The organism is Streptomyces sp. BL1 (assembly GCF_057628045.1).
In genome coordinates this window covers 5814789-5871596 of sequence record NZ_JBXYWZ010000002.1, presented here as the reverse complement: position 1 = coordinate 5871596, position 56808 = coordinate 5814789, and the positions used below count along the sequence as shown (strand labels likewise).

The window sequence follows — 56808 nt, the reverse complement described above, 5'->3', positions numbered from 1 at the left end:
AGGACGGCGCGGCCTTCGTTGAGCAGGCGGCGGCGTACGGCGGCGACGGCGCCGTCTCCTGTGCCGGCGGGGCGGAAGAGGACGGTGGAGAGGGTGGGGGCCGAGCGGAGTTCGAAGCGGGGGTCGGCTTCGAGGGTGGCGGCGAGGTGTTCGGCGGCTTCGACGGTCTGCTCGACGAGGGCGGCGAGCCCTTGGCGGCCGAGGGCGCGGAGGGTGACGGCGATTTTGAGGATGTCGGGGCGGCGGGTGGTGCGCAGGGAGCGGCCGAGCAGGTCGGGGAGGCCGGCTTCGGTGTCGTCGTCGGCGTTGAGGTAGTCGGCGCGGTGGTCGAGGGGGGTGAGGGCGCGGCGGTCGGGGACGGCGAAGAGTCCGGCGGCGACCGGTTGCCAGCCGAGTTTGTGCAGGTCGAAGGTGACGCTGTCGGCGAGGCGGAGTCCGTCGAGGCGGGGGGCGAGGCGGTCGCTGAAGAGGAGGGGGCCGCCGTAGGCGGCGTCGGCGTGCAGGGTGGCGGCGTACTGCCGGGCGACGGCGGCGAGTTCGGGCAGGGGGTCGATGGCTCCGGTGTCGGTGGTGCCGGCGGTGGCGACGACGAGGGCGGGGGTGTCCAGGCCGGCGAGGGCTTCGGCGAGGGGGCCCGGTTCGAGGATGCCGTGCGGGGTGGGCACGGTGCGGGGTGCGGGGAGGCCGAGGAGCCAGGCGGCGCGGTGGACGCTGTGGTGGGCGTTGGCTCCGCAGACGACGCGGAGGCGGGGGCCGCAGGCTTCGCGGGCGAGGAGGACGGCGAGCTGGTTGGATTCGGTGCCGCCGGTGGTGACGAGGGCGTCGGGGGTGCGGTGGCGCTGTTCGCCGTAGACGAGGGTGGCGAGGGCGCGGCAGGTGCGCTCTTCGAGTTCGGAGGCGGCGGGGGCCTGGTCCCAGGAGTCCATGGACGGGTTGACGGCACTGGCGGCGAGGTCGGCGGCGGTGGCGAGGGCGAGTGGTGGGCAGTGCAGGTGGGCGGCGCAGAGCGGGTCGGCGGGGTCGGCGGCGCCTTCGGCGAGGAGTCCGACGAGGTCGCGGAGGGCGGCTTCGGGTCCGGTGCCGTGTTCGGGGACGCGGTCGTCGCAGACGGCGGCGGCTCGGGTGGCGACGTGTGCGGGGCCGCCGGCGGGCAGCGGGCCGCCGCGCCGGCCGGCGCCGTCGGTGAGCGCGGCGAGCACGGTGTCGGTCAACGGCCGCAGCGCGGCGGCCCCTTCGGTGCCGCCCGCGAGCTGGTGCGGGTCGTCGGCGAACGGAGGCATGCGCGGGTACTTCTTTCGCAGGGACCGGCAGAGGTCGGGTGGGTTAGGCCCGCCTAACCTATGGGTCCTCCGAGGCCAACTGCCCTGATCTCCTGACTTATTCGCCCGAAGGGAGGACGGTGGCTTGTTCTGCCGTGGCGCCGCTGCCGGTGGTGCTGTTGGCCCTTTCCGTGCCGTTCGCGGTGCCGGCCGGGCTCGCTCCGGCCGGGGACGCGCCGGTGTCCGTGCGGTCGGTGCCGTCGGGGTCCTCGCCGCGGGCGCGCAGGACGCGGCGCAGGTCGTCGAGTTGGTCGGCGAGGGGCCGGCGGAGTGCGGGTACGGGTTCGCGGCGGGTGAGGCAGTCCTCGCCGCGGCGCAGGGTGGCGGTGTCCACGGAGGTCCAGGGGAACGCCCACCGTCCGGCGCTCTCCGCGACGGAGGCGCCGCGCCGTTCGGCCAGTGCGACGGCGTCGTCGAAGTACCGTGCGGCGAATTCGTCGAGCAGTCCGGCCTGTTCGGGCTGCCAGAAGCCCTGTGCGGTGGCCCGGAATTCGTGGTTGGAGAGTGCTTCGGTTTCCGCCCTGGGGCCGAACATGGCGTCCCATGCGGCGTGCTTGGCCGTGGCGTCGGGGAGTGCGGCCCGCGCGCGGGCTGCTCCTTCGCGTCCTGTGGCGCTGGGGTCGTCCGCGGCGGCGGCGTCGATCTCGGCCTCGCCCGCGGCGCCGAGGACGCACAGCCGCAGCAGCAGCCGCCAGCGCAGTTCGGCGTCGAGTGCGGGTCCGCCGGGTACGGCGCCGTCGGCCCACCACTGGAGGAGGGTGCCGGGCCGGACGGCGTTGTCCACGAAGTGCCGTACGGCGGTGAGGCGCAGGCCCGTCGTGTCGTCGCTGTCGGTGGTCAGCAGGTCGTGGCAGGTCTGTCCGAGCAGTTCCAGTGCGGCGTCGCGGTGGCCGGCGGGTGTGTAGCGGTCGGCGGCCTGTGCGCGGGCGAAGGTGAGGACCGCGGCGACGATGGCGTTGTCGGTCTCGTGCGGCAGGTGGTCCCGTACGGCGGCGAGGTATTCGGCGGCGGGCAGTTCGCCGTCGCGCACCATGTCGCGGGCGGCGTTCCACACGAGTGCGCGGGAGAGCGGGTCGGGCAGTGCGGACAGGGAGGTGCGGACGGTCTGCCAGGAGACGTCGTCCAGGCGGACTTTGGCGTACGACAGGTCGCCGTCGTTCAGGAGTACCAGGGAGGGGCGGGTGCCTTCGGCGACGAAGGACAGCTGTCCGCGGTCGTGCGGTACGTCGCGTTCCAGCCGTTCCCGGAGTTCGAGTGTGCCGCTGTCGGTGAGGTCGTACAGGCCGACGGCGAGGCGGTGGGGCCTGCTGCCGGAGTGCTGTACGTCGGCGGACCACTGGCCTTCGGTTTCGTCGAGGTGCGGGGTCAGTGTGTCGACGCCGGTCGTGCGGAGCCACTGGCGGGCCCATGCGTGTACGTCGCGTTCGGACACGTGGGCCAGTGAGTCGAGGAAGTCCTCCAGTGTCGCGTTGGCGAAACGGTGGCGTGCGAAGTGTTCGTTGATGCCGGCGAGGAAGTCCTTCTCGCCCAGCCAGACGACGAGTTGCCGCAGTGCGGAGGCGCCCTTGGCGTACGAGATGCCGTCGAAGTTGAGGCGCGCGGCGGCCGTGTCGGGGACGGCGTCGGGGTCGGGGGCGACGGGGTGGGTGGAGGGGCGCTGGTCGGCGTCGTAGCCCCAGCTCTTGCGGGAGACGGCGAAGTCGGTCCAGGTGTCGGTGAAGCGGGTGGCTTCGGCGAGTGTCTGGTAGCCCATGTACTCGGCGAACGACTCGTTCAGCCAGATGTCGTCCCACCAGCGCAGGGTGACGAGGTCGCCGAACCACATGTGGGCCATTTCGTGGGCGATGACCATGCCGCGTGTCTGCCGTTCGGTGTCCGTGACGGCGGAGCGGTGGATGAACTCGTCCCGGAAGGTGACCAGTCCGGGGTTCTCCATGGCGCCCGCGTTGAACTCCGGTACGAAGGCCTGGTCGTAGGAGTCGAAGGGGTACGGCTCGTCGAAGATCTCGTGGTAGCGGTCGAAGCAGCGGCGGGTGAGGTCGAGCAGTTCCGGCGCGTCGGCGTCCAGGTGTGCGGCGAGGGACTGGCGTACGTGCAGTCCGAAGGGCAGTCCGGCGTGTTCGGTGCGCACGGAGTGGTACGGCCCGGCGGCCACGGCCATCAGGTAGGTGCTGATGGGTGGGGTGTCGGCGCACACCCAGCGTCCGTCGCCGTCGTGCACGGCGGTGCCGTTGCCGAGGACCGTCCAGTCGTGGGGTGCGGTCACGGCGACGCGGAAGACGGCCTTCAGGTCGGGCTGGTCGAAGCAGGCGAAGACGAGCGGGGCGTCGGCCATGCAGCACTGGGTGTAGACGTAGGAGCGGCCGTCGGCGGGGTCGGTGAACCGGTGCATGCCCTCGCCGACGCGCGAGTAGCGCATTTCCGCGTCGACGGTGAGTTCGTGCGGTCCTGCGGTGAGGCCGCGCAGGGCGAGGCGTCCCTCGATGACGGCTTCGGGGTCGAGGTCCGTGCCGTCGAGGAGGAGGCGCCGTACGCGCGCGGGCCGTACTTCGGCGAAGGTGTCCGTGTCGTCCTCGCGCACCTCGAACCGGATCGTCGTCACCGAGCCGAACACCTCGTCGCCGAGGGTGAGGTCGAGGCCGATGTCGTAGCGCTGTACGTCGAGGTGCCGGGCTCGGGTCTGCGCTTCCGCGCGCATCAGTACGGACATGCGGGCCATGCTGCCGCATGGGCTGTGCGCGGCGCACCGGTGTGTCCGGCGCACAAGGGCTGACCGGCGGGCATGCCGTCGCCGTACAGTGGCGTCAGGGGGTGCGGGTATGACTGCTGTCGGTGGTGAACGCGACTCCGTGGAGCGCGGTTTCCCTCATCTGGAGACCGTCCGGTCGGCCGTGACGGCGCTCTACCGGCGGCTGTCCCCGGAGGCGCTGGCCGGGTACGGGGCGAGTGTCGCGCCGGCCGATGTGGCGTTCGCCGAGGACGAGGATCTGTATCTGGGCGCGCAGCGTGTCGCGGGGGCGATGGTGTCGCATCTGCGGCTTCCGGAGGCGCGGATGATCGTGAGTTTCCGGGAGATGCGGCATGCCGCGCACATCGAGCTGGCGGCGGGTCCGGAGTATTTCATCGAGCTCAACTCCCGTTTCAAGACGCACCGCCGGGACATCGGCGCGGCGCTCGCGCACGAGGTGATGCACGTCTGGCTGCACCGGCTGGATCTGTCGTTCCCCGGCACCCGGGACAACGAGATCCTCACGGACACGGCGACGACGTATCTGGGGGCGGGCTGGCTGCTGCTGGACGCGTTCCGGCAGGACGCGGTGTCGTCGCAGAAGCTGGGCTATCTCACGCCGGAGGAGTTCGGGTACGTACTGGCCAAGCGGGCCCGGCTGTTCGACGAGGATCCGGCGGTGTGGTTCACGAGCCCGCAGGCGTACGAGGCGTACACGGCGGGGCGGGCGCTGGCGCTGCGGGACGAGGCGCGGCCGCCGCTGGCGGCGGCGGGCTGGACGGAGCGCCGCCGCTACGCGCGGGACCGGCGGCGTGCGGTGCAGGAGGGGACGCGGGCGCGGCCGGCGTCGGGCGCGTACGTCTTCGAGACGCGTTCGCCGCTGCATGTGCGTTTCGCCTGCCCGGTGTGCCATCAGCATCTGCGGGTTCCGGTACGGGGCCGGGTGCGGGCGCGCTGCGGGCTGTGCCGCACGGTCCTCGACTGCGACACCTGAGCCGGCCCCGGAGGACCCCTCGGGTGTGCGCGGGGGCGCTCAGATGTCACCCGAGTGGCGACCCCGGGTGCCAGTTTTGATCACTCGCACCGTCGTGACCTGGGCATACGTAATGCACGGCGTGCCGATCTTGATCACCGTGCTGCGAAGGACCGTTGCAGCACGCAAGAATCCTGGTACTCATCCCCAACGACAAGGGAGTTGACACCTCATGAGTGCCATCGCACCCGCCCCCGAACGTCCCGTCCTGGACGAGGACCGCTACCTGGGCCTGTTCACCGACGCACCTCTGCTGCAGCTCGCCGGGACGGAGGAGGACGACAGCACCGAGCGCGAGCCGCACATCTGGCGCTCGATCGACTGAGGCGCCGCCGCCCCGGCCGCCTGACGTACGTTTTCCGGTATGAGTCCTTCCATCGCCACCAACACCCGCGTCGAACTCGACGGTCTGCTCGAGTTCGTACGCCCGCGGCACCGCGCCCTGCTGATCACCGAGCGAACCGACGGATCACCTCAGGCGTCCCCGCTCACCTGCGGAGTGGACGACGCGGGCCGCATCGTCATGTCGACCTACCCGGAGCGCGCCAAGACCCGCAACGCGCGCCGCACTTCACGCGTCAGCCTCGTCGTGCTCTCGGACGAATGGAACGGTCCGTGGGTGCAGATCGACGGCGACGCCGAAGTGCTCGACGCACCCGACTCCGTCGAGCCGCTGGTCGAGTACTTCCGCTGCATCTCGGGCGAACACCCGGACTGGGACGAGTACCGCGCCGCGATGCTGAAGCAGGGCAAGTCCCTGATCCGCGTCACTCCGCGCCGCTGGGGGCCTCTCGCCACGGGCGGCTTCCCGGCCCGGCTCGCGGAGTAGCACGCGCGGCCGTACGCACCTCGTACGCCGGAATCCGTATGCGCGCCACCCGTCGCCCGGCCCGGGCGGGGTGGCGCGCTCGCGGTTCCGGCGGTGGACGGGTCCGGCGAGCGCACAGGGGGCGCATCCGGGGACGGGACGAACTCCCGCGCACCGCACGGGATCACCCGCGCCTCCTCCTCAACACCCGCCCCTCCCCTGCCCGTTCAGGGTTGCCTTAACTGCACACCTGAGCGCAGGGGTGGCTCATTAGCGCGGTTTTATGCGGTGTTCTGCTGCGGATCGGGGCACTCGGCGCCACAATCGGCATACGCGATCCCGACCCCTGCTGAGGGAGTTGACGCCCGATGACCATTGCCGCGGCACCACCGCCGGCGCCCGACACCGCCGCCTACGAGGCGACCCTGCCGCCGGCGTCCCCGCCGGCGCCCGTTCTCGTACCGGTGCACGACGCCCCGCACTGGCTGCTCGCCGGTGTCGAGGAGGACGACGGAGCAGGAGCGGAAGCGCACATCCGCCGCGGTATCGACTAGCGGTACGGCCTCCGGCCGGGGCGCGGTCCCCACCCGCGCCCCACCCGCCACAGCTCAACGCGTACGGCCCGCCCCGCCGTTGACGTTCACCACCTGACCCGTGACGTGCCGGGCGCCCGGCGAGACGACGTTGGCCGTGACGCCGTGTGGCCCGAGCTCGCTCGCCGGCCCCGCGTTCCAGGCCGCGAGCCCCGCCTTGGCCGCCCCGTAGGAGCCGTTGCCCCTGTCGGCGGCGATGGATCCGATCTGCACGACGGCCCCGCCGTACGCGAGCCGGTCCCGTACGGCGTGGGTGGTGAGTGCCGCACTGAGCAGGTTCGCCGCCGGATTCGCCTGGAAGCGGCGCGCGTATCCGGCCAGATCGCCGCGGCGTGGGAGCGGGAGCGGCCGGGTACGCCCGTGTCCTCGATCGGCATCGTCACGCCCATCTGGCAGTTGGCGAAGCTGCTGGGTGACGACCGGCGCCGCGTACTGGCCGAGGCCGGCGTGGACAGCGCGACCCTCGATCTGCTGAGCGTGCTGCGCCGCGGCGGCGCCCCGTACGAGCTGACCACCCGGGAGCTGGGGCGCCGGTCCCTGGTCAGTGCCGGCGCGGTGTCCCAGCGGGTGGCGCGCGCCGAACAGGCGGGGCTGGTCGCACGGCGCGCCGGGGAGGGGCGGCCGCGCTCGGTCCTGGTCGCGCTCACGGAGGCCGGGCACGCGCTGGTCGAGGAGACCGTGGATCAAGTGCTGGGCCGGGAGGCCGAGTTGACGGACGGCCTCTCGGACGCGCAGCAGGAGCAGCTGGCCGGGCTGCTGGGGATCCTGCTGCGGGACGTGCAGGAGCGCCTGGGCGACGACCGGATCTCGCACGTCGGCGAGGGGTGATCCGGCCGTCGCGGGCGGCGGCCCGGGGGCGCTCAGGCCCTGCGGAGGCGGGGGAAGGAGTCGACGGCGCCGAGGAAGACCAGCGCGGTGACGACGAAGGGCCAGGTGAAGGTGTGCCCGCCGACGGGCGCGAAGAGGTTGCCCGCCGCGGCGGTCAGGGCCGTCGCGGCGACGGCGCCGACACAGGCGTACGCGACGGACCCGCGGCCGAGGGCGAGGAAGACGCAGCCGAGCGCCATGGTGACGAGGACGGCGTTGTAGCCCATCAGCCCCTGGGTGATGTCCTGCGCGGGCGATCCGAGCGCCCACGCGGTGGCCGTGCCGAGGACGCTGCCGAGGCAGGCGAGGAGGCCGGCGGCGCGGTCGGCGGCGAAGATGCCGGCGAGGAAGAGCAGCCCCACGTACCACTGGGGCATGAGGAAGATCTGGCCGATGTTCGCGAAGAACGCGTGCCACAGGTCGCCGAAGCCGAGCGCGGCGCCGCCGGAGGCGGGGTGGGGCAGCGCGGGCGGGGCCCCGTCGGAGGGGTGCCAGACGCGCTGGAAGCCGGGGGCCGCGATGGTCGTGGCGGCGGCGACGAGGCAGAACGGCAGGGTGAGGGTGGGGAGTTGCCACGTGCCGAGCACGTTCACCAGGGCGCCGGTGACGATGGAGACGACCACGGAGCCGCCGGCCGCCAGGAGCCAGGTGGAGGGGTGCGCGGCGCCGAAGTAGAAGGTGAAGGTGACGGCGACGAGGCAGCCGTTGAAGCCTTCGAGTCCGGAGCCGACGCGGCCGCGGTCGACGCCGAGCGCGTAGGCGGTGCCGGTGCCGAGGGCGGCGCCGAGGAGGCCGGCCACGCCGTACTGCCAGCCGGCGGCGAAGAGGGCCGCGACGAAGAAGAGGCCGCTCAGCGCGTTCGGCATGAAGTCGACCTGGGCGATGCCGCGGAGCGTTTCGAGGGCGAAACGGCCGGGCTGCCGCTGCCGCCACGAGCCGCCGGCCGGGGCGCCGGGCCGCTCCTTCTCCTGGGGCTGTGTCGCCGGGGGATCCTTCACCGGGGCGTCCTGAGCACGCGGAAACATAGATGTAACCTACACTTTTCACGCCCGGAACAGCCAGCGGGGCCGGGCAGACAGTCGAGCCGGGACAGCCGGAGGGGGTGCGCGGATCCGTTCCGCGCACCCCCTCCGCCTCTCCGCTCCCGCCCGCGGCGGGCCGCGTCAGCCCGGCGCGCCCTGCTGTTCCCGGAAAGCGGGCAGCGCGAGGATCCGCTCCTTCGCGGCATCGTCCATCAGCTCGACCAGCGGGAGGACCGCGTCCCACAGGTCCCGCTCCCCCGTCTCCTCGGCCATCGACTCCAGCTCCGCGTCGGGGAGTTCGCCCGCCGCGGCGGCGACGGCCGTGCGGGACTCCTCCGGCAGCTCGTCCACCAGCGGCAGGAACGCGCCCCACAGTCCGGCGTCCACGGCCGCGCGCACGGCACCGGCCAGTACGTCCGCGTCCCGCAGCGGCGGCAGCACGAGGACCTCGGCGCGGCGCTCCGCGCCGGCCATGCCGAGCACGGTGAGCGCCTCCGGCCACAGCCCCTCGTCGGACGCCGAGCGGATCAGCGACTCCAGCCGCGCGGCGCCCAGCAGCCCGAGGATCGGGTCGATCCGGTCCGGCTGGTCGATGAAGTAGCCGGTGCGCAGCACCGCTTCGTCGCTGATCCGCCCGATGATGCGGCGCAGCGCACCGTCCCGCAGATGTCCGGTGAACCGGCCCATGGTGAGGAAGTCGCCGTCCTCGGCGAGCCGTACCGCGATCTGTACGACCAGGTCCTCGTCCAGCCGGTCCACGATCTCCGGGATGCGGCGCGGGTCGAGGTGGCCGCACGAGGCGGCGGTGAAGGGCACCGGGAGTTTCTCGATGATGGCGGCGGCACGGGCGCCGTCAAGGCGTCCGGCGACGGCCGCGGCGAGCCGCGGTCCGAGTGCCTTCTGCGAGATGACGGCGGCGACCGCAGCGGGGACGAGCTTCGTCGCGGCGGCGATCCGCTCCAGCATGTCGGGCGCGCCGTCGAAGAGCGCGGCGACGGTCTGCTCACGGAAGCGGCGCAGTTCGTCGGCGGGCAGCGGGTGCAGGAAGGCGAGCTGTCCGGGGGTGTCGATGCCGAGCAGCCGGGCGATCTTGTGGGTCTCGGCGCGGGCGCGGAGCGCGTCGGTGCCGGCGTCGAGCCGGTTCTTCGTGGTCAACGTCATTCACCGGCCCGTCACTTGAAGAGGATCTTGCGGACCGGACCCCGGGCGAGCGCCGGGACGAGTTTCAGTGCCGCCTCGGCGGCCTCGCCGAGGCCGTCGTTCTGGGCCGCGCGTTCGGCCCGCAGCGCGTCGGCGAGGAGCCGGGTGTGCTCCTCCCCCAGCGTGGCGAAGGACGGGGGCGGGTCGGTGCCGAGTGCGGCACGGAGTGGAGCCAGTGCTTCGTCGCTCATGGGCCCTCCAGAGGGCGCGCAGGGGCAGTGGCTGTGCGTACCGGTCGAGCCTGCTGCTCTTTTGACTTTGCGTCAATAAGCGTGTCGCGCCCGTACGTTGACAGCCGCTCGGCCCCGCCGCCTCCTCGTCAGAGCCGGGCGTCGAGGGCGAGGCGGTGCGCGCCCGGCAGATAGTCGTCGAGCTCGCCCGGGGCGAACCGGGCCATGCCGACGACGTGCCAGAACTCGCCCGCGACATCGCCCTCGAACTTGTAGCCGCCCTCCGCCGAGAGCGCGGCCCAGCCCTCCGGCATGCCCAACAGGGTGGCGCGCAGGGTGGGTTCGCCGCGCGCGGGGATGTTCCACAGCCGTACGGTGCCGTCCTCGCCGCCGCTGGCGAGCAGCGAGCCGTCGGGGCTGAAGGCGACGGACAGCACGCGGTTGGCATGCCCCTTGAGCGCCGCGACGCGCACGCCGTTGCTGACGTCCCACAGCCGCACCGTACGGTCGTCGCCGCCGGTGGCGAGCAGCGGCCGCGAGGGGTGCGCGGCCGCGGTCCACAGCCGTCCGCGGGGTGCGCGGAGCCGGTGCAGCAGGCGCGGCCTGCCGCGGCGCCGGCCGCCGAGGCCGAGCCGTACGGTGTCGCCGGGGCCGCCGCTCTCCCAGACGAGGACGCTGCCGTCCCAGGAGGCGCTGGCCAGCCAGCCGTCGTGCGGGCCGAACGCGACGGAGTACACCCGGTCCTCGTGGCCCTCCAGTTCGGCGAGGAGCTGCTCGCTGCGCAGGTCCCACAGCCGTACGAGGCTGTCGTCGCAGCCGGTGGCGAGGACCTGGCTGTCGGAGCGGAACGCGATGGACCGCACCCGGCCGCGGTGCTGGGTGAGGGTGGCCAGGTGGGCGCCGGTGCTGCGGTACCAGAGGCGGACGGTGTCGTCGTCGTTGGCGGTGGCGAGGAGCCGGCCGTCGTTGCTGAACGCCTCGGCCCACACGTGCTCGGTCTCGACGTCGATCTCGCGGATGTAGTCGCCGGTCTCGGCGTTCCACAGGCAGATGTCGCCGTCGTTGCTGGCGGTGCCCAGCAGCGGGCCCTCCGGTCCGAACACGGCGGACACCAACTGGCCGCCGCGGCCCGCGAGTTCGCGGGTGCGCCGGCAGCTGTGGGTGTCCCACAGCCTTATCACGCCGTCGTTGCCGCTGGCGGCGAGCCGCGCCCCGTCGGAGCTGAAGCCGAGGGTGTTGACGCGGCGGCCGTGGCCGCGCAGGATCCGCTTGCCCTGTCCGGTGTCCACGTCCCACACCTGCGCGCCGCCGTCGTTGCCGACGGTCACCAACTGCGCGTCGTGCGGCCGGAACGCGCACGACCAGGCGGAGCCGCGGTGCGGCGCGGGCTGCTGCGCGTGCGGGGTGACGGTGTGCCGGCCGGCCTCCTCGCTCACCTGCCACAGGCGGACCGCGCCGTCGCTGTCGCAGGCCGCCAGCAGCCGGCCCGCGGAGTCGAACTGCACCCGGTACACGGCGCCTTGGCAGCCCTCGGGGGTGCCGGCCGCCGCACCGTCGACCGGGTCCCACAGCCGTACGCCGCCCTCGGTGTCGCCGCTGACCAGCAGCCGTCCGCCGGGGTGGAAGTCGAGGGTGTAGACGCGGCCGGTGTGCCCGGTGAACTCGTGCAGCAGCGTGGCGTCCTCGGTGCGCCACACGCGCACGGTGCCCTTGCCCTCGGGGCCCTGGTCGCCGGTGGCGAACAGGGTGCCGTCCGGGCTGAACCGTACGCGGTAGACCGCTCCGTGGTGCCCGCCGATCTCGTGCAGGCAGTGGCCGGTGCGGGTGTCCCACAGGCGCAGCGAGGCGGCCGCGTCGCCGGTGGCCAGGATCCGCCTGTCGGGGCTGAACACGGCGGCGTACACGGGGGCGGTGTGGCCGGGCAGCAGGTGCAGCTTCTCGCCCGCCTCGGCGTCCCACAGGGTGACGAGGCCCTCGGCGTCGCCGGTGGCCAGGACCGTGCCGTCGTCGCTGAGCTGCATCGGCCACACGCCGTCCTCGTGCACCTCCAGCCGGTGCCGGCTCTCCCCCGACACCGGGTCCCACAGCCGTACGACGCCGTCCGCGCCGCCGGTGGCGATGACGTGCGCGCGGGCCTTCACGGCGTACACGCGCGCGTCGTGGCCCTGGAGGGTGCGCAGCGCGCGTCCGGTGTCGGCGGCGCAGACGAGGGCGCCGCCGTCCTCGTTGCCGACGACGAGGAGTTCACCGTCGGGGCTGTAGGAGACCGGTTCGGGCAGCCGGGTGGTGCGCATGTCGAAGCCGTAGCTGACGCCCACGGCGGAGGGGCGGATGCCGGCCTCCACGGGCATGCCGGGGGCGAGGGCCGCGGTGCGCAGTTCGGGTGCGGCGCGGGTGGCGCCGTCGAGCACGGGGTCGATGAGCGCGGCCCGGGTCCAGCGGCTGTTCTCCAGCTGGACGCCGCGCAGGTCGGTGCGGGTGAGCCGGGCCCTGCGCAGGTCGGCCCCGGACAGGTCGGCGCCGGACAGGTCGGCGTTGTCGAGGCGCGCCCCGGTCAGCTTCGCGTCGCGCAGGATCGCGCCCTGGAGGTTCGCGCCCTGGAGGTTCGCGTCGGTGAGGTCGGCGCCGGTGAGGTCGACGCCGGCGAAGTCCCGTGCGGACAGGTCCTCTCCGGACAGCTGCGCGGCGCGCAGGTCGGCGTTGGCCGGCACCCGCAGCCGGTCGATGATGCGTACGGCGTTGGCGCGGGCGGACTCGCTGGTGCCGGGGCCCGGGCTGTTGAGGACGGCCTGCACCCAGCGGGTGCACAGCTCGTGGTCGGCGAGGTCGCAGAAGAACTCGACGGCCAGCGCGCTCATGGAACGCGCTGCGAGCAGTCCGTGTTCGCCGCGGGCCAGTTGGGCGGCGGCCTCGCGGGCGACGAGCCATTCGACGACGGAGCCGTGGATGAACTGGAACAGGCCGTCGTCGCTGCGGACGAGGAGGCTGCCGGCGCCGACGGCCTGGGCCCGCTCGTCGGTGGAGAGGGGGCTGTCGGCGAGGTCGCTGAGGGTGTCGACGACGGTGTCGGTGAGTTCGTCGAGGCGCAGTACGGTACGGCCGCTCTCCCACATGCGGCGCGCCAACGCGGTGACGGCGGCCCACAGTTCGTCCAGGCCGAGGCCGGGCGCGGCGCCGGGACCTCCCTGGGCGCGCTCCGTCTCGTGGGCGAGCCAGGAGGCGAACACGTCCTCGTACAGCCGGGCCGCGCTGAGGGCGCGGCCCGCGCCGGCGACGGAGCGCAGCTGTTCCTGGCGCAGGTCGGCGACGAAGCTGAGCAGGCGCGGGTTGCGGCACAGGGCGAGCAGGTCGGGGATGTTGCGCAGCAACTGGAAGCGTTCGTCGGCCTGTTCCTCGCTGCCGTAGCGGTTGCCGAGGTAGGCGCGGATGCGTTCGGGGGTGAAGCCGACGAGGGACAGCACCCGGCGCTGGGGCAGCAGTCCGACGCGTTCGCCGAGTGCGGTGAGGATCTGGTCGCGGGACTTGAAGTGCTGGGTACGGCTGCTGACGACGATCTTCGCCTGGTCGACGGCGGCGTCGAGGAGCACCTGGAGGTGGTCGGCGGCGCGTTCGTAACTGACCCTGTTGACCAGCTCGTCGAAGCCGTCGAAGAGCAGCACGACGCGGCCCTGGGCGAGCATGTAGCGCAGGGCGCGCAGATCGATGGTGTCCACGCCGTGCCCGGCGAGGTGTGCGGCGACGAGCCCTTCGAGGCTGTGCGCGCGGTCGAGGTTGTTGAGCGGGATGAGCAGCGGCGTCAGGTGCGGCAGCCGTTCGGGCATGATGCGGGCGAGCTCGCGCAGCGCGAAGGTCTTGCCGTGGCCGAAGTCGCCCAGCAGCAGAGCGAATCGGCCGTGGTCGGCGGCGAGGAGTTCCAGCAGGTCCTCGACGAGGCCGTCGTGCTCCTCGCCCTCGGGGCGTTCGGCGTCGCGGTAGCGCTGCGGGAGGTAGAGGTGCGGGGCGTACGGGCCGGCCGCGGTGAGCCGTTCCGACTGGGCCGCGACGTAGGCGCGCAGGTCGAGGAGGCCCTGGAACTCCAGGAAACTGCGCACCCGGATGCCGCGCCGCGCGGCGCGCTCGCGCAACTCCCGCCCTGGCGCGGGCCCTTCGTGGACGAGTTCCGCCTCGGCACTGGAGTCGGTGCCGTGCACCTGGGCGAGGAAGCGGTCCAGGTCGTCGTCGTCCGGGGTGCCGGAGTGCACGGCGATGCGCTGCTGCCGTACGACGCCCTCGTCGCTCCAGGTGACCATGATCTGCGCCATGTCGTCGGGAGTGCGCCGGGCGACGTCGCGCAGCCGCACGCCGTCCTGGCGGGCGCGGCACACGTCCTTGACGCGTTCGGTGAGGGACTCCTCGGGCGCTTCGACGGGCCGGTTGTCGTCGGGGACGTCGTCGGGCACCGAGGGCTGCCCCGCGGGCGCGAAGACACGCTGGGTGCGCCGCCACGTGGCGGGGAACGTCTCGGGGCCGCGTTCGCCGCGGCCCGTCCAGCGGGTGACGCCGTCGGCGGTGACCTGCAGCAGCTGGCCGCGGGCCGGCGCCGCGGAGCCGAACAGGGCCAGCTCGCCCGCCGGGCAGTCCAGTCGGTCCTGCGCGAAGTCGGCCTCGTCGGTGCGCGGTCCGCCGCTGGGGCCGTGCAGCACCATGTGCAGCCGCGGCGCGGTGAGCCGCGCGAACGTGTCGGCGTCGCGCAGGCCGCCCGGGCCGCCGGGCGCGTCGCCGGGCCGCTGCTGTGCGCTGAGCGGGTGGCGGAGCGCGCCGATGCGCAGCCAGCCCTCCTCCTCGTACCGGCGCAGCGCGTCGGCGAACCAGGCGGTCTGGTCCCGGCCGAGCCAGCCGTACTGGTCGTCGGGCCGGTGGCTGTACGCCATCGAGGAGTTGAGGCCCGCGACGACGGTGTTCAGCTCGGGCACGGGGAACAGCGTCCACGGCTGGTCGCTGTCGAAGACGGTGTCCAGCCCCTCGTACAGGCCGCGGAACAGCCGGGTGTAGTGCCGCCACTTGGGCCAGTACGGCGGCTGCGGCGGCACCTCGTCGGCCTCGCAGGTGTGGAAGTAGGCGAGGCTCGCGGCCTGGCTGACGTCCTGCGGTCCCGGCACCAGGACGAGCCGCTGCGGCGGCAGGTCCAGCTGGGAGCGGAGGCCCGTGAGGAAGGTGAGCGCCTGGTCGCACTCGCGGGGGCTGCCCGACGCCGTCAGGTCCCCGGAGACGACGAGGAGTTCGGGCGCGGGCGCGCCGGCGTCGGTGAGCTCGATGAGGTCGCTGCGCAGCTCCCGCAGCAGCACGTCGGGTTCCCTGCCGCGGCCGAAGTCGGGCCCGGCGAGGTGCAGTACGGTCACCGCGTCCTGGCTGCGCTGCCCCTCGGGAGAGCGCGGGTAGCCGGGGGCACGCGCCGGCCTGCGGCGTCCGGACCAGCCGGTGCTGCCCAGCCGCCGCTCCTCGTCCCGGTCCTCCGCCGTGTACGACTGCTGCCTGGGGACGGCGGCCCCGCCGTCCCCGCCGGGGTAGCCGGGCTGCTGCTCCGGGAAGGCGCGGCCGTCGACGGCGTGCGCGACGCGCGTCAGCAGCATGCCGCGGGCCGCCTCGGTGTCGGTGACGCCGACGAGGTCGACGTAGGTGATGGTGGCGAGCAGCCCCTCCAGGGGGATGTCCTCGACCCGTACGGTGATCAGCCGCCGTTCGGGGTCCTCCGGCGAGGCGCGCATGGCGGCCTGCCACTCCATGCGGCCGTAGGTGGAGCGGCCGTAGTGCCGGGAGAGGACGGCGATGACGGCGGCGGAGTCGCTGACGCCGCGGTCCATGAAGTCGATGAAGTTGGTGCCGGGGACGAAGTCCCAGGCCTGGAGCACGGTGCGGTATCCGGCGTCCTCCAGGGTCCAGGCGATCCAGGAGGCCCACTGCTCGTCGGCGGGCGAATAGCTGATGAAGAAGTCCAAGTCCCGTTCCCCGCCCCGGATTTCGCTGTCCTGGTGTGCCCCGCCGTACGCCATGGTCACCATCGTAGGAGGTTCCCGCTGCGCAGGGCACTGTTCCGCGGTCTTCCGCGCGGCTGTGTGCGAACCTGTGTGCCGTGCGCATCGTCAGACATCTGCATCCTCTGGACTGGCTGGCCGCGGGGCTTCTCGCCTGCGGACTCCTCTGTGTGGCCACGGGCGTGCTGCCCACCGGGCCCGCCGGGGAGGCGATGGAGCGCATCGGGCCGCTGCTGCCGTTCCTCGCCACGGTCGTCGTGCTGGCCGAACTGACGGGCAAGGCCGAGGTGTTCGACGCCGTGGCGACGTGGGTGGCGCGTACGGCGCGGGGCAGCTATCCGGCGCTGTTCGGGCTGTGCGTGCTGTTCGCCTCGGTGACCACGATCGCGCTGAACCTGGACACCACCGCCGTCCTGCTGACCCCCGTGATGCTCGCGCTGGCGGGCCGGGTGGGGATCGCGGCGGTGCCCCTCGCCATGACGACGGTGTGGCTGGCGAACACGGCGAGCCTGCTGCTGCCCGTCTCCAACCTGACGAACCTGCTGGCCGCCGACCGGGTCGCCCTCTCCCCCGCCGAGATGGCGGCCACCATGTGGGCGCCCCAACTGGCGTCCATCGCCGTCACCATGGCCTGCCTGTGGGGCTTCTACTGGCGGCGCTCGCGGCGCGGCGCGGACTCGTACGTGCCCCCGGAGCCGCTGCGGCCCGCCGATCCGGTGCTGTTCCGGGTGAGCGCCGTCGCCTGCGCCGGGTTCCTGCTGGCGATCCTCGTCCTCGACGCGCCGCTGTGGACGGCCTCGACGGCCGCGGCGCTGCTGGTGGTCGCCGCCTTCGCCGTACGCCGCCGGGGCGATCTGCGGCTGTCACTCATCCCGTGGCGGCTGCTGGTCCTGGTGCCGGGCATGTTCCTGGTGGTGGAGGCCGTCAACGCGAACGGGCTGCACCAGCTGCTCACCTCGGCCGTCGGATCGGACGGCGGACTCGCCGGCATGCTCCGCTCGGCGGGCGTCGGCGCGGGCCTGTCGAACGTACTGAACAACCTGCCCGTCTATCTCGCCGGCGAGGCCGCGGTGCCGGCCGCCAACCACGACCAGCTGCTGGCGCTGCTCGTCGGCACCAACGTCGGCCCCCTGGTGACCCCATGGGCGTCCCTGGCGACACTGCTGTGGTTCGAACGCTGCCGCTGGCACGGCACACCCATCCCCCTGAAGCGCTTCATGACCACAGGCCTGATCCTCGCGGTAACGGCCACCCTCGCCGCGACGGCCCCGCTGGCGGTGCTGTGACCCGATAAGGGGCGCGGGGAACTGCGCGAACCCACAGCGCAAGCCGCACCGGTCAGCGCACCCCGGCCACAAGGTCCAGCAGAAACGGCAACACGTCGCCGCGCGCGGCGACAAAGCTGCGCAACGCGTCGTCCCCCGCGAACCCGGGCCGGAACGGCCCCCCGTCCAGGGTGCGGAACTCCACGCCGGCCTCGGCGGCAAGCAGGGCCCCCGCCGGCAGGTCGATGCCCTCGGCGCGGTAGCCGACGAAGCCGTCGATGGTGCCGCGGGCCAGCATGCTCCAGCCCAACAGCGGCGCCCACAGCTGGAGTACGCGCCGCGCGTCCCGCTCCAGCGCCCCGCGCAGCGCGGCCGCGGTGCCGTCGGTGCCGCGTACGGAGTGCCCCTGCGTCCACGCGAGGACGGGCCCGGAACGGGGCACCGTGCCGGGCGGTCCGGGCAGCCGCAACGGCCCCCCGTACGCGCCCTGTCCGAGCGCCGCCTGCCAGGTGCTGCCGGTCAGCGGCTCGTGGACGACGCCGACCACGGGGTCGCCGCCGACGCACAGGCCGATGCCCACCGCGTACGCGGACAGTCCGATGGCGACGTTGTTGCTGCCGTCCAACGGGTCGACGAGCCAGGTGCGTTCACCCACCGCGTCGAAAAGGCCGGCCTCCTCGGAGAGGATCCGGTCGTGCGGGAAGTGGTCCTGGATCCGGGTGAGGATCAGCTTCTCCGCCGCCAGGTCGAGGTCGGTGACGACGTCGCCGCTGTCGTCCTTGGTCTCGACGTGCAGCGCGGCGCCGAAGCGGTCGCGCAGCATGGCTCCGGCCTCCTCGGCCGCGGCGACGGCCACCCGCAGTTCGCGGGCGTACGCCGCTTCCACCGCACTCCGGTCACGCACGCTCTCCTGCATGGATCCTCCTCAGTGCTCCGTGCACGGCCTCGCGTGTCTGCTCGCTGTCGCACAGCCCCCGCACCGTCCGGCCCCCTCCACCGTGCAGCGGCCCGAGGGCCAGGTCCACCCGTCCCGGCAGGGACCGTCCCAGCACCAGTGTGGCGGCGGGCGCCTCGCGGTGGACGACGGTGGCGTGGAAACGGCCCGCGGCGAGCGTGTAGACCTCGCCGCCGGTGCTGATCTGTTCGGGGCCCGGCTCTCCCCGCACGAGCCGGGACGTGGGCAGGATGTCGTCCTCGCCGTCCGGGGCGCTGTGCACCCGGTAGATGCGGTGGGTGGGGTCGGCGACGCCGTCCCGCACCCGTACGGGGAGATTGCCGACGCGGCCGTAGAGCACGTAGCTGTGCAGCTCCCAGCTGTGCGCGTGCATGGACACCTCCGGCTCCTCCTCGGGGACGCCGTCGGGGGCCGCGCCGAAGAGGTGGATGCAGATTCCGCGCGCGCCGTCTCTCAGCAGCGGCAGACACAGGAAGCCGAGCGGGTGCCGGACGGCCTGTAACTCCCGTTTGCCGCAGGCGATGTCCTCCAGCACGGCCGTGGCCGCGGCCCGCGGGTCGAGGCAGTCCGCGCTCCGGCCGCTGCCGTGCCGCCCGGTCCGGGTGAGGGCGTGGGCGAGATCGTCGTAGTCCATGGGCCGCGCCCGGGGCGCCTCACCTCCGGTAGGGGTCCTCGGCATGCAGGGCCTTCTCTATGATCTCGCGGACGTCGGGATCGGTGAAGGCCGCGGGGAGCGGGATGCCCAGGCTGTCGCAGAGTGTGCGTACCTCATCGGCCGTGGGGTCCTCGCCGAGCGAGGGCGCGTCCCGCAGGTCGAGGCGTACGGACTGCTCTCTGCTCTGCTGGAGTTCGGTGACGTAGTAGTCGTAGAGCGGCTTGCCCTTGGCCACCATCAAGTTGACCCGGTTGGGGTCGTCCTGCGTGATGATCAGGGCGGTTTCGGCCAGGTCGAAGCGGAGCGTGGGGACGCCCGACGACAGATGCACGCTGATCTCCAGCGTCTGGAGCCGCTGCCGGTGCCAGCATGCGGCGAGCACCGTCGCGTACGCCTCCTTGCGGGTGCGGTCGCTGGTCCAGGAGGTCGCGACGCCGGCGTTGTGCTGCCGCGCGAAGGTCTGCCGGAACCGGGCGTACGCCTCGCAGGTGCGCTCGTCCCCCGGGTTGATGATGTCGATCTTCACGCTGAGCTGGGTGCGCTGCTGGCGTGCCTTCTCCACGAGCTCCGGCAGGGTGACGGCCCGCAGGTATGTGCCCGTACCGCCTTTGAAATCCCACCTGTTGCTCTGCTGCCGCGCCCGTGCGAGGGACTCGGCGACCGCGTCGCCGGAGAGCGACTGCACCATGGTGAGGTCCTCCAGGGCCGCCCTGGTGCCGGTGGAGGCCTCGCGGATGTCGGCCATGCGGCGGATGCGCTCCATGATCGAGCCGATGGCGAGACCGCTGAGCACCAGCAGCGTCGCCCCGGAGGCGACGTCGTCGCTGACGGCGTCGCCGAAGACGTCCATCAGGCCGACGGTCAGGCCGACACTGGCCGCGATGACCGCGTCGAGGTTCCTGATCACCCATCCCACGCCGGTCTCGACGCGCCCCACTTGCTGTGCCACTTAGGTGTCCCTCCCCGTGAACGACCTGCATCGTAGGAGGTGTTGACCATTCGCCGCCAGGGCGCTCGGACGGGACGCCCCGCGCCGTGCGCCTCTCACTCTCCCGGGTGGGGGTGGTGCTTCCGCAGCCAGGCCTCCGTCTGGGAGAGGTGCGCGGAGATCGCGGCGGAGGCGGCGGCGGGGTCGCGTGCCGCGAGGGCCGCGATCAGCGCCTCGTGGCCGAGGTCGCTGGCGGTGCGGACGGCCGTCGCGTCGTCGGTGCCGAAGACGCTGTAGTCCCGGCCGCGGGAGCGCAGCACGTCGGTGAGCGCGGCCAGCGCCTCGTTCCCGGAGGCCGCGCACACGGTGCGGTGGAACTCCCGGTCCAGGCCGTGCAGTTCGTCCTCGGAGGTGGTGCGGGCCACCCGGTCCTGGAGGTCGCGCAGCCGGGCGACGAGCGCGTCGTCGGTGCGGGCCGCGGCGAGCGCGGCGGCCTGGGACTCCAACGGGCGGCGTACGGCGAACAGTTCGAGGATGCCGTCGAGCGGGAGGACGTCGACGGTCGCGGCGAAGCCGGCCAGCATCTGGCCGGGCCGCAGCGCGGAGACGTACGTACCGGCGCCCTGCCGGCTCTCCAGCATGCCGAGTGCGTTGAGGGTGCGGACGGCCTCGCGCAGGGAGCCGCGGGACACGCCGAGCCGGTCGCAGAGCTCGGGTTCGGTGGGCAGTTGCTGCCCGGGGGCCAGCTCCCCGCCGGCGATCATGGCGCGCAGCCCGTCGGCCGCCGTGTCCGTTGCCGCCATCTGCGGTCCCTTTCTCCTTAATTCATCAGACGATGCCCTGAAGGACTCTCGCCGCGTAGCCGGCATTTTACGTGCGGGGCCTGTTCAGAACGGGGTTCCCCTCTTTACGGTTCTCCGGAACGCCGCAGGATTCATCTGATGACTTGGCGAGGCTGTGCACTGATGACTCTCTCCCACTGGGCCCTCGACCCCTCCGTACGGCACCTCAACCACGGCTCGTTCGGCGCCGTACCGGCCGAAGTCCTCGCCCGGCAGCACGCGTTGCGGCAGGAGATGGAGGCCTTCCCGGACAGCTGGTTCCGCGGGCTCCCCGAGCGGGTCGCCGCCGCGCGCGGCGCCGTCGCGGGCTGGCTGCGCGTACCCGAGGACACCCTGGCGCTGGTGCCCAACGCCAGCGCGGGCGTCAGCACGGTGCTCGGCAGCCTCGAACTCCCGCGCGGCGCCCGCATCCTGCTGTCCGACCACACGTACGGAGCCGTCGCCATGGGCGCGGAACGGGCCGCGGCGCGCGCCGGCGGCAGCGTCCGTACGGTGCACGTCCCCCTCGACGCGGACGACGACGCCGTGGTGGCGGCCTTCGCCGGGGCGCTCGACGGGGACGGTGACACGGCGCTGGTCGTCGTGGACCAGATCACCTCGGCGACCGCGCGGATCCTGCCGGTGGACCGGGTCGCCCGCGCCGCGCGGGAGGCCGGCGCCCTCACGCTGGTGGACGGCGCGCACGCGCCGGGCATGCTCGCCGACCCGGTGGGACTGTCCGGCGAAGCCGCCGACTTCTGGGTCGGCAATCTGCACAAGTGGCCCTGTACGCCCCGCGGTACGGCGGCCCTGGTGGCACGCGGCGAGCGGGCGCAGCGGCTGTGGCCGCTCACCGACTCGTGGGGCGCGCCGTACCCGTTCCCGTACCGCTTCGACCAGCAGGGCACCGTCGATCTGACGGCGTGGCTGGCGGCGCCGGACGCGCTGGAGTTCGTCGAGGACCGGTACGGCTGGGACGCGGCGCGCTCCTTCATGACCGAACTGGCCGCGCAGGCCCAGGAGACGGTGGCGAAGGCGCTGGATGCCGTCCTGGACGAGGTGTGGGTCAACGAGGCGCCCGCCATGCGGCTCGTGCCGCTGCCCGAGGGGCTGGCCGCCGACGAGGACGGGGCGGTGGCGCTGCAGCGCCGCATCCTCGCGGACACCGGCTGCACGACGGCCGTCACCACCTGGAACGGCCGCGGCTTCCTGCGGCTGTCCGCGCATCTCTACAACACCCCGGACGACTACGCCCATCTCGCCGAGCACCTCCCGCGCTGCCTGGCCGCGGCCGACGGCAGAGCCTGACAGAGGGAGACCTCAACCGCCATGCGTACCAAGTCGATCGAGGCGACGCTCCGGGACGCCGAGAGCCCCGTCACGCGGCTGAACCGTGCCCTCGGGCCTGTGCAGCTCACCTTCATGGGCGTCGGTGTGACCGTCGGCGCGGGCATCTTCGTGCTCACCGGCACCGCGGCCGCGAACTTCGCAGGGCCCGGCATCGCCGTCTCCTTCGCGCTCGGCGCGTTCGTGACCGCTCTTGTCGCCCTCTGCTACACGGAGTTCGCGTCGACGGTTCCGGTGGCGGGCAGCGCGTACACCTTCGCCTATGTGTCGCTGGGCGAGCCGGTCGCGTGGATGATCGGCTGGGATCTGATCCTCGACATGACGATGGGCGCGGGCGGTGTGGCCAGCGGCTGGTCGCAGTACGTCACGGACCTCCTCGCCTCGTTCGGCGTCCGGCTGCCGGAGACCGTCGCCGGGCCCGAGGCGGTGATCAACGTACCGGCGGTGCCCGTCATTCTCGTGCTGACGGCGGTGCTGGCCGCGGGAGTTCAGACCACGGCGCGGGTCAACACGGCCATGACGGCGGTGAAGGTGGCGGTCATCCTCGTCTTCGTGGTGGTCGGCGTCGCGCATGTGGACCCGGCCAACTGGCAGCCGTTCCTGCCCGCTTCGCAGCCGCCGGGCGAGGGCGGTTCGGTGTGGGACCAGCCGCTGCTGGGCTGGGCGGGGATCAGTACGAACGCCACGTTCGGCTTCGCCGGGGTGCTCACGGGCGGGGCGATCGTCTTCGGCTCGTACTCCGGGTTCGACATCATGGCCAGCAGCGCCGAGGAGGCGAAGCGGCCCCAGCGCACCCTTCCCATCGCCCTGTTGGCGACGGTCGGGGTCTGCGCGGTGCTGTACGTCGCCGTGTCGCTGGTGGTCACGGGCATGCAGCACTACAGCAAGCTGGACAACGCGGCGCCCATCACGACGGCGCTGCGGGCGACGGGCGAGGACTGGGCGGTACGGCTGGTCGGTGTCGGCGCGATCTGCGGGCTCACCACCGTCGTGATGATCATGCTGATGGGGCAGAGCCGGGTGTTCCTCGCGATGAGCCGGGACCGGCTGCTGCCCGAGTGGTTCTCGCGGGTGCACCCGGTGACCCGCAGCCCGCGCCGCATCACGTGGACGCTGGGGCTGATGGTGGCGTTCATGACGGCGGTGCTGCCCATCCAGGACCTGGCGGAGCTGGGCAACATCGGCATGCTGACCTCGTTCATCGCGGTCTGCGCCGGCGTCCTCCACCTGCGGCGCACGAAACCGGACATGCACCGCGCGTTCCGCGCCCCGTGGGTGCCGTTCCTGCCCGTCGTCGCGATCCTGATGTGCCTGGTCCTGATCGGCAGCCTGCCGCTGATCACGTGGGTGCGGTTCCTCGTCTGGATGGCGGCGGGCCTGCTGCTCTACGTCCTGTGGGGGCGCCGGCACAGCAAGCTCGCCCCCGGACGGGGAACGCCGTCCCCCGCACCGGAGGAGCTCGCCGTCACCGCGGCGGACTCCCCCGCCGGGCCCGCCACTTGACGCCCCGTCACACCGTCGCACCCTCCCGGCGCGGCAGCAGCAGCCCGCCCGCGACCGCCGTCACCAGCAGCAGCCCTCCCGCGAGCAGCAGGCACTCCCGCAGCCCCGGTACGAAGGCCGCGCCCGTTCCCGTCAGCAGCGACCCGAACAGGGCCACGCTCAGCGCCCCGCCCACCTGACGGCTGGTGTTGAGCAGCGCTGCGGCCGTACCGGCGCGGGCGGCCTCGACGCTGTCGAGCATCATCGACGTGAGGGCCGGCATGGTGATGGCCCCTCCCATGCCGACCGGCAGCATCAGCAGCGCGAGCGGCACGACACCGCTGTCCGTGCCGGCGGCGAGCAGCCCGAACAGGCCCGCGGCCAGCACGAGTTGACCCGCCACAACGGGCGGCCGAGGGCCGAAGCGGGCGACGAGCCGGGGCGACATGACGTTGAGGACGGCCGTCGCCAGCGCCATCGGTACGAACATCAGCCCCGCCGACAGCGCGGACTGTCCGCGCGCCTGCTGGAAGAAGAGGCCGAGGGCGAACACGGCGCCGTAGAAACCCGCGTTGAGCGCGAACCCGATCACGACGGGCACGGTGACCGTACGGCGCCGGAACAGCTCCGGCGGCAGCATCGGTTCGGCCCTGCGCCGCTCCACGACGACGAAGCAGACCGCGGCGACGGCCGCCACCACGAGTCCGGCCGGGACGGCGAGTCCGCCGTACCCGGCGTGCCCGCCCTCGATCACGACGAACGTCAGCGCGGCGAGCGCGAGTACCGCGGTGATCTGCCCGGCCGGGTCGAAGGGCGCGGGGCGGCGCGGCGAACGCGGCACGCGCAGCAGCAGGGCGACACCCAGCAGCCCCACGGGCAGGTTGATCAGGAAGACCGCGCGCCAGCCGACGCCCGAGGTGAGCAGCCCGCCGAGGACCGGGCCCGCTGCCATGGCCACGGCGCCGCCGGTCGTCCACAGGGCGATGGCCCGGGCCCGCCGGTCCGCCTCGGTGTACGCCTGCCGGATCAGTGCCAGCGACGTGGGCATCATGACGGCCGCGGCCGCGCCCTGCACCACCCGGGCCGCGACGAGGGCGCCCATCGACGGGGCGAGCCCGCACGCGAGGGACGCGAGCGTGAACACGCCGAGCCCCCAGCCGTACGCCCGCCGCGCGCCGATCCGGTCCGAGAGCGCCCCGGCGGACAGCATCAGCGCGGCGAACATCAGCGTGTAGCTGTCGACGACCCACTGCAGCCCGGCCATTCCGCCGCCGAGCCCCGAACCGATCGCAGGAAGCGCCACGTTGACGGCGGACACGTCGACGGTGATGACGAAGAACCCGAGCAGCGACGCGGCCAGCGCGAGGGCGCCCGCCGCCGCGGGCCCCGGCGGCGACACCCCCTCGGTGGCCGTACTCGCCGTCCCCGCCGTGCCGTACGCCGTCTCTTCCGTGGGGGCCGTCATGGTCCGCGCTCTCCTCTTCCGTCGGTGCCGTCCGGTGTCCGGCTCCGCCACGGTCTCCCGGTTTCCGCCGCGGTGGCAGACCGGGCCGTTCGGGGGAGCGCTGTACGGGGGTGTGACAGGGCCCCTCACGGCGCGCAGAACGGCTGCGCCCTGCAACAATGCGAGGATGAGCGACGGTACGGAGCTGGGCAGGTTCCTCAGGGCCCGCCGGGAGCTGGTCCGCCCCGAGGACGCCGGACTTCCCACGGGTCCCGGGACGCGCCGCACCCCGGGGCTGCGCCGCGAGGAGCTGGCGACGCTGGCCGGCGTGAGTGTCGACTACTACACGCGGCTGGAGCGCGGCCGGGAGACCCGCCCGGGAACGGCCGTCGTCGAATCCCTGGGCCGCGCCCTCCAGTTGTCCGGCGAGGCGCTGCAACGGCTGCGCGATCTCGCGGCGCTGGCGTCGGGTCGGCACTGCGATCTCAGTCCGGCGGACCGTACGGTGCGCCCCTCCGTGCTGCAGCTCCTGGAGTCGCTGCGGCCCAGCCCGGCGTACGTCGTCAGCCGCACCAACGACATGCTGGCCACGAACCGTTCCGGCGGGCGGCTGATGCCCGGCCTGCTGGACTGGCCGGAGGCGCGGCGCAACGTCACCCGCTACATGTTCCTGCATCCGCAGAGCCGCGAACTGTACAAGAACTGGGAGGAGATGGCCGGGCACAGCGTGGCGCACCTGCGCGCCGTCGCGGGCGCCAACCCGGACCACCCCGATCTCGCCCCGCTCGTGGGCGAGTTGCTGGAGAAGAGCCCCGATTTCACCCGCATCTGGGAGCGTTACGAGGTGCAGGCCCGCGGCGGCGGCCACAAGGACTTCCGGCACCCGGACGTGGGCGCGATGTCCCTCTCGTACGAGGTGATGGCGCTGTCCCGCACGGACGGGCAGCGCCTGGTCGCCTATCAGGCCACGCCCGGCAGCACCGACCACGACGCGATGCTGCTCCTCGACCTGGCCGACGACCAGCACGAGGCGGCCGAACGCGCCCCGCGCTGACGCGAGTCCGGCCCGCATAGCACGACGGCGCCCGCCCTCCCCGGCTCGGGGAAGGGCGGGCGCCGTCACATGCTGCGGGGCCTGCGGCCCGTCAGACCGCCAGTGAGCGGTCCGTCGGCTTGATCGGCGCCGGGAGGGCGCTCGAACCGGCCAGGTAGCGGTCCACGGCGCGGGCCGCGGAACGGCCCTCGGCGATGGCCCACACGATGAGCGACTGGCCGCGCCCGGCGTCACCGGCGACGTACACGCCGTCGACGCTGGTGGCGTACTCGCCGTCGCGGGAGACGTTGCCCCGCTGGTCGAGCTCCACGCCGAACTGCTCGACCAGGCCGTTCTCCCGGTCGATGCCGGTGAAGCCCATGGCGAGGGTGACCAGCTGGGCGGGGATCTTCCGCTCGGTGCCGGGCTTCTGCTCCAGCTTGCCGTCCTTCATCTCCACCTCGACGAGGTGCAGCCACTGGACGTTGCCGTCCTCGTCGCCCTCGAAGTGGGTGGTGTTGACGGAGTAGATCCGCTCGCCGCCCTCCTCGTGGGCCGAGGTGACCTTGTAGAGCATCGGGAAGGTCGGCCAGGGCTGACCCTCGCTGCGCTCCTCGCCCGGCTTCGGCATGATCTCCAGCTGGGTGACGGAGGCCGCGCCCTGCCGGTGCGCCGTGCCGACACAGTCGGCGCCGGTGTCGCCGCCGCCGATGACGACGACGTGCTTGCCCTCGGCGGTGATCGGCGGGGCGACGAAGTCGCCCTCCTGCACCTTGTTGGACAGCGGCAGGTACTCCATCGCGAAGTGAATGCCGTTCAGCTCGCGGCCGGGCGCCGGCAGATCGCGCGAGGTGGTCGAGCCGGCGGCGATGACGACGGCGTCGTACCGCTTGCGCAGCGACGCGGCGTCCACATCCCGGCCGATCTCCACACCGGTACGGAACTTGGTGCCCTCCGCGCGCATCTGCTCGATGCGGCGGTTGATGTGCCGCTTCTCCATCTTGAACTCGGGGATGCCGTACCGGAGAAGACCGCCGATACGGTCCGCGCGCTCGTAGACGGCGACGGTGTGGCCCGCGCGGGTCAGCTGCTGGGCTGCGGCGAGACCCGCCGGGCCCGAGCCGATCACGGCGACGGTCTTGCCGGACAGCCGCTCGGGCGGCTGCGGCGTGACGTCACCGTTGTCCCACGCCTTGTCGATGATCGAGACCTCGACGTTCTTGATGGTCACGGCGGGCTGGTTGATGGCCAGCACGCACGCCGACTCGCACGGCGCGGGGCAGAGCCGGCCCGTGAACTCGGGGAAGTTGTTGGTGGCGTGCAGCCGCTCGCTGGCCGCCTCCCAGTCCTCCCGGTAGGCGTAGTCGTTCCACTCGGGGATGAGGTTCCCCAGCGGACAGCCGTTGTGACAGAACGGGATGCCGCAGTCCATGCAGCGTCCGGCCTGCTTGCTGATGATCGGCAGCAGGGAGCCGGGCTGGTAGACCTCGTTCCAGTCCTTGACGCGCTCCTCCACGGGACGGGTCTTGGCGACCTCGCGATCCGTGGTCAGAAAGCCCTTGGGGTCAGCCATTGGTCGCCGCCTCCATCATCTTCTCGTGGGTCTCGGACTCGGAGAGTCCGGCTCGCTCGGCGGCGTCCTTGGCGGCGAGCACGGCCTTGAAGGTGGCCGGAACGACCCGCTGGAAGCGGGCGACCGACCGGTCCCAGTCGGCGAGGAGCTTCTCGGCCACGGTGGACCCGGTCTCCTCCTGGTGGCGGCGCACCACGTCGTGCAGCCACAGCTGGTCGTCGTCGTCCAGGTCCTCGACGGCGTCCCGCAGGCCCGCGTTGACGTCCGCCGGGTCGAGGTCGAGCACGTAGGCGATGCCGCCGGACATGCCGGCGCCGAAGTTCCGCCCCGTGTCGCCCAGGACGACCGCCTTGCCGCCGGTCATGTACTCGCAGCCGTGGTCGCCCACGCCCTCCGAGACGACGGTGGCGCCGGAGTTGCGGACGCAGAACCGCTCGCCCACGCTGCCGCGCAGGAACATCTCGCCGCCGGTCGCGCCGTACGCGAGGGTGTTGCCCGCGATGGTCGAGAACTCGGCGAGATGGTCGGCGCCGCGCTCCGGGCGGACCACGATCCGGCCGCCGGAGAGGCCCTTGCCGACGTAGTCGTTGGCGTCGCCCTCCAGCCGCAGCGTGATGCCGCGCGGCACGAACGCGCCGAAGGACTGGCCCGCCGAACCGGTGAAGGTGATGTCGACGGTGTCGTCGGGCAGACCCGCGCCGCCGAACTTCTTCGTCACCTCGTGGCCCAGCATCGTGCCGACGGTGCGGTTGATGTTGCGGATCGCGACCTGGCCGCGGACCGGCTGGGCCGCCTCGGCACTGTCCACGGACAGCGCGTCGGCCGCCAGCTTGATCAGCTCGTTGTCGAGCGCCTTGGCCAGGCCGTGGTCCTGCTCGACGGCCTGGTGGCGTACGGCGCCCTCGGGCAGCTCCGGCACGTGCAGCAGCGGCGCCAGGTCCATGCCCTGGGCCTTCCAGTGGTCCACGGCGCGCGAGGTGTCCAGCAGCTCGGCGTGCCCGATGGCCTCGTCCAGCGTACGGAAGCCCAGCTCGGCGAGGATCTCGCGGACCTCTTCGGCGATGTACTGGAAGAAGTTGACGACGTACTCGGCCTGGCCGCTGTAGCGCTCGCGGAGCGTCGGGTTCTGCGTGGCGATGCCGACCGGGCAGGTGTCCAGATGGCAGACACGCATCATGACGCAGCCGGAGACCACCAGCGGAGCCGTCGCGAAGCCGTACTCCTCGGCGCCCAGCAGGGCGGCGATGACGACGTCCCGGCCGGTCTTCAGCTGGCCGTCGGTCTGCACGACGATGCGGTCGCGCAGCCCGTTGAGCAGCAGCGTCTGCTGCGTCTCGGCGAGACCCAGCTCCCAGGGGCCGCCCGCGTGCTTGAGCGAGGTGAGCGGCGAGGCGCCCGTACCGCCGTCGTGGCCCGAGACGAGCACGACGTCGGCGTGCGCCTTGGACACACCGGCGGCGACGGTGCCGACGCCGACCTCGGAGACCAGCTTGACGTGAATGCGCGCCTGCGGGTTGGCGTTCTTCAGGTCGTGGATGAGCTGGGCGAGGTCCTCGATCGAGTAGATGTCGTGGTGCGGCGGCGGCGAGATGAGGCCGACGCCCGGCGTCGAGTGCCGGGTCTTGGCCACCCACGGGTACACCTTGTGGCCGGGCAGCTGGCCGCCCTCGCCGGGCTTGGCGCCCTGCGCCATCTTGATCTGGATGTCGTCGGAGTTGACCAGGTATTCGCTGGTCACGCCGAAGCGGCCGGAGGCCACCTGCTTGATCGACGAACGGCGGGCCGGGTCGTAGAGCCGCTCCGCGTCCTCGCCGCCCTCACCGGTGTTGGACTTGCCGCCCAGCTGGTTCATGGCGATGGCGAGGGTCTCGTGCGCCTCCTGCGAGATGGAGCCGTACGACATGGCGCCGGTGGAGAACCGCTTCACGATCTCGCTGACCGGCTCCACCTCGTCGATGGAGATCGGCTCGCGGGCCCCGTCCTTCGCGGAGTCGGCGGACTTGAACTGGAACAGTCCGCGCAGCGTCATCAGCCGCTCGGCCTGCTCGTCGACGCGCTGCGTGTACTGCTTGAAGATGTCGTACCGGCGGCTGCGCGTGGAGTGCTGCAGGCGGAACACCGTGTCCGGGTCGAACAGGTGCGGCTCGCCCTCGCGGCGCCACTGGTACTCGCCGCCGATGTCCAGGTCGCGGTGGGCCGGCGCGATGCCGGTCGCCGGGTACGCCTTGGCGTGCCGGGCCGCGACCTCCTTGGCGATCACGTCGAGACCGGCGCCGCCGATCTTCGTGGTGGTGCCGTGGAAGAACGTGTCGACGAACGAGTCGTCCAGGCCGACGGCCTCGAAGACCTGCGCGCCGCGGTAGGAGGCGACGGTGGAGATGCCCATCTTGGACATCACCTTCAGCACGCCCTTGCCCAGCGCGTAGATCAGGTTGCGGATGGCCTGCTCGGGGTCGGTGCCCTCCGGCAGGAACGTGCCCGCGCGGACGAGGTCCTCGACGGACTCCATCGCCAGGTACGGGTTGACCGCGGCGGCGCCGTAGCCGATGAGCAGCGCGACGTGGTGCACCTCGCGCACATCGCCGGCCTCCACCAGCAGCCCCACCTGGGTGCGCTGCTTGGTGCGGATGAGGTGGTGGTGCACGGCCGAGGTGAGCAGCAGCGACGGGATCGGCGCGTGCTCGGCGTCCGAGTGCCGGTCGGAGAGCACGATGAGCCGGGCGCCGGCCTCGATGGCCTTGTCCGCCTCGGCGCAGATCGTCTTGATCCGCGCGGCCAGTCCTTCGCCCCCGTCGTGCACCCGGTACAGGCCGGAGAGGGTGGTGGACTTGAAGCCGGGCAGGTCGCCGTCGGCGTTGATGTGTATGAGCTTGGCCAGCTCATCGTTGTCGATCACCGGGAAGGGCAGGTTGACGCTGCGACAGGACGCCGCCGTCGGCTCCAGCAGGTTGCCCTGCGGGCCCAGCGACGAGTGCAGCGAGGTGACCAGCTCCTCGCGGATGGCGTCCAGCGGCGGGTTCGTGACCTGCGCGAACAGCTGGGTGAAGTAGTCGAAGATCAGCCGCGGCCGGTCGGACAGCGCGGCGATCGGCGAGTCCGTACCCATCGAACCGATCGGCTCGGCGCCGGCCTTCGCCATCGGCGCGAGGAGGACGCGCAGCTCCTCCTCGGTGTAGCCGAAGGTCTGCTGGCGGCGCGTGACGGAGGCGTGGGTGTGCACGATGTGCTCGCGCTCGGGCAGGTCGGCGAGCTCGATGAGCCCGGTGTCCAGCCACTCCTCGTACGGCTTCTCGGCCGCGAGCTGCCCCTTGACCTCGTCGTCCTCGATGATCCGGTGTTCGGCGGTGTCCACCAGGAACATCCGGCCCGGCTGCAGCCGGCCCTTGCGGACGATCTTCGCCGGGTCTATGTCCAGGACGCCGACCTCGGAGCCCAGCACGACGAGCCCGTCGTCGGTGACCCAGTAGCGGCCGGGGCGCAGGCCGTTGCGGTCGAGAACCGCGCCGACCTGGGTGCCGTCGGTGAAGGTGACACAGGCCGGGCCGTCCCAGGGCTCCATCATCGTGGAGTGGTACTGGTAGAACGCGCGGCGCTGCGCGTCCATGGAGTCACTGTTCTCCCAGGCCTCGGGCACCATCATCAGCACCGAGTGGGGCAGCGAACGCCCGCCCAGGTGCAGCAGTTCCAGCACCTCGTCGAAGGTGGCGGAGTCCGAGGCGTCCGGGGTGCAGACCGGGAAGATCCGCTCCAGCTTCTCGGTGTCCTGACCGAACAGACCCGACGCCAGCTGCGATTCGCGGGCGCGCATCCAGTTGCGGTTGCCCTGCACCGTGTTGATCTCGCCGTTGTGCGCGACGAAGCGGTACGGGTGCGCGAGCGGCCAGCTCGGGAAGGTGTTGGTGGAGAACCGGGAGTGCACCAGCGCGATGGCGGAGGCGAACCGCCGGTCGGACAGATCCGGGAAGAAGGGCTCCAGCTGACCGGTGGTGAGCATGCCCTTGTAGACGATGGTGCGCGCGGAGAGCGACGGGAAGTACACGCCGGCCTCGCGCTCGGCGCGCTTGCGCAGCACGAACGCCAGCCGGTCCAGGGCCAGTCCGTCGCGGCCCTGCTTATCGTCGGCAGCCTCGGCGTCGGCGACGAAGAGCTGGCGGAAGGACGGCATGGTCTCGCGGGCGCCGGCGCCGAGCAGCCCGGGGGCGACCGGGACCTCGCGCCAGCCGAGGACCTTCAGGCCCTCCTCGCCGGCCAGCGTCTCGATCTGTGAGACGGCGGCGGCCGCTTCCGCTTCCTCGGCGGGCAGGAAGGCGATACCGACGGCGTAGGCCGCGGCGCCCGGAAGCTCGAAGGAAACGTTCTCCCGGAGGAAGGCGTCCGGGATCTGGCACAGAATGCCCGCGCCGTCACCGGTGTCCGGGTCGGAGCCGGTGGCTCCGCGGTGTTCCAGATTCCGGAGAACGGTCAGTGCCCGCTCGACCAGATCATGGCTTGCTACACCGGTGAGCGTGGCCACGAAGCCGACGCCGCAGGCGTCGTGCTCATATCGGGGGTCATACAGGCCCTGCTTGGCAGGGTGGGCCGCCTGAAACGCTGCACGCATCGGCTCTCCCGTCGTCATCGTGGCAACTGACTGGCGCCGAGGGACGACGTTGGCCCTCTGCATTCAAATTTTCGCGCAGGTTACATGATGGCCCGATTCCCGAAAAGTGGAGTCCACATTCCATTATGCGGACAGCGCAGCAGGCTGCGATACAAAGGGAAAGGGCCGTCAAGACCTCAGATCAACCGGCCGTCAGGGGCGTCATTGCCTCCGGGCCGACCCGGCTTCTGCCCGCCGTTGAACAAACCGAAACCGTTGGGTAACACCGAGATCATGACGGGTCGACGGCCCTCTCGCCATATGACTCAGCCCACAGCCACACCGAAGAGCGCACCAAGCCCGTACGTCACGGCAGCAGCGGCGCCACCGAGAACCAGCTGACGCAGACCGCTGAACCACCACGACCGGGCCGTCACCCGCGCGACGACCGCGCCGCAGACGAACAGTCCCAGCAGCGCCAGCACCACCGCGGGCCACAGCGACGTCGCACCGGCCAGATACGGCAGTACAGGCATGATGGCTCCGGCGGAGAAAGAAAGGAAGGAGGAGACGGCGGCCACTGTGGGTGACGGCAGATCCGAGGGATCGACGCCGAGCTCCTCACGGGCGTGTATCTCCAGCGCCTGCTCCGGATCCCGGTGCAGCTGCTCGGCGACCTCCCTCGCCAACTCCGGCTCCACGCCCCGCCCTTCGTACAGCGCGGCCAGCTCCCGCACCTCTTCCTGCGGGTGCCTGCGCAGCTCGCGGCGCTCCACCTCCAGCTCCGACAGGACGAGTTCGCGCTGCGAGGCGACGGAGGTGTACTCGCCGGCGGCCATCGAGAAGGCGCCCGCCGCGAGGCCCGCCAGGCCGGAGATCACGATGGTCTGCGGCGCCGCGGAACTGCCCGCGACACCCGTCATCAGGCCGAGGTTGGAGACCAGCCCGTCCATGGCGCCGAACACCGCGGGACGCAGCCAGCCGCCGTTGACGTCGCGGTGGGAGTGCGGGGTGGCCTCGGCCTCGACGGCCTTGGCCGCCACCTCCGGGCTCCCGCCCTGCGGCTGCTTCTCTTCCAGTGCGGTGGTCATGGTGCGGCGTGCTCCCTTCGCGGAGGACCGGGGCCGGTGCCCCGAAGTCCCAACACCTCGAAGGTACGCGCGAATTCCTTGCACGCGCTAGCAAGTTAGGCCGAACTTACCGCCCTGACCTGCGGTTTTCATCCAGGCCAAGATCCTCGGCCAGCTCGTCGACGACGATTCCCCGCCGGTCCATCCGCCCCGTGCGGGCCGCAGCGCGTCCCACCATGTGGGCGGCGACCGGAGAGGTGATCAGCTGGAAGAAGCCGATCAGGAGCAGCGTCGTCAGATCGATGACGGTACGGAGCCACAGTCCGGCGCCGATCAGCACCAGCAGCAGCCCGAACGACTGCGGCTTGGTCGCCGCGTGCATGCGCGTCAGCACGTCCGGCAGCCGCACCAGTCCGATGCCGGCCAGCAGGCAGAGCAGCGCCCCGGCGAGCATGAACGCCGCGCCCGCGACGTCCGCCACGTCGGTCCAGGTCATCGCGTGTCCCCCTGTCCCGCCCCGGCGTCGCCGCCCGGGCTCTCGCCGCGCGGACCGCCGCCGGTCCCGCCGCCGTCGCCGGTGTCCGGCACCGCCCCCGTGCGGGTCCCGCTGTCCGGGCCCGTGCTCGCGTCGCCCGGTGCGGTGGCCGTGTCCGTACGGCTGTCGGCGTCCTCGCTGCCCGCCTCGTCGCGCAGCGCCATGAACCGGGCGACGCCCACCGAGCCGGTGAACCCCAGGAAGGAGAGCACCAGGAGCGCCGGCAGGTAGTAGCCGTTGTGCTGCACCGCCGTCTGTACGCCGATGCCCGCCATCACCACGGCGACGAGCGCGTCGAGCGCGACGGCCCGGTCCAGCGTGGAGGGGCCCCTGGCCATCCGCACGACGACCAGCACGCCGGAGGTCAGCAGCAGGGCCAGCACCACCACCAGGACGGTGTCCAGTACCGGCCCGCCGTCGGTCATGTCCGTCAGGTCCCGCGGGCTCATCCGTGCTCCTCCCCCTCGTCGGCGGCCGCCGTCGCCCGCACCCGTGCGATGTCCTCGCGGGTGCCGAAGGCCCGTACCACCCGCCGTTCCAGGCGCAGCACTTCGCGCCGCGCACGGTCCCGTTCGGCCTCGTCGCGTGCGCCCATCACGTGCAGATAGAGCGTCCCGGCGGCGCGGTTCACCTCCAGCACGCTGCTGCCCGGCACCACGGAGACGGCGATGGCGGTGGTGGTCAGCAGCAGATCGCCGGGGCAGCGCAGCCGTACGCGGATCACCGCGCAGGCGGGCGGTCCCGGAGCGAGGATGAACCGGTTGATCCGCCAGCTGGACACCGCCATGTCGGCGGCGCAGCGCAGCGCGAGGCGCACCACGCCGACGGGGTGCAGCCGCACCTGGGTCTCGATCCGCGGCAGCGGGAACACGAAGCAGACCAGCACGCCGACGAGGACACCCGTCAGCACGTTGGGCAGCGTGACCGTGCCCCACAGCAGCACCCACAGCAGGGTCAGGCCGAGCACCATCGGCCACTGTGTGGCACGCAGCCGTCCGGCGCGGGCCGGCTGTCGAGGCTCCGTCACTTCCCCATCACCGCCGTCACATAGGGCGTACGGGCCATCAGTTCGGCCGCGGCGCGGTCGGTGAGCCCGGACAGCGGACCGGCGAACACGGTGAACGCCAGGCCGAGCAGGACGAGCGCGATCGTGGAGACGACCATGCTGCCGGGCAGGGTGCTGGTGGTGGTGATCTCACGGCCGCTGAAGCTGGCGGCCCTCGCGTGCCCGGCGGGCTCGATCCGGGCGCCGGTGTCCTCCTGCTCCGCCACCGCGACGGCGGCGGGCACAGTCTCACCGTCGGCCGCGCTGTCCGGCGCACCGCCCCAGCCCCCGGAACCGTCGTCCGCCCGGTCGTCCCCGTGTACGGCGCCGGCTCCCTCGTCGTCCGTGTCACCGGAGTCGTCGGAGTCGTCGGTCTCCTCCAGCACCGTGCCCACTTCGTACAGTTCGGGCGGTGCGGCCCGCCAGAAGGCCAGGTTCCACACCTTCGCCATGGCGTACAGGGTCAGCAGGCTGGTCGCCATTCCTCCGGCGATCAGCACGTACGCCATCGCTCCGCCGTTCTCGACGCCGGCCCGCATCAGCCCCAGCTTGCCCAGGAACCCGGACAGCGGCGGGATGCCGGCGAGATTCATGGCGGGAACGAAGAACAGTGCGGCCAGTACCGGCGACAGTGTGGCCAGTCCGCCCAGCCGCAGCAGGTCCGTCGAACCGCCTCTCCGCTCGATCAGTCCGGCCACCAGGAACAGGGTGGTCTGCACGGTGATGTGGTGTGCGACGTAGAAGATGGCGCCCTGGAATCCGGCCTGCGAGGCGAGCGCGATGCCGAACACCATGTAGCCCATGTGACTGATGAGCGTGAAGGACAGCAGCCGTTTGAGGTCGGTCTGTGCGACCGCGCCCAGGATGCCGACGACGAGGGACAGCAGGGCGAGCACCATCAGTACGTCGCCGAGCCGGCTGCCGGGGAACAGCAGTGTCTGGGTGCGCAGCATCGCGTAGATGCCGACCTTCGTCAGCAGTCCGGCGAACACGGCGGTCACCGGTGCGGGCGCGGTCGGATAGGAGTCCGGCAGCCAGGCGGCGAGCGGGAACACGGCCGCCTTGATGCCGAACACCGTGAGCAGCGCGAGCTGGATCAGCGTCCTCACGCCCTCCGGCAACTGGTCCAGCCGCTCGGGCAGTTGGGCCATGGTGACGGTGCCCGCCGCCGCGTACACCATGCCGATCGCGGCCATGAACAGCACGGACGACAGCAGCGACACGATCGCGTACGTCGCGCCCGCGCGGATCCGCGCGATGGTCCCGCCGAGCGTCAGCAGCACATAACTGGCCGTCAGCATGATCTCGAAACCGACGTACAGGTTGAACAGGTCGCCCGCCAGGAAGGTGTCCGACACCCCGGCGACCAGCACCAGGTAGGAGGGGTGGAAGACGGAGAGCGGCGCGGCCTCCTCCCTGTCCGCCATGCCCTGTCCGACGGAGTAGATGAGCACGCACAGGGTGACCGCCGAGGAGATCACCAGCATCAGTGCGGACAGCCTGTCGGCGACCAGCGAGATGCCGACGGGGGGTGCCCAGCCGCCGGAGTACATGACCTGCGGGCCGTGCGTGTCGGCGGTGAAGAGCAGCACCAGGGAGACGCCGAAGACGACAGCCAGCACGAGCGCGCTGATGACGCGCTGTGTGCGCTGCAGCCGTACGCCGATGGCGAGTTTGAGTCCCGCGGCGCACAGCGGGAGGACGACGGGCAGCGGGACGAGCACCGAGGCGACGGTCGCTGCGTCGGGCGGGTGGCCGCCGCTCATCGGCCACCTCCGTGCGTCCTGTGCGGAGTTGTCATCTGTCCGCCCCCAGGATGGTCTCCCACAGGTCGTCCTCCTCCGCGGTCTCCTCCGCCGTCTCCTCCGCGCGCGCCTGCCGCGCCCGGTAGGCGCGGGCCTCCGTACGCGCCCTGCGCCGCACTTCGCGGTACTGGGCGCGGGCCCGGCCGAGCTTCTCGTACGCCTTGCGCTCCCCCGGGGTCTCCTCGTCCTCCGTGCCGGCCAACTCGCGGTAGGCGTCGCGGCGTTCGCGGTACTTGGCGCGCAGTCTGTCGCGCTCCTCCACGTACTCGGCGCGGCGGGCGACGCGGATGTCCTCCACGTCGTCCTGCACGTTGTCGCTGCCGGACAGCTGCCAGGCGCGGTAGGCCATGGTGACCAGGAAGGCGGTCAGCGCCAGCGTGATGACGATGGCGGTCAGGATGAACGCCTGCGGCAGCGGGTCCGCCATGTCCTCCTTGGCCGTGCCCGGGTAGAGCAGCGGTGCGGAGCTCGCCGGGCCGGAGGCGGACAGCACCAGCAGGTTGATGCCGTTGCCCAGCAGGACGGCGCCGATGAGGATGCGCGTCAGCGGCCGGCACAGCAGCAGGCTCGTGCCGGCGGCGCACAGCGCGCCGCCGGCGACCAGGAGGATCACCGTCGCACTCACGGTCCCGCCTCCTTCCGCTGTCCGGCCCGCTCGTCGCGCTCCTCGGGGCGGCGCCGCTTGCGGGACTCCTTCTTGCTCAGTTCCTTCTCCACCCTCCGGTCGATCTCGGAGCCCAGGCTGCGCAGTACGTCGAGGACCACGCCGAGGACGAGCAGATAGACGCCGGCGTCGAAGAGCACGGGGCTCGCCGCGTGGAAGTCGCCCAGCAGCGGGATGTGGCCGTGCACCTTCCCGGAGCCGAGCACCGCGTCGCCGATGAACAGGCCCGCCAGCGCCGTACCCGTCATCGTCAGCAGGCCGAGGCCGAGCAGGGTGCCCGCGTCGACCGGTGCGGCGGCCGCCAACTCGTGCCGCCCGCCCGCGAGATAGCGCACCGTGAGCGCGAGGCCCGCGACGAGGCCCGCCGTGAAGCCGCCGCCGGGCAGATTCTCGGCGCAGAACAGCAGATAGAGGGAGAGCACCATGATCGGGTGGAACAGCAGCCTTGCCACCACCTCGAAGATGACGGAGCGCCGCTCGGGCGCGACGGTGGCCCCGGCGGCGAGCCAGGTGCCGCGCGGTACGGCGCTGATGTCGGGCTCGTCGGTCACCGACCCGCTCTCGTGCGGCAGTTGCCACACCTTGCCGGAGGCGGCGCGGCGTACGTCCTCCGGGTCGCGGGTGCGGCGCCGGCCGCCGTCGCCGGTCTCCGGCGCCGTTCCGGGGCCGTGGCCGACCGGCGGCCGGTGCACCGTACGGCCTGCCGCGCCGGCCGGGGCGGCCGCCGTGCCGAGCGGCGAGGCGGGGGTGCCGGCCCGGCGGCGCAGATAGACGAGGCTGGTGACGCCGACGGCGGCGACGGCGAGCACGGCCGACTCGCCCATGGTGTCCCAGGAGCGCAGGTCGACGAGGGTGGTGGCGACGACGTTCTTCAGTCCGTCGTGCTCCGTGGTGTCCGTCAGCTGGGGCCCCACGCCGGGTGCCTGGCGTGCTGCCGCGGCCAGATAGGTCAGCCCGGCGAAGAGCGCGCCCGAGGCGATGCCGAAGGTGAACTGGGTGGCCCTGCGCAGCTGTCCGCCGCCGCTGCCGTCCGGGAAGCGCGGCGGGAGGCGGCGCAGCACCAGCACGAACACGGCGATGGACACCGTTTCGACGGCGAACTGGGTGAGGGCCAGGTCGGGCGCGCCGTGCAGGACGTACAGCACGGCGGTCCCGTAGCCGGTGACGCCGGCGAGCACGACGGCCTTCATGCGCTGCCGGGCGCGTACGCACAGCACGGCGACCATGCACACGCCGAGCGCGACGACGAGCTGGGGCACCGAGTCGAACCAGCGGACGGCGTCGACGTGTTGCCAGGGCCGGTCGACGACCAGGGCGACGCCCTGCGCGCCGACGAGCACGGTCAGCGCGGTGGCCAGGTAGAGCGGGAGGGAACCGCGCTGCACGGCGCCGGTGATCTGCAGCGAGAACCGTTCCATCGCCCACAGGGTGCGGGCGAAGACCCGGTCGCCGTCGACGGAGGAGAGCCGCTCGCCGAACCGGCCGAGCGGCTCCGCCGCGGCGAACAGGACGACACCCGCGAGCCACGACAGCGCGGACAGGGCGAGCGCCGGACCGAGCCCGTGCCACAGCGCGAGGTGGTACGGCTTGGCGGGCTGCGCGAAGGCGTCGGCGTACCCGGCGAACAGCGGGTCGAGCGAGGAGGCCGCGGGCCCGAACCACAGCGTGCCGGCGGCGCAGACGGCCGGCGGCAGCAGGAGCAGCACCCCGGGACGGGCCCGCAGCGGGGTGTCCTCGATCCCCTTCTTGGTGCCGAAGGCGCCCCACAGGAAGCGCAGCGTGTACGCGGTGGTGAGCGCGGAACCGGCCACCACGGCGGCCAGCGCGCACAGTTCGGCCGTGCCGCCGTGCAGCAGTGCCTCCAGCGCTGCCTCTTTCGCGGCGAATCCGAGCACAGGCGGCAGCCCGGCCATGGAGATGCCGGCCAGCAGGGCGACGACGAACAGTACGGGCAGTCTGCGGGCGAGGCCGGACAGCCGGCCGAGGTCCCGGGTGCCGGTCGCGTGGTCGATGTCGCCGACGGCGAGGAAGAGGGTGGCCTTGAAGAGGGCGTGCGCCAGGATCATCGCGTCGGCGGCCAGGGCCACATCGCGCTGCCCGTCGCCGGCGAGCAGCGTCAGAAAGCCGAGCTGGCTGACCGTTCCGTAGGCCAGCAGCCGCTTCAGGTCGGTCTCGCGCAGCGCCCGCCAGCCGCCGAGGAGCATGGTCGCGCCGCCGAGCACCAGGACGGTGGTACGCCAGGGCGCGATGTCGGCGAAGCCCGGAGCGAGCCGCGCGACGAGGTAGATGCCGGCCTTGACCATGGCTGCCGCGTGCAGATAGGCGGACACCGGTGTGGGGGCGGCCATGGCGCCGGGCAGCCAGAAACTGAACGGCCACACGGCCGACTTGGACAGCGCGCCCGCGAGGACGAGGACGAGCGCGGTGCCGATGGCGGCGCTCCCCTGCGGCGGGTGGGCGACGATCTCCGAGATCCGGTACGTGCCCGTCGCGTGACCGAGGATCAGAAAGCCGACCAGCATGACCAGTCCGCCGAGGGTGGTCACGATGAGGGCCTGCAGTGCGGCGCGCCGGTTGGTCCTGCGCAGCGGGTTGTGGCCGATGAGCAGGAAGGAGAAGACGGTCGTCAGCTCCCACAGCACGTACAGCACGATGAGGTCGTCGGCGAGGACGAGGCCGAGCATCGCGCCGGCGAACGCGGTGAGCGTCCCGGCGAACCGGCCGAGCCGCGGCTCCCCGCGCGGGAAGTAGCCCGCGCAGTACACCATCACGAGCGCGCCGACCCCGCCGGCGATGAGCAGCATCTGCAGGCTCAGGGCATCGCACCGGAAGGCGAGTTCGACGCCCATGTCGGGGATCCACGACCAGCGCTGCTCGGGCACTGCGCCGCCGTCTACGACGTTCGCGTACTGCGTTCCCGCCCAGACGGCCGCGGCTGCGGGCGCCACGGCGAGCACCAGGAACGCGCGCGGACCGAGCCACCGCACGAGCGGCTTGGCACAGCACGCCGCGGCGCAGTGCAGAAGGAGGAGCGACAACACAGAAGAGAGAATTACATATATGGCCGGGCAATTGGCGCACTTGGGTCACTTGATGACCAGTGTGCCGATACCCGTCCCATAGGGATACATCGGAAAAGACAGTGGCCCGGTGCGTGATGTCCAGCCGACACCACACACCGGGCCCAGGTCAAGAGCGGACCAAGTCCGTCTCAAAGAGGGGTAAGCGGCTAGGACTTGGCGTCTTCCGCGCCCTCCGTGTCCTTGGAGCCCTTCGCGGAGTCCTCGCCGTCCTTGGCGTCCGCGCCGTCCTTGTCGCCGGCCTTGTCGTCGTCCTCCGGCAGCGGTTCGACGCGCTCCTCGCGTCCCGGGTGCCTGCGCGCGGAGATGATCAGCGCGGCCACCGCGGCGACGAAGACGACGATCGACGTCCAGCCGTTCAGCCGGAGACCCCACAGATGGTGGGCGTCGTCGACGCGCATGTACTCGATCCAGAAGCGGCCCACGGTGTACGAGGCGACGTACAGCGCGAAGGCCCGCCCGTGCCCCATCTTGAACTTCCGGTCCGCCCAGATGACCAGCAGGGCGACGCCGATGCACCACAACGACTCGTACAGGAAGGTCGGGTGATAGGTCGCCAGGTTCGGGGTGTCGACGGGACGGTGCGCGGGGTCGATCTCCAGGGCCCACGGCACGTCGGTCGCCCGCCCGTACAGCTCCTGGTTGAACCAGTTGCCCCAGCGGCCGATCGCCTGCGCGAGGGCGACGCCCGGAGCCACGGCGTCCGCGTACGCGGGCAGCGGGATGCCGCGGGCGCGGCAGCCGATCCAGGCGCCGAGCGCGCCGAGCGCGACCGCGCCCCAGATACCGAGACCGCCGTCCCAGATCTTGAACGCGTCGACCCAGTTGCGGCCCTCGCCGAAGTAGAGCTCGTAGTCGGTGATCACGTGGTAGAGCCGGCCGCCGACCAGGCCGAACGGCACGGCCCAGACGGCGATGTCGGCGACCGTGCCGACCTGGCCGCCGCGCGCCACCCAGCGGCGCCCGCCGAGCCAGACGGCGGCGAACACGCCGATGATGATGCAGAACGCATAGCCGCGCAGCGGGACCGGGCCGAGATAGATCGCGCCGGCCGAGGGACTGGGAATAAAGGCAAGGGTCTCCATGGCGCACCCGACGCTACCGTGCCGGGCCGCACACACGGCAACGCACCCGCACAACGGCTAGGTAACAGGCCGGAGGGCACCGCCTGCGCGGTGCCCTCCGGCGTGCTCCGGTCGGTTGTCACGGCAGTCCGTACGGGAGGACCTCCCGTGGCCGGACGCCGCTCAGGCGGCGGCTTCGACCTTCTGCTTCAGCTGCGCGGGCGTCAGCTGGTTGCTCTGGCCGTAGACGTTCTTGCCGTCCAGCAGCACGGTCGGTGTCGCCGAGTGCCCCGACGCGCTGAAGGCCTCGTTGGACGCCTGCACCTTGCTGTCGTGCTTGCCGTCGTTCACACAACTGGTGAAGGACGCACTGCTCAGTCCGGCCTTCTTGCCGAGCTTCAGCAGCGTCTTCTTGTTCGCGAACGCGTCGTTCGTCTCCGGCGGCTGGTTCTGGTAGAGCGTGTCGTGCAGCTGCTTGAACTTACCCTCGTCGTCGGCGCACATCGCGGCGTTGGCGGCGTTCTTGGAGCCGGAGCCGCCCATGTTGCCGTCGATGATGGTGACGATGTTGTAGTCCACCTTCAGCTTGCCCTGCTTCTCCAGCGACCCGATGGTGCTGCGGAACTGGTTCTCGAACTGGCCGCAGGCCGGGCAGCGGAAGTCCTCGTACACCGTGAGCTTGGACGGCGCACTCGCCTTCCCCACGGAGATGGGCGCGGCCTTCGCCTTGGCGTCGTCCCCGCCCTGCTGGGAGACCAGCACCCCCACCCCGGCCGCGACGACCAGCACGACCACGATGACGGCACCGATCTTCAGCCCCTTGTTGCGCTTGGCCGCCGCCTTCTCCCGCTCCTGCTGCTCCCGCAGCCTCTCCCGGGCGGTGCGCTGTCCCTCACGGTTCTTCTGACTCATCACACCCGGGGCCAACGAGCGCACGCCGCGCCCGTACACCCCGGCACCGCGCATTTCACCCGTACGGGGAGCACTCGCCGCGCCGCCGTTCCGCACGCGGGCACGGTGCGGAACAGCGCACGGACAGCCGACGGGGCGGCGTACGGTCCGCGAACCGTACGCCGCCCCGCGACGTGTCAGGCGTGTGCTGTTCGGACGTGTGCCGTCCGACGGTCCGTCAGCGCCGTACTCCCTGGGCGAGTTCGCCCGCCAGGGCGCGCACCTCGGCCAGGCCGGCCTCCAGGTCGCCGTCGTGCGCCAGCAGCAGCTTCACGAAGGCGGAGCCGACGATGACCCCGTCCGCGAAGGCCGCGACCTCCTTGGCCTGGGTGGCGTTGGAGACGCCGAGCCCGACGCAGACGGGCAGTTCGGTGACTGCGCGGGTGCGCTCCACCAGGTCCTGCGCCTCACGTCCGACCGACTCGCGCGTACCGGTCACGCCCATCAGCGAGGCCGCGTACACGAAGCCGCTGCCCGCCTCGGTGATCTTCGCGAGCCGGGCGTCCTGGCTGCTCGGGGCGACCACGAACACGGTGGCCAGACCGTGCTGTTCGGCCGCCTTCCTCCACAGTTCGGACTCCTCGACCGGCAGGTCCGGCAGGATGCAGCCCGCGCCGCCCGCCGCGGCGAGCTCCGCGGCGAACCGTTCGGCGCCGTACCGGTCGACCGGATTCCAGTACGTCATGCAGAGCACCGGCTTGCCGGTCGCCGCGTGCGCCTCGCCGACCGTACGGATCACATCGGCGATCCGTACGCCGGCCTTCAGCGCCACGTCGTCCGCGGTCTGGATGACGGGGCCGTCCAGTACCGGGTCGCTGTGCGGCAGCCCGACCTCGACCACGTCGCAGCCGCTCTCCAGCAGCGCCTTACAGGCGGCGATGCCGCCCTCGACGGACGGGAAACCGGCCGGCAGATAGCCGACGAGCGCCGCGCGCCCCTCGGCCTTCGCAGCCGCGAGCGTCCGGTCCAACAGGGCCACGTTTCCTCGGAGTTCAGCGCTCACTTGTCCGCCCCCTGCTCGCCCTGCTCGTCGTCGTACAGTCCGAAGTAGCGCGCGGCGGTGTCCATGTCCTTGTCGCCGCGCCCGGACAGATTCACCAGCACGAGCCCGTCCGGGCCCAGCTCCTTGCCGACGTCGAGCGCGCCGGCCAGCGCGTGCGCGCTCTCGATCGCGGGGATGATGCCCTCGGTCTCGGACAGCAGCCGCAGCGCCTGCATCGCCTCGTCGTCGGTGACGGGCCGGTACTCGCCGCGCCCGCTGTCCTTCAAGTAGGCGTGCTCCGGGCCGATTCCGGGGTAGTCGAGCCCCGCCGAGATCGAGTACGGCTCGGTGATCTGCCCCTCGTCGTCCTGCATCACGTAGCTGCGCGAGCCGTGCAGGATGCCGGGCTCACCGGCGGTCAGGGTGGCCGCGTGCTCGCCCGACTCGACCCCGTGCCCCGCTGCCTCGCAGCCGATCAGCCGCACGCTCTCGTCCGGGATGAACGCGTGGAACAGCCCGATGGCGTTGGACCCGCCGCCGACGCAGGCGACCGCGGCGTCCGGGAGCCGCCCTGTGCGCTCCAGCATCTGCCGCCGCGCCTCCACGCCGATCACGCGGTGGAAGTCCCGTACGAGCTGCGGGAACGGGTGCGGGCCCGCGACCGTGCCGAAGAGGTAGTGGGTGCGGTCGACGTTGGCCACCCAGTCGCGGAAGGCCTCGTTGATGGCGTCCTTGAGCGTACGGCTGCCGGACGTCACCGGGACGACCTCGGCGCCCAGCATCCGCATCCGGGCGACGTTCAGTGCCTGCCGCTCGGTGTCGATCTCGCCCATGTAGATGGTGCATTCGAGCCCGAACAGGGCGCACGCGGTGGCGGTCGCCACGCCGTGCTGGCCCGCGCCGGTCTCGGCGATCACGCGGGTCTTGCCCATCCGCTTCGTGAGCAGGGCCTGGCCCAGCACGTTGTTGATCTTGTGCGAGCCGGTGTGGTTCAGGTCCTCCCGCTTCAGGAAGACCCGCGCGCCGCCGGCGTTCCGCGCGAAGCGGGGCACCTCGGTGAGGGCGCTGGGCCGGCCGGTGTAGTTGACCATGAGGTCTTCGAGCTCGGCGGCGAAGGCGGGGTCCGCCTTCGCCTTCTCGTACTCGGCCGCGACCTCGTCGACGGCGGCGACGAGCGCCTCGGGGATGAACTTGCCGCCGAACGCGCCGAAGTAGCCGCGCGCGCTGGGGATCCGACCCTCGGGGTCGGGAATGAAGAAGTCGGACATCCGACGTACTCCTATGGGAAAAGGTACGTATGGGTCACCACGGTAAGCGCGCGATCCCTCGCGGGGCGCATGCACCCCACCGCCGTTGTGGGCACTCGGTCCGCCCGAGGGGCGGAACGGGTGGGCACAACGCGGCCGCAGCACCCCGCGCCGCGAGCACCCCGTACGGAACGGGGTCCCCAGGGCGAAGCCCTGGACTCAGGGGGCCGGGGCACCACCCGGTCGAAACGGGTAGGGGCGGGGCCGGGGCCAACCCCCTCACGGGGGCGCGTGCGTTGAGTGCGGGGCGCGAACCCTGCGCGGGTGCGGTCCGGTGTGCCCACCCGTTCCGCCCTCTGGGCGGACCGCTGCCCACACCTCGGCGGAACGAATGCCCACACCTCGCGTTACGCGAGAGGCGCGCTCAAGGGGACGGCCATCGGCGGCCGTTGATGAGGCCGGGCTTGCAGCCGATGTGGTAGCGGACGGCCCGTCCGCGGACCCGCCGCGCCGGCGCACGGCAACCGCGCGGCCGGCACCCACGTGCCAGTCGCGCGTACCGGAAGCCGGCGGATCCCATGCTCAGCGCCCGTGCCGGATCGCCGGGTGCGCGCCCGCGGCGACGAGGTCGGCGACGGCGGTCTTCGGGTCCTTGCCGGTGACCAGGGACTCGCCGACGAGCACCGCGTCGGCGCCGTCGTTGGCGTAGGCGATCAGGTCGTGCGGCCCCCGCACACCCGACTCGGCGATCTTGACGACGTGGTCGGGGATCTCGGGCGCGATCCGCGCGAAGTTGCCGCGGTCCACCTCGAGCGTCTTCAGGTTCCGCGCGTTGACGCCGATGATCTTCGCGCCCGCGGCCAGCGCCCGCTCGGTCTCGTCCTCGTCGTGCACCTCGACGAGCGGCGTCAGGCCGATCGACTCGGCCCGCTCGATCAGCGAGACCAGGGCCTCCTGCTCCAGCGCGGCGACGATCAGCAGGACGACGTCGGCGCCGTGCGCCCGCGCCTCCCACAGCTGGTAGGCGGAGAACATGAAGTCCTTCCGCAGCACCGGGATGTCGACCTTGGCGCGGACCGCCTCCAGGTCGGCGAGCGAACCGCCGAAGCGGCGCTGTTCGGTGAGGACGGAGATGACGGACGCGCCGCCCGCCTCGTAGTCCGCGGCGAGGGCGGCCGGATCGGCGATCGCGGCCAGCGCGCCCTTCGACGGGCTGGAGCGCTTGACCTCGCAGATGACCCGGATGCTGTCGCCCTTCAGGGCGGCGAGACCATCCTTGACCTGCGGGGCCTTCGCAGCGCGCTCCTTGAGCTCGTCGAGGCTTACGCGCGCCTGCCTCTCAGCGAGGTCCTCACGCACGCCTTCGATGATCTCGTCGAGCACACTCACTGCGAGCGGCCCCCTTCTTGGCTGGGTACGAACCCTCACGCGTGGCGTGCGGGATGGTCTGGTGAGGCACTGCGATGGTATCGGGCGAGGGACGGAGGACCCGCATCCGGTTGACGTTGGTCCCACATTCCGGACAAACCTGCATCCCTCTGGCGCACACAGCGCCCCGTCCGGCCCAGCGGTCACGGAGCGAGCGCGGCTCCGAGGGGCAGATTCCGGACAACCGTGAAGGCGATGGCGAGTACCCCGATCCACCAGAGATCACGGTTGCGTACGCGTACCGCCACGCTCCGGCCGCGCGCGCTCCGTACGACCCAGAAGATCCAGTACGCCGCGAAGGCGGCGATGGCCGCCACGCCGAGGACGTTCGCGCTCAGGGCCGCCGGCAGATCCCCGTGCGCAAGGGCGTGCGCACAGCGCAGCCCACCGCAGCCGGGGCAGTAGAGGCCGGTGAACCGCAGCATCGGGCAGACCGGATAGTGCCCGGGATGGTTCGGGTCGACGAGGCCGACGTACGTGAAGGCCGCGCCGACGGCGAGCAGCGCGCCGGCGGGCGCGGCGAGCCGCAGCACCGGCTCTGGCAGCAGGTTCCGGAGCCGGTGCCGGGCGGGGAGTCCGCTCCGCTCGGTCAGGAGGCGTGCCCGCTCTGGGAGTTGAGAACCGGCGGCTGGCCGTGCGACTTGGGCTGGCCGAGACCGGCGGACCGCATCAGCATGCCGACGACGCCGCCTGCGGCGATCACCACGAGCCCGGCCACGACGCCGATCGGCATGGCCAGCACCGTGAAGGCTCCGGAGATGCAGAAGCCGATGAAGGCGATGATGACACCGGTCCACGCGGCCGGGGTGTGTCCGTGGCTGTTGCCCGCCATGTGAGTGCTCCTCGTTGTTCTTGTTGGGCCTCCGGGCCCGCTGCCGTGCCATTCTCCCCCGACCCGCGCCGCGCCGAGCGCGAGGGGTGGCGAACGGCGGGAATGTCAGGGCTCGTCGCGCGTGGTGCGGCTGCCGCCGCCGTCCTCGGACGCGGTGTCGTCCGAAGCGGTGTTGCCGGAGGTGGAGTTACCGGAGGTGGAGTCGCCGGAGGTGGAGTTGCCGGACGCGGTGTCGTCGGACGCGCCGGTGCCCGGTGCGCTGTCCTCCGCGGTCTGACCGCCCGTCGGGTCCTCGCCGCGGTCCAGCGCCTTCCACAGATCCTCGGGCCGGTTCGGGTCCAGCGGCCGGGCCGTACGGCGCGGCTTGCGCTCGGTGCGCTCGTACCGCCCGCTGCCCGACATCGACGGCCAGGCCGAGCCGAACCGCAGCGCCAGCAGACCCGCGATCACCAGCAGCGCGCCGCCGACGACCGATACGTACGGCCAGGCGCTGATGTGCACCGCGTCGACGGAGCTGCCGGCGATTCCGCTGGTCTCCGCTGCCTTGTCCTCCAGCGCCGCCGTGTCGTCCGCGCTGAGCAGCGCGGACAGCAGCGTGCCGAGGCCGCAGAGGGTGAGCAGGGCCGCCACGAGGATCCGGCCGGCCTTGCGGACGGCGAAGACCGCGACCAGCGCGGCCAGCCCGACCAGCGCCAGGGCGCTGGGCAGTCCGGTGACCTGGCTGCCCTTCGCCGAGACGGGCAGCGCGCCCTGCGCGAACGAGGCGTCGGCCCTGCTCCACACCTGGCCCGCCGCCACCAGCGCGAGGGCGGCGCCGAGCGCGCCGCACAGCAGCGCGAGCGCCAGGGCGCGCCGCGCCGCGCGCGAGCGCGCCGCCGCGTGGCTGTCCGCGGTGCTGCCGACTGTGCTGCTGCCGGTGGGCTTGTCCGGCTGGTCCGTCGTATCGGGCTGGTCCGTCATCGCGTCCGCCGTCGTGTCGGCCGGAGCCTGCTCCGGCGTGCGGGCCGGGGGTACGGGAGTCACGCCTCCACGCTACCGCCGAGCTGTTCGGCTGTTCGGACCGCCCTCAGAACGGCGGCGGCCTTGTTGCGGCACTCCGTGTCCTCGGCCGCCGGGTCCGAGTCGGCGACGACGCCGGCCCCGGCCTGAACGTACGCCGTGCCGTCGCGCAGCAGCGCCGTACGGATCGCGATGGCCGTGTCCGCGTCGCCCGCGAAGTCCAGATAGCCGACGCAGCCGCCGTACACGCCGCGCCGGGTCGGCTCCAGCTCGTCGATGATCTGCAGCGCGCGCGGCTTCGGCGCGCCGGACAGGGTGCCGGCGGGGAAGCAGGCGGTGAGCGCGTCGAAGGCGGTGCTGTCCTCGGCGAGCCGGCCGGTCACGGTGGAGACGATGTGCATGACGTGGCTGTAGCGCTCGATGGACATGAAGTCGACGACCTCGACGCTGCCCGGTTCGCACACCCGGCCCAGGTCGTTGCGGCCGAGGTCGACGAGCATCAGGTGCTCGGCGCGCTCCTTGGGGTCGCCCAGCAGCTCCTCGGCGAGCGCCGTGTCGTGCTGCGGGGTGGCGCCGCGCGGCCTGGTGCCGGCGATGGGGTGCATCATGGCGCGCCCGTCCTCGACCTTGACCAGCGCCTCCGGGCTGGATCCGACGATGTCGAAGCCGCCGTTCTCGTCCGCCAGCCGGAACAGGTACATGTACGGGCTGGGGTTGGTGGCGCGCAGCACCCGGTAGACGTCGAGGGCGCTCGCCGTACACGGCGTCTCGAACCGCTGCGAGGGCACCACCTGGAAGGCCTCGCCCGCGCGGACCCGTTCCTTGATGTCCTCGACCCAGCCCTGGTACGTGGCGCCGCCCGACTTGGCGGTGTACTCCGGGAGTTGGGAGGCGGGCAGCGCCGTGGCCGGCACCGGGGCGGGGCGGGCCAGGTCGGCCGCCATCGCGTCGAGGCGGGCCAGCGCGTCCTCGTACGCCTCGTCGACGCCGGTGTCCAGGTCGTTGTGGTTGATGGCGTTGGCGATCAACTGCACGCTGCCGTCGCGGTGGTCGACGACCGCGAGGTCCGAGGTGAGCAGCATCGTCAGCTCGGGCAGCCGCAGGTCGTCCTCGGTCGTCGAGCCCTCGACGGCCTTCTTCTCCAGCCGGCGCACGATGTCGTAGCCGAGGTAGCCGACCATGCCGCCGGTGAACGGCGGGAGCACGGAGCCCTCGTGGAGATCGCGCGGCGTGTGCAGGGCCTCGACCGTCTCGCGCAGCGCGTGCAGCGGATCGCCGTCCGTGGGGACGCCGACGGGCGGGGCGCCGATCCAGTGCGCCTCGCCGTCGCGCACGGTCAGCGTGGCGGCGCTGCGGACGCCGATGAAGGAGTAGCGCGACCAGGTACGGCCGTTCTCCGCGGACTCCAGCAGAAAGGTGCCGGTGCGCTCGGCTGCGAGCTTGCGGTACAGCGCGATGGGGGTGTCGCCGTCGGCGAGCAGCCGCCGTGTGACCGGGATGACCCGGCGGTCCTTGGCGAGCGTACGGAAGGTGGCGAGGTCCGGGGTCGTCATGCTCGGTGACCTTACTGCGGGGCGGCGGCGGGGCCGTCGAGGGGCAGTTCGTCCGCGTCAAAGCAGGTGCGGTCGCCCGTGTGGCAGGCGGCGCCCACCTGGTCGACCTTCACCAGCACGGTGTCCGCGTCGCAGTCCAGCGCGACGGACTTGACGTGCTGCACGTGGCCGGAGGTGTCTCCCTTGACCCAGTACTCGTGCCGGCTGCGCGACCAGTAGGTGGCCCGCCCGGTGGTGAGGGTGCGGTGCAGCGCCTCGTCGTCCATCCAGCCGAGCATCAGCACTTCGCCGGTGTCGTACTGCTGGGCGATGGCGGGGAGCAGGCCGTCCGCGGTGCGCTTGAGGCGCGCGGCGACGGCGGGATCGAGGGAACCGGTGTGCATGCGGTCCATTGTCGCGTACGCGGAGTTCACACGGCGGAGGGCCCGGCTTCACCGCGGGCGGGGAGGCTCCTCGCATGCGTCCGCTGTCACTTCCGCGCCACACCGCCGTACTCGTCTGCGTCTTCGCCGTGGCGGTCGCCGCCGCCCTGGGGACCGTGCTGCTGTGGAGCAGCGCGGCGGACGACGGGCCCGCCCACCACGACGCGTACCCCGCGCTGAAGGCCGGGGACTGCGTCGACCGGTCCTCGATGGAGCGCCGTTCGTGCGCGGGGGCGCACGACGGGAAGGTGGTCGCCGTCGCTCCGCTCCGGGGCACCTTCCGTACGACGGGGGCGCTCCGTGCCGGGGCGGAGCGCCTGTGCGAGGAGCGGGTGCGGCGGCATCTCGCGTCCACCCCGCAGGACGGCCGTACGTACCGTCCCTTCACCGTCCATCCGGACCTCGCCTCGTACCGTGCGGGCACGCACCGTTCGGCGGTGTGCGCGCTGTCCTGAAGCAGGTGTGCGCGCTGTCCTGAAGCGGCCGCCCGCGCCGCGACGCGCACCCCCGCCTCCTCGCGCGGTGCGCGGCTCCCCCGTACGCTGCGTGGCATGTCGACGCATGCGAAGCGCGAACGTCTCTTGCTGGCCGACCTGTTGGAGTCGTCGGGCCCTGACGCCCCGACGCTCTGCGAGGGGTGGCGGACCCGCGATCTGGCCGCGCATCTCGTGATGCGCGAGCGCCGCCAGGACGCCGCGGGCGGCATCCTCATCAAGCAGCTCGCGTCGCGTGCGAAGCGGGTGCAGGACGAGTTCGCCGCGAAGCCGTACGAGGAGCTGATCGGGCTCCTGCGGACGGGCCCGCCGAAGCTGTCGCCGTTCGCCCTCAAGCAGGTCGACGAGGCGGCGAACACCGTGGAGTTCTATGTGCACTCCGAGGACGTGCGCCGGGCACAGTCCGACTGGACTCCGCGGCAGCTCGACACGGTCTTCCAGGACGCGCTGTGGAAGCGGGTCGACAGCGCCTCCCGGGTGCTCGGCCGCCGCTCCCCCGTCGGGCTGGTGCTGCGCCGTCCCGACGGCCAGACGGCTGTGGCGCACAAGGGCACGCCGGTCGTCACGGTCACCGGTGAACCGTCCGAACTGCTGTTGTTCGTGACGGGCCGTCAGTCCGCCGCGGATGTCGAGCTGGACGGCGACAAGGACGCGGCGGCCCGCGTCCTGGAGGCCTCCCTCGGCTTCTGACGTACGGCCGTCATCCCGCGCGCTGCCGGCTGTCCGCCCGACGCTGTCCCGCGGTCAGTCGGTGACGCGGCTCTGCTTGCCGTAGAGCAGGTCCTGGTACTCCGGGTGCCGGGCGATCCAGGCCGTGTAGAACGGGCAGGTGGCGAGCACCGCGAGGCCCGCCTCCCGGGCCTCGTCCAGGGAGGCGCGGACGAGCGCGCCGCCGACGCCCCGCCCCTCGTACCGCGGGTCGACCTGCGTGTGGACGAACGCGATCAGCTCGGGCGTCCTCATGTACTCGGCCCAGCCCGCGAGTTCACCGTCGAGCCTCGCCTCGTACCGGCGGGCCTCCGGGGCATCGGACACCTGGGGGTTCTCACTCATCGGCCGGACCTCCGCTCCGCCCGGCGGTACGGCTCCGCCGGCGCCCGCCCAGCGTCACGCGGACGCCCGCCTTCCGCGACCCGGCGTACGTTTCCGGCCACCGTGGGGACTGTTACGCGACGGAACGTTCGATGATGCGCTGGAGTTCGCGTGCGGCGCGGGTCGGGGAGACGTCGCCGCGGTGCGCGACGGAGATGGTGCGCTGCAGGCCCGGTTCCGTGAACGGGGTGACGCGCAGCCCCGACCGGTCGGCGACCATGCTGGGCACCACGGCGAGGCCGAGCCCGGCCCGTACGAAACCGAGTACCGCGTCCATCTCGCCTCCCTCCACGGTGAAGGCCGGCTCGAAGCCCTCGGCGCGGCAGGCGGCGATGGTGAAGTCCCGCAGGTCGTAGCCGCGCCGGAACATGGCGAGCGGCCGGCCCCGCAGGTCGGTGACGGCGATCCGGGCGCGCCCCGAGCGGGCGGGGGCCGGCTCGTCGGGCGAGGAGACGACGACGAGTTCCTCGCGCAGCAGCTCCGTCGTGGCCAGCGCGGGAGCCTGCACCTGGAGCGGGGTGATGACGAGCGCCAGGTCGAGGTCGCCGTCGGCGAGGGCCCGTACGAGGTCCTGCGAGCCGTCCTCGTGGACCTGGAGCTCCACGCCCGGATAGCGGGCGTGGAAATCGCGCAGCACGTCCGGCACCAGGCTGGCGCACAGGCTCGGCGGCGCGCCCAACCGCACGCGGCCGCGCCGCAGTTGGGCGACCTCCTGGACCTCGCGGCGGGCCGTCTCGGCGTCGGCGAGGATCCGCCGGGCCAGCGGCAGCAGGGCCTCTCCGGCGTCGGTCAGCGCGATGTGGCCGCGCGCCCGGTGGAACAGCTCCGCGCCCAGCTCCCGCTCCAGCGCCTTGATCTGCTGCGACAGGGAGGGCTGTGCGACGTGCACGGCCTCGGCGGCGCGGGTGAAGTGCCGGGTGTCCGCCACCGCACAGAAATAGCGGAGCTGATGGAGCTGCATACGGCCAGCATAAAGGGACGATAGCCAGTCGCTATCGGAATCAGGTTCACAATCTCTTGGACGAATGAAGCTCGCACTCCATACCGTCGTCAGCCATGGCAACGGCGACAGGGAAACCCCCGGGGACGCGCTCCGTACCGGCGAAGAAACCCCCGAAGCGGCCGGGCTCGACGCTCGGTCTGGTGTGGCACTCGACCATCGGCAAGAAGACCGTGATGGCGGTCAGCGGCCTGCTCATGCTGCTGTACCTGGTCGTCCACATGCTCGGGAATCTGAAGATCTTCTTCGGCCCGCCCGACTTCAACGAGTACGCCCACTGGCTGCGCACCATCGGCGAACCCCTCCTGCACCACGAGTGGTTCCTGTGGATCGCGCGGATCGTGCTGCTGGCCGCCGTGGTGCTGCACGCCGTCTCCGCGTACCAGCTCAGCCGCCGGGACATCGCCGCGCGGCCGCAGAAGTACGCGCACAAGCGCCGCCGCGCGAGCTACGCGACGCGCACGATGCGCTGGGGCGGCATCATCATCGGGCTGTTCGTCGTGTGGCACATCCTCGACCTGACGACGCTGACGGTGAACGAGCGCGCCTGGGCCGGGCATCCGTACCAGAACGTCGTGGCGACCTTCTCGACCTGGTACGGCAACACGATCTACATCGTCGCCATGCTGGCGCTCGGCCTGCACATCCAGCACGGCTTCTGGAGCGCCGCGCAGACGCTCGGCGCGGGCCGGGCCGGCCGGGACCGGATGCTGAAGGGCATCGCGAACGTCCTCGCCGTCGTCCTGACGCTCGGCTTCATCTCCGTACCCGTAGGCGTGATGAGCGGATTGGTGTCCTGACATGACCGACGCACAGGCAAGTTACGGCGACTACACGGACTACCGCGTCGGGGAACCCGTCGCCGACACGAAGGCGCCGGAGGGCCCCGTCGCCGAGCGCTGGGACAGCCGCCGCTTCGGCGCGAAACTGGTGAACCCCGCCAACCGCCGCAAGCACACCGTCATCGTCGTCGGCACCGGCCTCGCGGGCGGTTCGGCCGGCGCGACGCTGGCCGAACAGGGCTACCACGTCGTGCAGTTCTGCTACCAGGACTCGCCGCGCCGCGCCCACTCCGTCGCGGCACAGGGCGGCATCAACGCGGCGAAGAACTACCGCAACGACGGCGACTCGGTGCACCGCCTGTTCTACGACACCGTCAAGGGCGGGGACTTCCGCGCGCGGGAGTCGAACGTGCACCGGCTGGCCGAGGTGTCGGTGGAAATCATCGACCAGTGCGTCGCACAGGGCGTACCCTTCGCGCGCGAGTACGGCGGACTGCTGGACAACAGGTCGTTCGGCGGCGTGCAGGTCTCCCGTACGTTCTACGCGCGCGGGCAGACGGGCCAGCAGCTGCTGCTCGGCGCGTACCAGGCGCTGTCCCGCCAAATTGCCGCGGGGAACGTCGAGATGCACCCGCGTACCGAGATGCTCGACCTGATCGTGGTCGACGGGCGGGCCCGCGGCATCGTGGCCCGCGACCTGATCAGCGGGCGGATCGACACCTATTTCGCCGACGCGGTGGTGCTGGCCAGCGGCGGCTACGGCAACGTCTTCTACCTGTCGACCAACGCCAAGAACAGCAACGCCACGGCCATTTGGCGCGCGCACCGGCGCGGCGCGTACTTCGCCAACCCGTGCTTCACACAGATCCACCCGACGTGCATCCCGCGCTCCGGCGACCACCAGTCCAAACTGACGCTGATGAGCGAGTCGCTGCGGAACGACGGGCGCATCTGGGTGCCCAAGGCGAAGGGCGACACCCGGCCGCCGGCCGAGATCCCCGAGGACGAGCGGGACTACTACCTGGAGCGCATCTACCCGGCGTTCGGCAACCTCGTCCCGCGCGACATCGCCTCCCGCGCCGCCAAGAACGTCTGCGACGAGGGGCGCGGCGTCGGCCCCGGCGGACAGGGCGTCTACCTGGACTTCGCGGAGGCCATCGAGCGGATGGGCCGCAAGGCGGTCGAGGAGAAGTACGGCAACCTCTTCGACATGTACCAGCGGATCACCGCGGAGAACCCGTACGAGGTGCCCATGCGCATCTACCCGGCGATCCACTACACGATGGGCGGACTGTGGGTCGACTACGACCTGCAGACCACCGTCCCCGGCCTGTTCGCCGTCGGGGAGGCCAACTTCTCCGACCACGGCGCCAACCGGCTGGGCGCGTCCGCACTGATGCAGGGGCTGGCCGACGGGTACTTCGTGCTGCCGTCCACCATCAACGACTATCTGGCCCGGCACCCGCACGACGAGGTGTCCGACGACCACCCCGCCGTACAGCAGGCCGTCACCGAGGTGACCGACAGGCTGTACGCGCTGCTGTCGAACAACGGCGACCGTACGCCCGACTCCTTTCACAAGGAGATCGGCGAACTCCTGTGGGAGCACTGCGGAATGGCCCGTACGGAGGACGGTCTGCGCAAGGCGCTGGACCGGATCCCGCAGCTGCGGGAGGAGTTCTGGCGCCGCATCACCGTGCCGGGCAGCGGCGAACAGCTCAACCAGTCGCTGGAGAAGGCCAACCGGGTCGTCGACTACCTGGAACTGGCCGAACTGCTCTGCCTGGACGCGCTGCACCGCGCCGAGTCCTGCGGCGGGCACTTCCGCGAGGAGAGCCAGACGCCGGACGGCGAGGCGGCGCGCAAGGACGACGAGTTCGGCTACGCCGCCGCGTGGGAGTTCACCGGCTCCGGAGCGGCTCCCGTCCTCCACAAGGAAGACCTCGTCTTCGAGTACGTCCACCCCACTCAGCGGAGCTACGCATGAGCAGCACCTCCACTCCGGCCTCCATGAACCTCACCCTGCGCATCTGGCGCCAGTCCGGGCCCGACTCCGCCGGGGCGATGACCACGTACGAGGTCAAGGACATCTCCCCCGACATGTCGTTCCTGGAGATGCTGGACACCCTCAACGAGGACCTGATCCTGCGCGGCGAGGAGCCGGTCGCCTTCGACCACGACTGCCGTGAAGGCATCTGCGGCGCCTGCGGAATGGTCATCAACGGCGACGCGCACGGCCCCGAACGCACCACCACCTGTCAGCTGCACATGCGGCACTTCTCCGACGGCGACACGGTCGACATCGAACCGTGGCGGGCCTCCGCGTTCCCCGTCGTGAAGGACCTCGTCGTGGACCGTTCGTCCTTCGACCGGGTGATCGGTGCGGGCGGCTACGTGTCCGTCCCGACCGGCGCGGCACCCGACGCGCACGCGACACCCGTGCCGAAGGCGGTGGCGGACGAGGCGTTCGAGCACGCCGAGTGCATCGGCTGCGGTGCGTGCGTGGCGGCCTGCCCCAACGGCTCGGCCATGCTGTTCACTTCGGCGAAGGTCAACCATCTGAACCCGCTGCCGCAGGGGGCACCCGAGCGCGAGACGCGGGTGCTCGACATGGTCGGACAGATGGACGAGGAGGGCTTCGGCGGCTGCACCCTCGCCGGCGAGTGCGCGACGGCGTGCCCGAAGGGGATCCCGCTCTTCTCCATCTCCTCGATGAACAAGGAGTACCTGAGGGCGGCCCGCAAGGCGAGCTGACACGGCCGTGAACGCCCCGCCCGCCCGGTTGTGGGCACTCGGGCCGCCCGAGGGGCGGAACGGGTGGGCACAACCGGGCGGGCCCCCTCGTACGGAACGCACCCCGCACGGAACGGGGCCCGGGGCGGGAGCCCCGGAAGAAACGGGTAGGGGCGGGTCCGGGGCCAACCCCTCACCGCGGCGCGTGCGTTGGGTGCGGGGAGACGTGGCCTCGCGGCTGGCGGTCCGTGTGCCCACCCGTTCCGCCCCTTGGGCGGACCAGCTGCCCACACTCCGTCAGGGCTGCAAGTGGCCCGCGTAGCGGCGGGTGAAGGTGTCGGTTTCTTCGCCGGAGGCGGTGACGCGGACGTCGTACCAGCCGTTCCGGGTGGGCCAGTCGAGCGTCACGGTGTCGCCCGGGCGTACGCGGCGGGTGCGGCGGCTGCCGGTGAAGTCCTCCGGTTCGACGGTGAATTCGAGCTCCGAGCGGCCCTTGTTGCCGAGCCGGAGGGTGATGCGTGACGTGTCGCCGGAGTGCAGTTCGGCCCGTACGTCCGGTGCCTCCTCGGCGCGGCCCGAGGCGTCGCACAGGAAGCTGTCGGCGCCGTACACGCTGAAGTCGTACCGGCCGTCAGTCTCGCCGGTGTCCCACGTGTACTCGGCGCTGTGACCGGCCCGCACGGTGAACTGCGTGGGCTTGAACGGCTTGTGGTCGTTCGGGTAGACGGCGAAGTGGTAGCCGACCGTACCGTCGTTGACCAGGGTGCAGGTGACCTTGCCGGTCTCCCTGTCGAGCACCGCGTCCGCGTGCGGCCGGTACGGCAGCGGACAGTGCGGACGGCTGCCGGGCTCCTGGTGCGGCATCTGCTGCTCGCCGGCGGCCGGCACGGGGACGGCCGGCAGCCCATCCGCCTTGTCGGCCTTGCGCTTAAGTTCCTCGGTGCCCGGCAGCCGCGGGATCCGCATGTCGTGCCGGTCGAAGTCGAGGGTGCTGGTGAGGTCGCCGCAGACCGTACGGCGCCAGGCCGAGATGTTCGGCTCGCGTACGCCGGTGACCTGCTCCAGGAACATCAGCACCGAGGTGTGGTCGAACACCTGGGAGTTGACGCGTCCGCCGCGCGACCAGGGCGAGATGACCCACAGCGGCACGCGCGGGCCGAGCCCGAGCGGCGCGCCGTCGTCGTCGAACTCCTCCGG

General features: G+C 72.1%; 49 protein-coding genes (2 of these 49 running past the window's edge). 14 read left to right on the top strand and 35 right to left on the bottom strand.

The window, feature by feature from the left end; translation table 11 throughout:
* Window positions 1-1280: the 5' portion of a pyridoxal phosphate-dependent decarboxylase family protein gene (locus tag AC3AGO_RS25785; RefSeq protein ID WP_487822618.1), read on the bottom strand. The gene continues 133 nt to the left of window position 1, outside the view; the window shows 1280 of its 1413 coding nt (coding positions 1-1280); it begins with the start codon at window positions 1278-1280; its stop codon lies beyond the left edge, outside the window.
* Window positions 1281-1377: 97 nt separating this feature from the next.
* Window positions 1378-4038 (bottom strand): aminopeptidase N, encoded by a 2661-nt coding sequence (gene pepN, locus AC3AGO_RS25780; RefSeq protein WP_487822617.1) that lies wholly within the window; start codon window positions 4036-4038, stop codon window positions 1378-1380.
* 100 nt (window positions 4039-4138) lie between these two features.
* Between pepN and AC3AGO_RS25775 the strand changes: the two genes are divergently transcribed.
* The 4 genes from AC3AGO_RS25775 to AC3AGO_RS25760 all read left to right on the top strand — a co-directional run bounded on the left by AC3AGO_RS25775 (window position 4139) and on the right by AC3AGO_RS25760 (window position 6442).
* Window positions 4139-5041 (top strand): hypothetical protein, encoded by a 903-nt coding sequence (locus AC3AGO_RS25775; protein WP_487822616.1) that lies wholly within the window; start codon window positions 4139-4141, stop codon window positions 5039-5041.
* A 211-nt stretch (window positions 5042-5252) separates the two neighbouring features.
* Window positions 5253-5405, top strand: coding sequence for a hypothetical protein (locus tag AC3AGO_RS25770; RefSeq protein WP_487822615.1), 153 nt, complete (start codon window positions 5253-5255; stop codon window positions 5403-5405).
* Window positions 5406-5444: 39 nt separating this feature from the next.
* Window positions 5445-5909 (top strand): PPOX class F420-dependent oxidoreductase, encoded by a 465-nt coding sequence (locus AC3AGO_RS25765; RefSeq protein WP_487822614.1) that lies wholly within the window; start codon window positions 5445-5447, stop codon window positions 5907-5909.
* Between the two features lie 347 nt (window positions 5910-6256).
* Window positions 6257-6442: a hypothetical protein gene (locus tag AC3AGO_RS25760; protein ID WP_487822613.1), complete on the top strand. Its 186-nt coding sequence runs from the start codon at window positions 6257-6259 to the stop codon at window positions 6440-6442.
* Window positions 6443-6496: 54 nt separating this feature from the next.
* On the opposite strand, the gene AC3AGO_RS25755 is transcribed toward AC3AGO_RS25760, so the two are convergent.
* Window positions 6497-6802 carry an SDR family oxidoreductase gene (locus AC3AGO_RS25755; RefSeq protein WP_487824815.1) on the bottom strand — a complete coding sequence of 102 codons (306 nt, stop codon included), beginning with the start codon at window positions 6800-6802 and terminating at the stop codon, window positions 6497-6499.
* Here AC3AGO_RS25755 and AC3AGO_RS25750 point away from each other — a divergent pair.
* Window positions 6770-7309, top strand: coding sequence for a MarR family winged helix-turn-helix transcriptional regulator (locus AC3AGO_RS25750; RefSeq protein ID WP_487824814.1), 540 nt, complete (start codon window positions 6770-6772; stop codon window positions 7307-7309). The genes AC3AGO_RS25755 and AC3AGO_RS25750 overlap by 33 nt on opposite strands.
* A gap of 32 nt (window positions 7310-7341) precedes the next feature.
* On the opposite strand, the gene AC3AGO_RS25745 is transcribed toward AC3AGO_RS25750, so the two are convergent.
* The 4 genes from AC3AGO_RS25745 to AC3AGO_RS25730 form a co-directional block, all read right to left on the bottom strand.
* Window positions 7342-8346, bottom strand: a complete 1005-nt coding sequence (locus tag AC3AGO_RS25745) for an urea transporter (protein ID WP_487822612.1) — start codon at window positions 8344-8346, stop codon at window positions 7342-7344.
* Between the two features lie 165 nt (window positions 8347-8511).
* Window positions 8512-9531 (bottom strand): hypothetical protein, encoded by a 1020-nt coding sequence (locus AC3AGO_RS25740; protein WP_487822611.1) that lies wholly within the window; start codon window positions 9529-9531, stop codon window positions 8512-8514.
* Window positions 9532-9542: 11 nt separating this feature from the next.
* Window positions 9543-9761 carry a hypothetical protein gene (locus AC3AGO_RS25735; RefSeq protein ID WP_487822610.1) on the bottom strand — a complete coding sequence of 73 codons (219 nt, stop codon included), beginning with the start codon at window positions 9759-9761 and terminating at the stop codon, window positions 9543-9545.
* Between the two features lie 128 nt (window positions 9762-9889).
* Complete coding sequence (locus AC3AGO_RS25730) at window positions 9890-15769, bottom strand: WD40 domain-containing protein (RefSeq protein WP_487822609.1); 5880 nt, start codon at window positions 15767-15769, stop codon at window positions 9890-9892.
* An 80-nt stretch (window positions 15770-15849) separates the two neighbouring features.
* Here AC3AGO_RS25730 and AC3AGO_RS25725 point away from each other — a divergent pair, with 80 nt between their 5' ends.
* Entirely contained in the window at window positions 15850-17037 is a 1188-nt protein-coding gene (locus AC3AGO_RS25725; protein WP_487822608.1) for an SLC13 family permease, read from the top strand.
* 52 nt (window positions 17038-17089) lie between these two features.
* Here the strand turns inward: AC3AGO_RS25725 and AC3AGO_RS25720 are convergent, their stop codons facing one another.
* The 4 genes from AC3AGO_RS25720 to AC3AGO_RS25705 all read right to left on the bottom strand — a co-directional run bounded on the left by AC3AGO_RS25720 (window position 17090) and on the right by AC3AGO_RS25705 (window position 20357).
* Window positions 17090-17932, bottom strand: a complete 843-nt coding sequence (locus tag AC3AGO_RS25720; RefSeq protein ID WP_487822607.1) for an inositol monophosphatase family protein — start codon at window positions 17930-17932, stop codon at window positions 17090-17092.
* Window positions 17913-18650 (bottom strand): hypothetical protein, encoded by a 738-nt coding sequence (locus tag AC3AGO_RS25715; protein WP_487822606.1) that lies wholly within the window; start codon window positions 18648-18650, stop codon window positions 17913-17915. Before AC3AGO_RS25715 ends, AC3AGO_RS25720 begins: the two co-directional genes overlap by 20 nt.
* On the bottom strand, window positions 18625-19575 hold the full coding sequence (locus AC3AGO_RS25710; protein WP_487822605.1) for a hypothetical protein: 951 nt from the start codon (window positions 19573-19575) through the stop codon (window positions 18625-18627). Before AC3AGO_RS25710 ends, AC3AGO_RS25715 begins: the two co-directional genes overlap by 26 nt.
* Before the next feature lie 95 nt (window positions 19576-19670).
* Entirely contained in the window at window positions 19671-20357 is a 687-nt protein-coding gene (locus AC3AGO_RS25705) for a FadR/GntR family transcriptional regulator (protein ID WP_487822604.1), read from the bottom strand.
* 162 nt (window positions 20358-20519) lie between these two features.
* Between AC3AGO_RS25705 and AC3AGO_RS25700 the strand changes: the two genes are divergently transcribed.
* Window positions 20520-21683 (top strand): aminotransferase class V-fold PLP-dependent enzyme, encoded by a 1164-nt coding sequence (locus tag AC3AGO_RS25700; protein ID WP_487822603.1) that lies wholly within the window; start codon window positions 20520-20522, stop codon window positions 21681-21683.
* A gap of 21 nt (window positions 21684-21704) precedes the next feature.
* Entirely contained in the window at window positions 21705-23225 is a 1521-nt protein-coding gene (locus AC3AGO_RS25695; RefSeq protein ID WP_487822602.1) for an amino acid permease, read from the top strand.
* 7 nt (window positions 23226-23232) lie between these two features.
* On the opposite strand, the gene AC3AGO_RS25690 is transcribed toward AC3AGO_RS25695, so the two are convergent.
* Window positions 23233-24669, bottom strand: coding sequence for an MFS transporter (locus tag AC3AGO_RS25690; protein WP_487822601.1), 1437 nt, complete (start codon window positions 24667-24669; stop codon window positions 23233-23235).
* Between the two features lie 166 nt (window positions 24670-24835).
* On the opposite strand from AC3AGO_RS25690, the gene AC3AGO_RS25685 reads away from it, so the two are divergent.
* Entirely contained in the window at window positions 24836-25702 is an 867-nt protein-coding gene (locus AC3AGO_RS25685; protein ID WP_487822600.1) for a helix-turn-helix transcriptional regulator, read from the top strand.
* Between the two features lie 91 nt (window positions 25703-25793).
* On the opposite strand, the gene AC3AGO_RS25680 is transcribed toward AC3AGO_RS25685, so the two are convergent.
* The 20 genes from AC3AGO_RS25680 to hisI all read right to left on the bottom strand — a co-directional run bounded on the left by AC3AGO_RS25680 (window position 25794) and on the right by hisI (window position 49480).
* Window positions 25794-27254, bottom strand: a complete 1461-nt coding sequence (locus tag AC3AGO_RS25680) for a glutamate synthase subunit beta (RefSeq protein ID WP_487822599.1) — start codon at window positions 27252-27254, stop codon at window positions 25794-25796.
* Window positions 27247-31854: a glutamate synthase large subunit gene (gltB, locus tag AC3AGO_RS25675; RefSeq protein WP_487822598.1), complete on the bottom strand. Its 4608-nt coding sequence runs from the start codon at window positions 31852-31854 to the stop codon at window positions 27247-27249. Before gltB ends, AC3AGO_RS25680 begins: the two co-directional genes overlap by 8 nt.
* A 305-nt stretch (window positions 31855-32159) precedes the next feature.
* Entirely contained in the window at window positions 32160-32924 is a 765-nt protein-coding gene (locus tag AC3AGO_RS25670; RefSeq protein ID WP_487822597.1) for a VIT1/CCC1 transporter family protein, read from the bottom strand.
* 106 nt (window positions 32925-33030) lie between these two features.
* Window positions 33031-33399, bottom strand: a complete 369-nt coding sequence (gene mnhG / locus AC3AGO_RS25665) for a monovalent cation/H(+) antiporter subunit G (RefSeq protein WP_487822596.1) — start codon at window positions 33397-33399, stop codon at window positions 33031-33033.
* Window positions 33396-33887, bottom strand: coding sequence for an MrpF/PhaF family protein (locus tag AC3AGO_RS25660; RefSeq protein ID WP_487822595.1), 492 nt, complete (start codon window positions 33885-33887; stop codon window positions 33396-33398). The genes mnhG and AC3AGO_RS25660 overlap by 4 nt, the downstream gene beginning before the upstream one ends.
* Complete coding sequence (locus AC3AGO_RS25655; RefSeq protein WP_487822594.1) at window positions 33884-34465, bottom strand: Na+/H+ antiporter subunit E; 582 nt, start codon at window positions 34463-34465, stop codon at window positions 33884-33886. Before AC3AGO_RS25655 ends, AC3AGO_RS25660 begins: the two co-directional genes overlap by 4 nt.
* Window positions 34462-36249, bottom strand: coding sequence for a Na+/H+ antiporter subunit D (locus AC3AGO_RS25650; protein ID WP_487822593.1), 1788 nt, complete (start codon window positions 36247-36249; stop codon window positions 34462-34464). Before AC3AGO_RS25650 ends, AC3AGO_RS25655 begins: the two co-directional genes overlap by 4 nt.
* A 31-nt stretch (window positions 36250-36280) precedes the next feature.
* Complete coding sequence (locus AC3AGO_RS25645) at window positions 36281-36913, bottom strand: Na(+)/H(+) antiporter subunit C (RefSeq protein ID WP_487822592.1); 633 nt, start codon at window positions 36911-36913, stop codon at window positions 36281-36283.
* On the bottom strand, window positions 36910-39993 hold the full coding sequence (locus AC3AGO_RS25640; RefSeq protein ID WP_487822591.1) for a Na+/H+ antiporter subunit A: 3084 nt from the start codon (window positions 39991-39993) through the stop codon (window positions 36910-36912). The genes AC3AGO_RS25645 and AC3AGO_RS25640 overlap by 4 nt, the downstream gene beginning before the upstream one ends.
* Before the next feature lie 188 nt (window positions 39994-40181).
* On the bottom strand, window positions 40182-41117 hold the full coding sequence (lgt, locus tag AC3AGO_RS25635; protein ID WP_487822590.1) for a prolipoprotein diacylglyceryl transferase: 936 nt from the start codon (window positions 41115-41117) through the stop codon (window positions 40182-40184).
* 162 nt (window positions 41118-41279) lie between these two features.
* Window positions 41280-42008 carry a DsbA family protein gene (locus AC3AGO_RS25630; RefSeq protein WP_487822589.1) on the bottom strand — a complete coding sequence of 243 codons (729 nt, stop codon included), beginning with the start codon at window positions 42006-42008 and terminating at the stop codon, window positions 41280-41282.
* A 217-nt stretch (window positions 42009-42225) separates the two neighbouring features.
* Window positions 42226-43050 carry a tryptophan synthase subunit alpha gene (trpA, locus tag AC3AGO_RS25625; RefSeq protein ID WP_487822588.1) on the bottom strand — a complete coding sequence of 275 codons (825 nt, stop codon included), beginning with the start codon at window positions 43048-43050 and terminating at the stop codon, window positions 42226-42228.
* Window positions 43047-44297, bottom strand: a complete 1251-nt coding sequence (gene trpB, locus AC3AGO_RS25620; RefSeq protein WP_487822587.1) for a tryptophan synthase subunit beta — start codon at window positions 44295-44297, stop codon at window positions 43047-43049. Before trpB ends, trpA begins: the two co-directional genes overlap by 4 nt.
* 403 nt (window positions 44298-44700) lie before the next feature.
* Entirely contained in the window at window positions 44701-44856 is a 156-nt protein-coding gene (trpM, locus tag AC3AGO_RS25615) for a tryptophan biosynthesis modulator TrpM (protein ID WP_487822586.1), read from the bottom strand.
* Window positions 44857-44858: 2 nt separating this feature from the next.
* Window positions 44859-45665 (bottom strand): indole-3-glycerol phosphate synthase TrpC, encoded by an 807-nt coding sequence (gene trpC, locus AC3AGO_RS25610; protein WP_487822585.1) that lies wholly within the window; start codon window positions 45663-45665, stop codon window positions 44859-44861.
* A gap of 182 nt (window positions 45666-45847) precedes the next feature.
* On the bottom strand, window positions 45848-46297 hold the full coding sequence (locus AC3AGO_RS25605; RefSeq protein ID WP_487824813.1) for a DUF2752 domain-containing protein: 450 nt from the start codon (window positions 46295-46297) through the stop codon (window positions 45848-45850).
* Window positions 46294-46536 (bottom strand): HGxxPAAW family protein, encoded by a 243-nt coding sequence (locus AC3AGO_RS25600; protein WP_487822584.1) that lies wholly within the window; start codon window positions 46534-46536, stop codon window positions 46294-46296. Before AC3AGO_RS25600 ends, AC3AGO_RS25605 begins: the two co-directional genes overlap by 4 nt.
* Before the next feature lie 105 nt (window positions 46537-46641).
* The gene (locus tag AC3AGO_RS25595; protein ID WP_487822583.1) at window positions 46642-47559 is read right to left on the bottom strand and encodes a TIGR02234 family membrane protein; all 918 of its coding nucleotides are present in this window, start codon (window positions 47557-47559) and stop codon (window positions 46642-46644) included.
* Window positions 47556-49088, bottom strand: coding sequence for an anthranilate synthase component I (locus tag AC3AGO_RS25590; RefSeq protein ID WP_487822582.1), 1533 nt, complete (start codon window positions 49086-49088; stop codon window positions 47556-47558). The genes AC3AGO_RS25595 and AC3AGO_RS25590 overlap by 4 nt, the downstream gene beginning before the upstream one ends.
* 11 nt (window positions 49089-49099) lie before the next feature.
* Window positions 49100-49480, bottom strand: coding sequence for a phosphoribosyl-AMP cyclohydrolase (hisI, locus tag AC3AGO_RS25585; protein WP_487822581.1), 381 nt, complete (start codon window positions 49478-49480; stop codon window positions 49100-49102).
* Window positions 49481-49545: 65 nt separating this feature from the next.
* Here hisI and AC3AGO_RS25580 point away from each other — a divergent pair, with 65 nt between their 5' ends.
* Entirely contained in the window at window positions 49546-49965 is a 420-nt protein-coding gene (locus AC3AGO_RS25580; protein WP_487822580.1) for a hypothetical protein, read from the top strand.
* 96 nt (window positions 49966-50061) lie between these two features.
* Window positions 50062-50694, top strand: coding sequence for a TIGR03085 family metal-binding protein (locus tag AC3AGO_RS25575; RefSeq protein WP_487822579.1), 633 nt, complete (start codon window positions 50062-50064; stop codon window positions 50692-50694).
* 54 nt (window positions 50695-50748) lie between these two features.
* Here the strand turns inward: AC3AGO_RS25575 and AC3AGO_RS25570 are convergent, their stop codons facing one another.
* Together AC3AGO_RS25570 and AC3AGO_RS25565 are read right to left on the bottom strand one after the other, a co-directional pair.
* On the bottom strand, window positions 50749-51057 hold the full coding sequence (locus tag AC3AGO_RS25570; RefSeq protein WP_487822578.1) for a GNAT family N-acetyltransferase: 309 nt from the start codon (window positions 51055-51057) through the stop codon (window positions 50749-50751).
* Between the two features lie 112 nt (window positions 51058-51169).
* Window positions 51170-52057, bottom strand: a complete 888-nt coding sequence (locus AC3AGO_RS25565) for a LysR family transcriptional regulator (RefSeq protein WP_487822577.1) — start codon at window positions 52055-52057, stop codon at window positions 51170-51172.
* A gap of 95 nt (window positions 52058-52152) precedes the next feature.
* Here AC3AGO_RS25565 and AC3AGO_RS25560 point away from each other — a divergent pair, with 95 nt between their 5' ends.
* From AC3AGO_RS25560 to AC3AGO_RS25550, 3 genes are read left to right on the top strand one after another with little or no spacing between them, the layout of a single operon-like run.
* Window positions 52153-52896 (top strand): succinate dehydrogenase cytochrome b subunit, encoded by a 744-nt coding sequence (locus tag AC3AGO_RS25560; protein WP_487822576.1) that lies wholly within the window; start codon window positions 52153-52155, stop codon window positions 52894-52896.
* A gap of 1 nt (window position 52897) precedes the next feature.
* A complete protein-coding gene (locus AC3AGO_RS25555; protein WP_487822575.1) occupies window positions 52898-54865 on the top strand; it encodes a fumarate reductase/succinate dehydrogenase flavoprotein subunit in 1968 nt (655 codons plus the stop codon).
* 23 nt (window positions 54866-54888) lie between these two features.
* Window positions 54889-55632, top strand: a complete 744-nt coding sequence (locus AC3AGO_RS25550) for a succinate dehydrogenase/fumarate reductase iron-sulfur subunit (RefSeq protein ID WP_487824812.1) — start codon at window positions 54889-54891, stop codon at window positions 55630-55632.
* A gap of 276 nt (window positions 55633-55908) precedes the next feature.
* Here the strand turns inward: AC3AGO_RS25550 and AC3AGO_RS25545 are convergent, their stop codons facing one another.
* On the bottom strand, window positions 55909-56808 hold the 3' portion of the coding sequence (locus AC3AGO_RS25545) for a phosphocholine-specific phospholipase C (RefSeq protein WP_487822574.1). Its footprint extends 1083 nt past the window's final position; 900 of the gene's 1983 nt are visible here — the last part of the coding sequence; its start codon lies beyond the right edge, outside the window — the gene reads right to left on this strand; it ends in the stop codon at window positions 55909-55911.

Coding starts and splice junctions, on each gene's coding strand:
- pepN (WP_487822617.1), bottom strand. CDS start 4,038: ATGGCCCGCATGTCCGTACTGATGCGCGCGGAAGCGCAGACCCGAGCC.
- AC3AGO_RS25775 (WP_487822616.1), top strand. CDS start 4,139: ATGACTGCTGTCGGTGGTGAACGCGACTCCGTGGAGCGCGGTTTCCCT.
- AC3AGO_RS25770 (WP_487822615.1), top strand. CDS start 5,253: ATGAGTGCCATCGCACCCGCCCCCGAACGTCCCGTCCTGGACGAGGAC.
- AC3AGO_RS25765 (WP_487822614.1), top strand. CDS start 5,445: ATGAGTCCTTCCATCGCCACCAACACCCGCGTCGAACTCGACGGTCTG.
- AC3AGO_RS25760 (WP_487822613.1), top strand. CDS start 6,257: ATGACCATTGCCGCGGCACCACCGCCGGCGCCCGACACCGCCGCCTAC.
- AC3AGO_RS25740 (WP_487822611.1), bottom strand. CDS start 9,531: ATGACGTTGACCACGAAGAACCGGCTCGACGCCGGCACCGACGCGCTC.
- AC3AGO_RS25735 (WP_487822610.1), bottom strand. CDS start 9,761: ATGAGCGACGAAGCACTGGCTCCACTCCGTGCCGCACTCGGCACCGAC.
- AC3AGO_RS25730 (WP_487822609.1), bottom strand. CDS start 15,769: ATGGCGTACGGCGGGGCACACCAGGACAGCGAAATCCGGGGCGGGGAA.
- AC3AGO_RS25720 (WP_487822607.1), bottom strand. CDS start 17,932: ATGCAGGAGAGCGTGCGTGACCGGAGTGCGGTGGAAGCGGCGTACGCC.
- AC3AGO_RS25715 (WP_487822606.1), bottom strand. CDS start 18,650: ATGCCGAGGACCCCTACCGGAGGTGAGGCGCCCCGGGCGCGGCCCATG.
- AC3AGO_RS25705 (WP_487822604.1), bottom strand. CDS start 20,357: ATGGCGGCAACGGACACGGCGGCCGACGGGCTGCGCGCCATGATCGCC.
- AC3AGO_RS25700 (WP_487822603.1), top strand. CDS start 20,520: ATGACTCTCTCCCACTGGGCCCTCGACCCCTCCGTACGGCACCTCAAC.
- AC3AGO_RS25695 (WP_487822602.1), top strand. CDS start 21,705: ATGCGTACCAAGTCGATCGAGGCGACGCTCCGGGACGCCGAGAGCCCC.
- AC3AGO_RS25690 (WP_487822601.1), bottom strand. CDS start 24,669: ATGACGGCCCCCACGGAAGAGACGGCGTACGGCACGGCGGGGACGGCG.
- AC3AGO_RS25685 (WP_487822600.1), top strand. CDS start 24,836: ATGAGCGACGGTACGGAGCTGGGCAGGTTCCTCAGGGCCCGCCGGGAG.
- AC3AGO_RS25680 (WP_487822599.1), bottom strand. CDS start 27,254: ATGGCTGACCCCAAGGGCTTTCTGACCACGGATCGCGAGGTCGCCAAG.
- gltB (WP_487822598.1), bottom strand. CDS start 31,854: ATGCGTGCAGCGTTTCAGGCGGCCCACCCTGCCAAGCAGGGCCTGTAT.
- AC3AGO_RS25670 (WP_487822597.1), bottom strand. CDS start 32,924: ATGACCACCGCACTGGAAGAGAAGCAGCCGCAGGGCGGGAGCCCGGAG.
- mnhG (WP_487822596.1), bottom strand. CDS start 33,399: ATGACCTGGACCGACGTGGCGGACGTCGCGGGCGCGGCGTTCATGCTC.
- AC3AGO_RS25660 (WP_487822595.1), bottom strand. CDS start 33,887: ATGAGCCCGCGGGACCTGACGGACATGACCGACGGCGGGCCGGTACTG.
- AC3AGO_RS25650 (WP_487822593.1), bottom strand. CDS start 36,249: ATGAGCGGCGGCCACCCGCCCGACGCAGCGACCGTCGCCTCGGTGCTC.
- lgt (WP_487822590.1), bottom strand. CDS start 41,117: ATGGAGACCCTTGCCTTTATTCCCAGTCCCTCGGCCGGCGCGATCTAT.
- AC3AGO_RS25630 (WP_487822589.1), bottom strand. CDS start 42,008: ATGAGTCAGAAGAACCGTGAGGGACAGCGCACCGCCCGGGAGAGGCTG.
- trpB (WP_487822587.1), bottom strand. CDS start 44,297: ATGTCCGACTTCTTCATTCCCGACCCCGAGGGTCGGATCCCCAGCGCG.
- trpM (WP_487822586.1), bottom strand. CDS start 44,856: ATGGGATCCGCCGGCTTCCGGTACGCGCGACTGGCACGTGGGTGCCGG.
- AC3AGO_RS25600 (WP_487822584.1), bottom strand. CDS start 46,536: ATGGCGGGCAACAGCCACGGACACACCCCGGCCGCGTGGACCGGTGTC.
- AC3AGO_RS25590 (WP_487822582.1), bottom strand. CDS start 49,088: ATGACGACCCCGGACCTCGCCACCTTCCGTACGCTCGCCAAGGACCGC.
- hisI (WP_487822581.1), bottom strand. CDS start 49,480: ATGGACCGCATGCACACCGGTTCCCTCGATCCCGCCGTCGCCGCGCGC.
- AC3AGO_RS25580 (WP_487822580.1), top strand. CDS start 49,546: ATGCGTCCGCTGTCACTTCCGCGCCACACCGCCGTACTCGTCTGCGTC.
- AC3AGO_RS25575 (WP_487822579.1), top strand. CDS start 50,062: ATGTCGACGCATGCGAAGCGCGAACGTCTCTTGCTGGCCGACCTGTTG.
- AC3AGO_RS25570 (WP_487822578.1), bottom strand. CDS start 51,057: ATGAGTGAGAACCCCCAGGTGTCCGATGCCCCGGAGGCCCGCCGGTAC.
- AC3AGO_RS25565 (WP_487822577.1), bottom strand. CDS start 52,057: ATGCAGCTCCATCAGCTCCGCTATTTCTGTGCGGTGGCGGACACCCGG.
- AC3AGO_RS25560 (WP_487822576.1), top strand. CDS start 52,153: ATGGCAACGGCGACAGGGAAACCCCCGGGGACGCGCTCCGTACCGGCG.
- AC3AGO_RS25555 (WP_487822575.1), top strand. CDS start 52,898: ATGACCGACGCACAGGCAAGTTACGGCGACTACACGGACTACCGCGTC.
- AC3AGO_RS25550 (WP_487824812.1), top strand. CDS start 54,889: ATGAACCTCACCCTGCGCATCTGGCGCCAGTCCGGGCCCGACTCCGCC.